At 45.8% G+C, this 57,671-nt stretch carries 53 protein-coding genes (2 of these 53 cut by a window edge); 5 read left to right on the top strand and 48 right to left on the bottom strand.

Annotated elements, in window-relative coordinates; translation table 11 throughout:
- From VB077_RS00725 to VB077_RS00675, 11 genes are all read right to left on the bottom strand, one after another.
- Window positions 1–344, bottom strand: partial view of an FtsW/RodA/SpoVE family cell cycle protein gene (locus VB077_RS00725; protein ID WP_323413290.1) — the beginning only. It extends 937 nt beyond the left edge of the window; 344 of the gene's 1,281 nt are visible here — the first part of the coding sequence; its start codon is at window positions 342–344; its stop codon lies beyond the left edge, outside the window.
- A gap of 4 nt (window positions 345–348) precedes the next feature.
- Window positions 349–1,068 carry a Stp1/IreP family PP2C-type Ser/Thr phosphatase gene (locus VB077_RS00720; protein WP_323413289.1) on the bottom strand — a complete coding sequence of 240 codons (720 nt, stop codon included), beginning with the start codon at window positions 1,066–1,068 and terminating at the stop codon, window positions 349–351.
- A complete protein-coding gene (locus tag VB077_RS00715; protein WP_323413288.1) occupies window positions 1,049–1,495 on the bottom strand; it encodes an FHA domain-containing protein in 447 nt (148 codons plus the stop codon). The genes VB077_RS00720 and VB077_RS00715 overlap by 20 nt, the downstream gene beginning before the upstream one ends.
- Window positions 1,496–1,509: 14 nt before the next feature.
- Entirely contained in the window at window positions 1,510–2,313 is an 804-nt protein-coding gene (locus VB077_RS00710) for an FhaA domain-containing protein (protein WP_323413287.1), read from the bottom strand.
- Entirely contained in the window at window positions 2,310–3,383 is a 1,074-nt protein-coding gene (gene rlmN, locus VB077_RS00705; RefSeq protein WP_323413286.1) for a 23S rRNA (adenine(2503)-C(2))-methyltransferase RlmN, read from the bottom strand. The genes VB077_RS00710 and rlmN overlap by 4 nt, the downstream gene beginning before the upstream one ends.
- Window positions 3,384–3,397: 14 nt before the next feature.
- Window positions 3,398–4,759, bottom strand: a complete 1,362-nt coding sequence (gene rsmB / locus VB077_RS00700; RefSeq protein ID WP_323413285.1) for a 16S rRNA (cytosine(967)-C(5))-methyltransferase RsmB — start codon at window positions 4,757–4,759, stop codon at window positions 3,398–3,400.
- Window positions 4,752–5,444 (bottom strand): zinc metallopeptidase, encoded by a 693-nt coding sequence (locus tag VB077_RS00695; RefSeq protein WP_323413284.1) that lies wholly within the window; start codon window positions 5,442–5,444, stop codon window positions 4,752–4,754. Before VB077_RS00695 ends, rsmB begins: the two co-directional genes overlap by 8 nt.
- Window positions 5,445–5,457: 13 nt before the next feature.
- Window positions 5,458–6,414, bottom strand: a complete 957-nt coding sequence (fmt, locus tag VB077_RS00690) for a methionyl-tRNA formyltransferase (protein WP_323413283.1) — start codon at window positions 6,412–6,414, stop codon at window positions 5,458–5,460.
- Between the two features lie 37 nt (window positions 6,415–6,451).
- A complete protein-coding gene (gene def / locus VB077_RS00685) occupies window positions 6,452–6,907 on the bottom strand; it encodes a peptide deformylase (protein ID WP_323413282.1) in 456 nt (151 codons plus the stop codon).
- A 60-nt stretch (window positions 6,908–6,967) separates the two neighbouring features.
- A complete protein-coding gene (gene priA, locus VB077_RS00680) occupies window positions 6,968–9,289 on the bottom strand; it encodes a primosomal protein N' (protein WP_323413281.1) in 2,322 nt (773 codons plus the stop codon).
- Window positions 9,290–9,689: 400 nt separating this feature from the next.
- Window positions 9,690–10,010, bottom strand: coding sequence for a heavy metal-binding domain-containing protein (locus VB077_RS00675; protein WP_323413280.1), 321 nt, complete (start codon window positions 10,008–10,010; stop codon window positions 9,690–9,692).
- A 281-nt stretch (window positions 10,011–10,291) separates the two neighbouring features.
- Between VB077_RS00675 and VB077_RS00670 the strand changes: the two genes are divergently transcribed.
- Together VB077_RS00670 and VB077_RS00665 are read left to right on the top strand one after the other, a co-directional pair.
- Window positions 10,292–11,527 (top strand): solute carrier family 23 protein, encoded by a 1,236-nt coding sequence (locus tag VB077_RS00670; RefSeq protein ID WP_323413279.1) that lies wholly within the window; start codon window positions 10,292–10,294, stop codon window positions 11,525–11,527.
- Between the two features lie 181 nt (window positions 11,528–11,708).
- Window positions 11,709–12,212 carry a GNAT family N-acetyltransferase gene (locus tag VB077_RS00665; RefSeq protein ID WP_323413278.1) on the top strand — a complete coding sequence of 168 codons (504 nt, stop codon included), beginning with the start codon at window positions 11,709–11,711 and terminating at the stop codon, window positions 12,210–12,212.
- Between the two features lies 1 nt (window position 12,213).
- On the opposite strand, the gene VB077_RS00660 is transcribed toward VB077_RS00665, so the two are convergent.
- The 7 genes from VB077_RS00660 to modA form a co-directional block, all read right to left on the bottom strand.
- Entirely contained in the window at window positions 12,214–13,440 is a 1,227-nt protein-coding gene (locus VB077_RS00660) for an ABC transporter permease (protein ID WP_323413277.1), read from the bottom strand.
- A complete protein-coding gene (locus VB077_RS00655; protein ID WP_323413276.1) occupies window positions 13,437–14,147 on the bottom strand; it encodes an ABC transporter ATP-binding protein in 711 nt (236 codons plus the stop codon). The genes VB077_RS00660 and VB077_RS00655 overlap by 4 nt, the downstream gene beginning before the upstream one ends.
- A gap of 25 nt (window positions 14,148–14,172) precedes the next feature.
- Window positions 14,173–15,552, bottom strand: coding sequence for an MATE family efflux transporter (locus VB077_RS00650; RefSeq protein WP_323413275.1), 1,380 nt, complete (start codon window positions 15,550–15,552; stop codon window positions 14,173–14,175).
- Between the two features lie 32 nt (window positions 15,553–15,584).
- The gene (locus tag VB077_RS00645) at window positions 15,585–16,031 is read right to left on the bottom strand and encodes a MarR family winged helix-turn-helix transcriptional regulator (protein WP_323413274.1); all 447 of its coding nucleotides are present in this window, start codon (window positions 16,029–16,031) and stop codon (window positions 15,585–15,587) included.
- Between the two features lie 219 nt (window positions 16,032–16,250).
- Window positions 16,251–16,919 carry an ATP-binding cassette domain-containing protein gene (locus tag VB077_RS00640; protein WP_323413273.1) on the bottom strand — a complete coding sequence of 223 codons (669 nt, stop codon included), beginning with the start codon at window positions 16,917–16,919 and terminating at the stop codon, window positions 16,251–16,253.
- Window positions 16,912–17,604 carry a molybdate ABC transporter permease subunit gene (gene modB, locus VB077_RS00635; RefSeq protein WP_323413272.1) on the bottom strand — a complete coding sequence of 231 codons (693 nt, stop codon included), beginning with the start codon at window positions 17,602–17,604 and terminating at the stop codon, window positions 16,912–16,914. Before modB ends, VB077_RS00640 begins: the two co-directional genes overlap by 8 nt.
- A 19-nt stretch (window positions 17,605–17,623) precedes the next feature.
- Window positions 17,624–18,433, bottom strand: coding sequence for a molybdate ABC transporter substrate-binding protein (modA, locus tag VB077_RS00630; protein WP_323413271.1), 810 nt, complete (start codon window positions 18,431–18,433; stop codon window positions 17,624–17,626).
- 159 nt (window positions 18,434–18,592) lie between these two features.
- Between modA and VB077_RS00625 the strand changes: the two genes are divergently transcribed.
- Window positions 18,593–19,540 carry a helix-turn-helix transcriptional regulator gene (locus VB077_RS00625; RefSeq protein WP_323413270.1) on the top strand — a complete coding sequence of 316 codons (948 nt, stop codon included), beginning with the start codon at window positions 18,593–18,595 and terminating at the stop codon, window positions 19,538–19,540.
- Between the two features lie 121 nt (window positions 19,541–19,661).
- Here the strand turns inward: VB077_RS00625 and metK are convergent, their stop codons facing one another.
- The 8 genes from metK to VB077_RS00585 all read right to left on the bottom strand — a co-directional run bounded on the left by metK (window position 19,662) and on the right by VB077_RS00585 (window position 27,962).
- A complete protein-coding gene (gene metK / locus VB077_RS00620; protein ID WP_323413269.1) occupies window positions 19,662–20,852 on the bottom strand; it encodes a methionine adenosyltransferase in 1,191 nt (396 codons plus the stop codon).
- A 6-nt stretch (window positions 20,853–20,858) separates the two neighbouring features.
- Window positions 20,859–22,064, bottom strand: coding sequence for a bifunctional phosphopantothenoylcysteine decarboxylase/phosphopantothenate--cysteine ligase CoaBC (coaBC, locus tag VB077_RS00615; RefSeq protein ID WP_323413268.1), 1,206 nt, complete (start codon window positions 22,062–22,064; stop codon window positions 20,859–20,861).
- The gene (gene rpoZ, locus VB077_RS00610; RefSeq protein ID WP_323413267.1) at window positions 22,064–22,270 is read right to left on the bottom strand and encodes a DNA-directed RNA polymerase subunit omega; all 207 of its coding nucleotides are present in this window, start codon (window positions 22,268–22,270) and stop codon (window positions 22,064–22,066) included. Before rpoZ ends, coaBC begins: the two co-directional genes overlap by 1 nt.
- Window positions 22,271–22,273: 3 nt before the next feature.
- Complete coding sequence (gene gmk / locus VB077_RS00605; RefSeq protein WP_323413266.1) at window positions 22,274–22,876, bottom strand: guanylate kinase; 603 nt, start codon at window positions 22,874–22,876, stop codon at window positions 22,274–22,276.
- 11 nt (window positions 22,877–22,887) lie between these two features.
- Complete coding sequence (remA, locus tag VB077_RS00600) at window positions 22,888–23,160, bottom strand: extracellular matrix/biofilm regulator RemA (protein ID WP_323413265.1); 273 nt, start codon at window positions 23,158–23,160, stop codon at window positions 22,888–22,890.
- A 13-nt stretch (window positions 23,161–23,173) separates the two neighbouring features.
- A complete protein-coding gene (locus VB077_RS00595) occupies window positions 23,174–24,055 on the bottom strand; it encodes a YicC/YloC family endoribonuclease (protein ID WP_323413264.1) in 882 nt (293 codons plus the stop codon).
- Window positions 24,045–24,938: a diaminopimelate epimerase gene (gene dapF / locus VB077_RS00590; protein WP_323413263.1), complete on the bottom strand. Its 894-nt coding sequence runs from the start codon at window positions 24,936–24,938 to the stop codon at window positions 24,045–24,047. Before dapF ends, VB077_RS00595 begins: the two co-directional genes overlap by 11 nt.
- 282 nt (window positions 24,939–25,220) lie before the next feature.
- A complete protein-coding gene (locus VB077_RS00585) occupies window positions 25,221–27,962 on the bottom strand; it encodes a calcium-transporting P-type ATPase, PMR1-type (RefSeq protein ID WP_323413262.1) in 2,742 nt (913 codons plus the stop codon).
- Window positions 27,963–28,087: 125 nt separating this feature from the next.
- Here VB077_RS00585 and VB077_RS00580 point away from each other — a divergent pair, with 125 nt between their 5' ends.
- Window positions 28,088–29,938, top strand: a complete 1,851-nt coding sequence (locus VB077_RS00580) for an Rqc2 family fibronectin-binding protein (RefSeq protein WP_323413261.1) — start codon at window positions 28,088–28,090, stop codon at window positions 29,936–29,938.
- An 87-nt stretch (window positions 29,939–30,025) separates the two neighbouring features.
- On the opposite strand, the gene VB077_RS00575 is transcribed toward VB077_RS00580, so the two are convergent.
- The 3 genes from VB077_RS00575 to VB077_RS00565 form a co-directional block, all read right to left on the bottom strand.
- Complete coding sequence (locus tag VB077_RS00575) at window positions 30,026–30,808, bottom strand: ABC transporter ATP-binding protein (RefSeq protein ID WP_323413260.1); 783 nt, start codon at window positions 30,806–30,808, stop codon at window positions 30,026–30,028.
- Entirely contained in the window at window positions 30,808–31,617 is an 810-nt protein-coding gene (gene cbiQ / locus VB077_RS00570) for a cobalt ECF transporter T component CbiQ (RefSeq protein ID WP_323413259.1), read from the bottom strand. The genes VB077_RS00575 and cbiQ overlap by 1 nt, the downstream gene beginning before the upstream one ends.
- A 69-nt stretch (window positions 31,618–31,686) precedes the next feature.
- Window positions 31,687–32,754: an energy-coupling factor ABC transporter permease gene (locus VB077_RS00565; RefSeq protein WP_323413258.1), complete on the bottom strand. Its 1,068-nt coding sequence runs from the start codon at window positions 32,752–32,754 to the stop codon at window positions 31,687–31,689.
- 420 nt (window positions 32,755–33,174) lie between these two features.
- Here VB077_RS00565 and VB077_RS00560 point away from each other — a divergent pair, with 420 nt between their 5' ends.
- On the top strand, window positions 33,175–35,175 hold the full coding sequence (locus VB077_RS00560) for a KUP/HAK/KT family potassium transporter (protein ID WP_323413257.1): 2,001 nt from the start codon (window positions 33,175–33,177) through the stop codon (window positions 35,173–35,175).
- A 95-nt stretch (window positions 35,176–35,270) separates the two neighbouring features.
- Here VB077_RS00560 and pyrE read toward each other — a convergent pair whose 3' ends face one another.
- The 19 genes from pyrE to gcvPB all read right to left on the bottom strand — a co-directional run.
- Window positions 35,271–35,846, bottom strand: coding sequence for an orotate phosphoribosyltransferase (pyrE, locus tag VB077_RS00555; RefSeq protein WP_323413256.1), 576 nt, complete (start codon window positions 35,844–35,846; stop codon window positions 35,271–35,273).
- Between the two features lie 25 nt (window positions 35,847–35,871).
- Complete coding sequence (gene pyrF / locus VB077_RS00550; RefSeq protein WP_323413255.1) at window positions 35,872–36,570, bottom strand: orotidine-5'-phosphate decarboxylase; 699 nt, start codon at window positions 36,568–36,570, stop codon at window positions 35,872–35,874.
- Window positions 36,571–36,626: 56 nt separating this feature from the next.
- Window positions 36,627–37,571, bottom strand: a complete 945-nt coding sequence (locus tag VB077_RS00545; RefSeq protein ID WP_323413254.1) for a dihydroorotate dehydrogenase — start codon at window positions 37,569–37,571, stop codon at window positions 36,627–36,629.
- Window positions 37,558–38,361: a dihydroorotate dehydrogenase electron transfer subunit gene (locus VB077_RS00540; RefSeq protein ID WP_323413253.1), complete on the bottom strand. Its 804-nt coding sequence runs from the start codon at window positions 38,359–38,361 to the stop codon at window positions 37,558–37,560. The genes VB077_RS00545 and VB077_RS00540 overlap by 14 nt, the downstream gene beginning before the upstream one ends.
- A 117-nt stretch (window positions 38,362–38,478) precedes the next feature.
- The gene (gene carB, locus VB077_RS00535) at window positions 38,479–41,664 is read right to left on the bottom strand and encodes a carbamoyl-phosphate synthase large subunit (protein ID WP_323413252.1); all 3,186 of its coding nucleotides are present in this window, start codon (window positions 41,662–41,664) and stop codon (window positions 38,479–38,481) included.
- Window positions 41,665–41,689: 25 nt separating this feature from the next.
- Window positions 41,690–42,784 carry a glutamine-hydrolyzing carbamoyl-phosphate synthase small subunit gene (gene carA / locus VB077_RS00530; RefSeq protein ID WP_323413251.1) on the bottom strand — a complete coding sequence of 365 codons (1,095 nt, stop codon included), beginning with the start codon at window positions 42,782–42,784 and terminating at the stop codon, window positions 41,690–41,692.
- A gap of 31 nt (window positions 42,785–42,815) precedes the next feature.
- On the bottom strand, window positions 42,816–44,132 hold the full coding sequence (locus VB077_RS00525; RefSeq protein WP_323413250.1) for a dihydroorotase: 1,317 nt from the start codon (window positions 44,130–44,132) through the stop codon (window positions 42,816–42,818).
- Window positions 44,119–45,054 (bottom strand): aspartate carbamoyltransferase catalytic subunit, encoded by a 936-nt coding sequence (locus VB077_RS00520; RefSeq protein WP_323413249.1) that lies wholly within the window; start codon window positions 45,052–45,054, stop codon window positions 44,119–44,121. The genes VB077_RS00525 and VB077_RS00520 overlap by 14 nt, the downstream gene beginning before the upstream one ends.
- Before the next feature lie 196 nt (window positions 45,055–45,250).
- Window positions 45,251–45,802, bottom strand: coding sequence for a bifunctional pyr operon transcriptional regulator/uracil phosphoribosyltransferase PyrR (gene pyrR, locus VB077_RS00515; protein ID WP_323413248.1), 552 nt, complete (start codon window positions 45,800–45,802; stop codon window positions 45,251–45,253).
- A gap of 171 nt (window positions 45,803–45,973) precedes the next feature.
- The gene (locus VB077_RS00510) at window positions 45,974–46,936 is read right to left on the bottom strand and encodes an RluA family pseudouridine synthase (RefSeq protein WP_323413247.1); all 963 of its coding nucleotides are present in this window, start codon (window positions 46,934–46,936) and stop codon (window positions 45,974–45,976) included.
- Complete coding sequence (lspA, locus tag VB077_RS00505; RefSeq protein WP_323413246.1) at window positions 46,933–47,388, bottom strand: signal peptidase II; 456 nt, start codon at window positions 47,386–47,388, stop codon at window positions 46,933–46,935. Before lspA ends, VB077_RS00510 begins: the two co-directional genes overlap by 4 nt.
- Window positions 47,389–47,461: 73 nt before the next feature.
- On the bottom strand, window positions 47,462–48,130 hold the full coding sequence (locus VB077_RS00500) for a TraR/DksA C4-type zinc finger protein (RefSeq protein ID WP_323413245.1): 669 nt from the start codon (window positions 48,128–48,130) through the stop codon (window positions 47,462–47,464).
- A 13-nt stretch (window positions 48,131–48,143) separates the two neighbouring features.
- The gene (locus tag VB077_RS00495) at window positions 48,144–48,485 is read right to left on the bottom strand and encodes a DUF5665 domain-containing protein (RefSeq protein ID WP_323413244.1); all 342 of its coding nucleotides are present in this window, start codon (window positions 48,483–48,485) and stop codon (window positions 48,144–48,146) included.
- A 176-nt stretch (window positions 48,486–48,661) separates the two neighbouring features.
- Window positions 48,662–52,984, bottom strand: coding sequence for an acyl-CoA dehydratase activase-related protein (locus VB077_RS00490; RefSeq protein ID WP_323413243.1), 4,323 nt, complete (start codon window positions 52,982–52,984; stop codon window positions 48,662–48,664).
- Window positions 52,984–53,571 carry a helix-turn-helix domain-containing protein gene (locus VB077_RS00485; RefSeq protein WP_323413242.1) on the bottom strand — a complete coding sequence of 196 codons (588 nt, stop codon included), beginning with the start codon at window positions 53,569–53,571 and terminating at the stop codon, window positions 52,984–52,986. The genes VB077_RS00490 and VB077_RS00485 overlap by 1 nt, the downstream gene beginning before the upstream one ends.
- 479 nt (window positions 53,572–54,050) lie before the next feature.
- On the bottom strand, window positions 54,051–55,055 hold the full coding sequence (pta, locus tag VB077_RS00480) for a phosphate acetyltransferase (RefSeq protein WP_323413241.1): 1,005 nt from the start codon (window positions 55,053–55,055) through the stop codon (window positions 54,051–54,053).
- Between the two features lie 114 nt (window positions 55,056–55,169).
- Complete coding sequence (locus VB077_RS00475) at window positions 55,170–55,718, bottom strand: pyruvate kinase alpha/beta domain-containing protein (RefSeq protein WP_323413240.1); 549 nt, start codon at window positions 55,716–55,718, stop codon at window positions 55,170–55,172.
- A 5-nt stretch (window positions 55,719–55,723) separates the two neighbouring features.
- A complete protein-coding gene (locus tag VB077_RS00470; protein WP_323413239.1) occupies window positions 55,724–56,455 on the bottom strand; it encodes a 2-phosphosulfolactate phosphatase in 732 nt (243 codons plus the stop codon).
- A 167-nt stretch (window positions 56,456–56,622) separates the two neighbouring features.
- Window positions 56,623–57,671, bottom strand: the 3' portion of a protein-coding gene (gene gcvPB, locus VB077_RS00465) for an aminomethyl-transferring glycine dehydrogenase subunit GcvPB (protein WP_323413238.1). It continues 412 nt past the right edge of the window; only the last 1,049 of its 1,461 coding nucleotides appear in the window; the start codon falls outside the window, past its right edge; it ends in the stop codon at window positions 56,623–56,625.

Genomic DNA, 57,671 nt, shown 5'->3' with positions numbered 1-57,671 from the left:
TATTGATATCGCCCTAATTTCCGATAATCTTTAAGCCCCCAAATAATAAAATAGAAAGCTATGAGTCCAATACTTGCCCACCAAAACTGACGCATCGCCGAGGCAGGACGAATACGCGTCAAAAACACCAAACCAATGACAACTATAGTCTGGACCGTCGCTAAAAGCAAGGGGTCACCCTGATAGTCGGTTATCTTCTCTATAATCAGCCCTAAAAGAAGCAACACCGAAAATATCACCGCTTGCCAGAGAACTGATCGGTCTGCACGTCCCTCTAAGTACAAGACCCCCAGGCCAACCCACAAAATCATTAAATTAAGAAAGCGCAGCACTCCATATCCCATTTTGTCACTCCATAAGACAGCCTAGGGCTGTAAAGTTATCCGGAGCTCCCCGGTCAAGAATAAGCTGGCGCATCCGTTCAAAATGTTCTTCCCAAGAACCTTCCTGAGATAGCTCCCGGATTAATTCTTCTTCGGATATTACATTGGAAAAGCCATCCGTACAGAGCAAGAAAAAATCCCCCTTTTGACAACCCATGCAACCGGAATCAACTTTTACTTCTTGGGACGCTCCGACTGCCCGAATAAGGACATGCCTTTGGGGATGCTTTTCCGCCTCTTCGGGAGAAATCTGGCCCATGCGAACCAATTCCTCCACAAGTGAATGATCAACCGTCAGGGGAATCAATTTCCCTTCCCGCCATAAATAGCCCCGGCTGTCTCCCACATGGGCAATAACGGCTTGATCCGCCTTAAAAACTAAAGCGGTCAAAGTCGTCCCCATTCCTTCATTCGCCGGATTTACCGTTGAAGCCTCGAATACTCTGCTGTTAGCTTGAATTAAGGCCTGTTTAACCCAATCCAATACTGCGTCTCCCTCTAAGTTTTCGAGTTCCGAAGCAGCCTCGGCCAACACTTGCAGAGCCGTACGCGCCGCGACCTCTCCGGCCAGATGCCCACCCATGCCGTCAGCCACGGCATAGAGACCATATTGAGGAAGAATAAGTAAGGAATCCTCATTATTTTTTCGTACACATCCGGTTTCACTAAAGCTTACTACTCTCATCTTGCCACCTCGAATACTGGAAGGTGATACTTCCAATTTTCACATAATCACCAGCGACCAATTGAACCGGAGAGTGAATCCGCTCTCCGTTAACCCAGGTTCCATTCGTGCTTCCAAGGTCCTCGATGGTGGTTACGCCTTTCTTATTTCGAATCAGGGCATGGTCGACCGACGCGAAATGATCAGTCAAAACCACATCATTATGTTTCCCACGTCCTAATTTAAGACCTTTACCCTCAATGCGGAAAACCCTTCCTTTGGGAAAAAGTTCCCCTCCGGCGAGGACTTCAAGCCGTCCGTTATTTTGTTCTCCTTTACGGATCCCTTTAAATTGAAGATCACCTAAAAGGGCGGTTAAAACTTTAAACAGGTATAAATAAATCAGTACGATAAAAAGTAATCGCCCCAAAACCACAATGAATTGCATAGATACCTCCGAGCCTATTCCCGACGAAGAGCCATTATGGTTTGCCCAATTTCAATTCGGTCTCCCGGGACAAGAATTTGCTTAGAAATACGCTGACTATTAAGCCATGTTCCATTCGTACTCCCCAAATCATCAATTTCCCAACCGGAACCCATACGACATATTCGTAGATGTCGACGGGAAACTTCCGCGTCATTGAGAACAATCTCACACTGGCTATGCCTTCCGATATAGATCACATCATCCTTAAGCGGAAATCTTTTCCCTTGATCAGAACCTTCTAAGACTTCGAGATAATACGGAGATTTCCTTCCTTGTTCTAAAGGATCCTTCAGCGCAAGCAGATCGGCGCCCTGCAAAATGTTTGTTTGATCCCGCCAAGCTTCCGAAGGGTTGTTTTCATCGTCATCGCTTTCCTCGTATTCCTCGTCCGCATCCCATTTTACCTCAATCGAATCATCAAAATCGACTTCGACAAACATTTCGCACGGTTTAACGGTATCATCGGCATGAAGTTCGATTGAGGGTTTACTCAAGAAGGTAAAACCGCTCCGTTGCCCTTCGGCATAGATATACTTGGAAAGTTCGAGCAGAAACGCTTCTCCGAAGCTTGCTAAAGGACTCCAGTCACTGGAATGAAGATAAACCCGATAGACATTGGGAACATAAACTTGTGAGATGCTGACCTGCTTATTTTTATACATCGCTTTCACAAGTTCTTTGGCAATTTCCACAGGTTGAAGACGGGCCGCATTTTTCTTAAAGACCCCTGTAAAAAGGTGTTCGGCTACTTCTTCAAAACGGGCTAGAAGGCTCATTTCTCGTCACTCTCCCACTGGCGTCGCAGTTGACCACAGGCTGCGTCAATATCTGTTCCTTTTTCCTCGCGAAGGGAAACCGGAATTCCTTGTTGTTCAAGGACGCGTGCAAAACGCTGAATTTCTTCCGGCTCGGGCCGAGCCATGCCCGTCTCCACGACGGGATTAACGGGAATCAGGTTGACATGGGCAAGCTGCCCCTGCAAAAGCCGGGCGACTTCATCTGCGGCCTTTTGTGTCGCCTGGCCCGCAATTAAAGCCACCTCAAACGTTATTCTTCGATTTGTTGCTTCCGTATACTCTCGGCAAGCTTTCATTAACTCTGCGAGAGGATACCGCCGATTGATCGGAATTAAATCATTACGGATCTCATCATTGGCACTATGTAAGGAAACAGCCAGCCCGACTTGAGGATTATCCTCTGCTAATTGCCGGATTTTCGGGGCAACACCGCTTGTCGAAATGGTCATCCGCCGCATCCCAATGTTTTGACCGGCCTCCCGATTAAGAATTTGAATCCCTTTTAGAACCTCGTCATAATTAAGAAGCGGTTCACCCATACCCATAAAAACAACGTTAGTCACTTGAAATTCGGGATCCTCTTGGCGCATCAGATGGGTAATATCAAGGATTTGGCCTACGATCTCCCCGGCGGAAAGGTTTCTTTGCCATCCGCTTAAACCGGTAGCACAGAATGCACAGCCAACCGGACAACCCACCTGAGTCGAAAGACAAACGGTTCGGCGATTTCGGCTTTTCACTCGGTCATAATCCATCAAAACACATTCGATACTCTGTCCATCCGCCAGTTGAAATAAAAATTTTCGAGTGCCATCCTTGGAAACTTGCTCCCTCAGCAACTGAAGCGGTTCGAGTGTTAAACGTCCCCGAATTTTTTCCAGATCGGGTTTCCCTACATTTTTAATCTCATCCCAGTGTTGAACCGCTTTTTGCTGAATCCATTGAAAGATCTGACGCCCCCTGAATTTAGGCAGCCCGATCTCTTGACAAACCAATATAAGTTCATCTTCGGTCAACCCTCTTATATCACTACTCACCATAGTATTCACCTAATTCCTTCCAGCTAAACTTCCACCCGCTTAAATTTAGCTATAAAAAACCCGTCCATGCCATGGCGATGAGGCAGAATTTGCAGCATCCCTTTTTTTGCTTGTCGAATATCGCTTTCTTCGTTTAAAGAAAAGGGGAGAACATCTAATAAATTGACCGGTTGAAATTCGGGATGTCCCTTTCGGAAGGCCTTGACTACCTCAAAATTTTCATCCGGTTCAATCGTGCAGGTTGAATAAACCAGTTCCCCGCCTTGAGCCACACATTGGGCCGCTCGATTAAGGATTTCCAGCTGCAAGGCCGGAAGTTTTTCAATCTCCGCTTCTGTCTTATGATAACGCAGATCCGCCCTTCGCCGAATGACGCCGAGCCCCGAACACGGTGCATCGACCAATACTTTTTGGCAGGAACCTTCTTCGATTCCGGGCAATTCACGGGCATCCCCCGCTTGAGGCCGAATAATCGTGATGCCCAAACGCTGCGCCAATTGAACAATCAGACCGACTTTTTGAGGATGGATATCAAAGGCCAGGATTTCGCCTTGATTCTTCATTTTCTGGGCAAGATGAGTTGTCTTTCCTCCCGGCGCGGCACAGGAATCCAGGACTCGTTCCCCGGGCCGAGGATCTAAAACATGGGCCACCAGTTGTGAGCTCTCATCTTGAACCGTAAAGAGACCCTCCTGAAAGCATTTCAGCCGATCAAGCGCACCTGAGTTTTCAAGAATCAAACTTTCCGGTACCCGTTCACCTAATCTCGCCTGAACCCCTTCCTGCTGAAGATTGTTCAGCAGCTCTTCACGGGTAACCTTCAAGGTATTGGTCCGAATCCATAATAACGCAGGCTCATTATTTGCTTGGCAGAGGGCTTCTGTCTCCTCAAGTCCGTATCGCTTAAGCCAACGCTTGACCATCCATTCCGGATGTGAATAACGTACGGATAAATAGCGCACAGCCTCTTTTCCGGAATTGGGCCAGCGGATATTCCACCCATCATGCAGTACCTTGTGCAGAACTCCATTGACTAAACCCGTATACTTTCCCTGGCGCGGTTTGGTCATCTCCACGCCCTCATTTATAGCCGCCGGAGCGGGTATTTTTGATAAAAAAAGAAGTTGAAAAGCGCTAATCCGTAAAATCCAACGCACTTCATGAGGCAATGCGGAAAGAGGAGTGCGCAAATGCCTCCTCAATGCATAATCCAAAGTCAGTCGGTTTTTCAACGTACCATTCACCAATAAGGTAATAAGCTGCCGGTCTCGTCCATCCTCAACCTCTTGCAATTCCCTTTGCAGAAGGAGGTTGGCATAGGCCTGCTCCTCATCCACCCGGCCAAGAATCCGAACGGCTCGCTCCCGTGGCGCCAAATTAGTCATTCCTGTTTCGTCCTTGCGCTATTAAAATGAAACGAGCAAGCTCCAATACGGCAGTTAAAGCCGCTGCGACATAGGTTAAAGCTGCCGCGCTTAAGACCCTGCGTGCTCCTTTTACCTCATCCTGAGCCAGCATCCCATTGCTTTGCAATAATGCCATTGCTCGATGGCTCGCATTATATTCAACAGGCAAAGTGATCAGCTGAAAGATAACCGCAAGTGAAAACGCCAGAATTCCGATCTGTAAAAGCCAATTGAAAGCAGGCATAAAAAAGCCGATGAGGATGAGCACCGGCCCTAAACTGCTCCCAAAATTGGCGACCGGAACAAACGTTGAACGCAGCTGCAACGGAAAATAGCCGTTGGCATGCTGGATCGCATGACCCGTTTCATGAGCTGCAACCGCCAAGGAGGCTAAGGAGTTTCCGCTGTAAACCCCTTCACTTAAACGAACCGTACGATCCCGCGGATCATAGTGATCGGACAGATTGCCGGCTACCGGCTCAATTCGTACATCATAGAGACCATTGGCTTGAAGGATTGCCCTTGCAGCCTGAGCCCCGGTATATCCGGCACGTGAATACACTTCTGAATATTTATTATACGTCGTGGAAATCTTTCCTTGAGCATAAATGGATAAGATTATCGCAGGAATGATGATGATATACGTTGGATCCCAAAAAAACATTTATTCGTTCCTCCTATTGTCCTAATACTTCGCCAACCCGAGCACGGCGTCCAAGGAAGAAATCCCGTGCAGGCATGGCTCTCTTACCCGCCGGCTGAACCTCCTGAATAAGGATTCGTCCTGAACCGGTTTGCAGAACGATTCCCTCCTTGGCAACGCTTACCACTTCTCCGGGAACGCTCACGCTTTCATGATTATCCGCTTCGGTAAGTTCAGGCGAATCGCTTAAGCGGCTCCTCCAGATTTTTAAATTCTCCCGATGGAAGGTTGTAAACGAGCCCGGAAAGGGATTTAAAGCGCGGATTTGATTGTGAATATCTCGGGCACTGCGCGTCCAGTCAATTCTCTCGTGCTCACGTTTGAGCAGAGAAGCATAACACGTTTCCCCTGTCTGCAACTCAGGAACTAATATGCCCTGTTCCAAATGATCAAGCGTTTTCAGTAAGAGCTCTGCACCTAAATGGGCGAGTGCTTCGTCAAGCTCCCCTGTTGTTATTTCTTCGGAAATCGGATAAACCGCTTTAAGCAGCATATCTCCTGTATCTAATCCTTCATCCATCAGCATCGTTGTTACGCCTGTTTGAGTTTCCCCATTCATCACTGCCCAATGGATAGGGGCTGCTCCCCGGTATTGGGGCAATAAAGAGGCATGAACATTGATACACCCTTTGGGCGGAAGGTTAAGAATATCTGCCGATAAAATCTGACCGTAGGCAACGACAATTATGGCTTCCGGAGCCAGTTCCTGTAGTTTTGCCAATACTTCAGGCGTTTTAATCCGTTCCGGCTGAAAAACGGTAAGTCCCAATTCTCCGGCAGCGACTTTCACAGCACTTGGCTTTAGCTTTTTGCCCCGTCCCGCCGGGCGATCCGGCTGCGTAAACACCGCGCACACTTCATGACCCTGAGCCGTAAGAGCCTTCAGGGAAGGCACCGCAAACTCGGGTGTTCCCATAAAAACAAGACGCATCTTTTTATCCTTTCCCTTCTTATCGGTCAATACTTTTCTAGCGGTTGCGATGGGTCTTATGCGCCTTATCGACGAAGAGAATCCCTTCCAAGTGGTCGATTTCATGCTGGCTGGCGCGTGCAAATAACCCCTCGGCTTCAATCCTTTGAAGTTCACCCTTGCGATTGAGGGCTTCGACGACGACCTTGGCCGCACGCATAACTTCACCCGTCACTCCGGGAATGCTCAAGCATCCTTCACTCCCGTCCTCTTGACCTTCTTGCTCAACAATGACCGGATTGATGAATTCAACCGGACCCTCGCCCACATCAATGACGACAACCCTTTTGGAAACCCCGATTTGCGGAGCAGCTAAACCCACCCCGTTTGCCGCATACATCGTATCCAACATATTGTCCAAAAGCTTAACGATATTCGGTGTAATCTCTTTAACTTCCTTCGCTTTTTCACGAAGAACATCAGCACCTATTTCAACAATTTGATAAACTGCCATTTTTGTTATCCCCTTTCACCCTTCTATTATAATCTATTTTAACCGGAATCAAAAATGTTGCTAACCCATATAAAGCGGATCTACCTCAATACTGAGCTGAACACCCTGGCTCGACGAATCTTGCGCGTATTTCTGCACACCCTGATGCAAAAAAGCACTTAAAGGCTCCAAATGTTTGCCTTTAACCAAGACCTGCCAGCGGAATTTATTTTTAAGCCGGGATAGAACCGCAGGCGCCGGCCCAAGGATAACTAAATCATTATTCTCATTTTCGTTATTCAATATTCCTAAACGGAGATATTCGGTAAGAGAATGCGCAGCTCTAATGACAGTTTGTTCTTTTTCATGAAGCAAGACAACCCGAATAATATGGGTAAAAGGCGGATACCGTCTTTCCTTGCGATACTTGATCTCATCCCAGAAAAAGTGCGGATAATCATGTTGTGAAGCCAGAACAATTGCCCGGTTTTGGGGAGAGTATGTTTGAATAATCACTTCCCCCGGCTTGTTGCTTCGGCCGGTTCTGCCGGCAACTTGAGTCAAAAGTTGGAAAGCCCGTTCCTTTGCTCGAAAATCGGGCATATTCAGCAATTGATCGGCTGCCACAACTCCGACTAACGTCACATTGGGGAAATCCAATCCTTTAGCCAGCATCTGGGTTCCCACCAAGATATCTGCGTCCTGTTTTCGAAAGGCCGTCAAAATCCGTTCATAATTTTCCTGATTGCGTGTCGTATCCCAATCTAGACGTAAAATCCTCGCCTGGGGGAACAGCCCTCTTAGTTCCTCCTCAACACGTTGGGTCCCTTGACCAAAAAAGCGGATATAACGGCTTCCGCATTCGGGACAGTTATGGGGCGGTGCTTCCTCATGATTGCAGTAATGACAGCGCATAACCTGGCCTTGGCTGTGATAAGTCAGGGCAACATCGCAATCGGGACAACGCGCGACATAGCCGCATTCCCGGCAATTCACAAACGTTGAATACCCTCTTCGATTTAAAAAGATTATGCTTTGTTCGCGCTTTTCAAGACGTAACCGCAATTTGCTCTGCAAAGCGACTGAGAACATACTTCGATTGCCCTTTATCAATTCTTCCCGCATATCCACAATCTCAACAGGGGGAAGCGGACGGTCGGCAACACGATGTTCCATTTTGGCAAAACCGATTTGACCCGTTTGGGCAGCTGCGTAGGCCTCCAGCGATGGAGTCGCGCTGCCCAGAACGACAACCCCTTGATGCTGTTCCATCCGTTTTCGGGCAACATCCCGCGCATGGTACTTTGGATTTTCGTCCTGCCGATATGCCCCTTCATGCTCTTCATCTAAGATGATAAGCCGCAAATTCGGCAAAGGGGCAAACACTGCGGAACGGGCACCGATGACGAGTTTGATTTGTCCCTTGATAATCTCTTGCCAAGCATTCGCCTTGACCCCGGATTTTAACCCGGAATGCAAGACGATAACCTGCTTGCCAAACTGCTTTTGGAAATAGTGTTCCACTTGTGAGGTTAAAGAAATCTCCGGGACAAGAAGAATAGCTGTCCCCCCTTGGGCAATCATTTTGGCGATCACCTCGCGGTAGACTTCCGTTTTACCGCTTCCTGTTACACCATGTAAAAGAATCGTCTGATAGACCTTCTCGGCCAAAGCTTTCTCAATCCTTTGACAGGCTTGTGCTTGTTCAGAAGTTAACTTCCAATGCTCTGCACGTTGAGTACTCCTATCATTACCGTCCCGATCACCGTCTCGCTGGGTAGACTCTATTCCTTCATTTTCATGCAACCGCGTCTCTTCATGGAACTGTTTTGCACTGCCGGCCGGAATTCCGGAGGTAAAACGAGACTCCAGTCTCAGCCACCCTTGCTTTACTAATTCCTCTAATTTGCCTTGATTAAATCCGGACCGTTTCAGAAACACCTGCAAAGGCAGAGCCTTTTGCCGTGAGCGAAAAAGCACGGAAAATCCCTTGTAAAATTCGGGATCTAAGAACTTCAGCGTCTTGACATCCTCATCTTCTTTGGAGACCAACGGAACAACCCAATCTTCGACTTTTCCCTTCATCAGGGGCCATACGGCATGCAAGCTTTGAGCTATAGGGCAAATCGTCCTCTCGGCCATCCACAAGGCGAGTTTCAGCAGGTCTTCGGGAATCGCGAATGCATCGTCAACCACGCCGAGAACCTGTTTGAGGACACATCCCTTCACCTCTTCGGGTAAGACCTCCGTTGTTCTCAGAACAATTCCTTGAACCTGACGATGGCCAAGCGGGACGATAACCCGCATTCCTGCCTGAAGCGACAATGATGGGGGCACCTGATAGTGAAAAATTTGATCGAGGCGACGATTCGCGACATCAACAAGAATTTCCGCATATTGCAAAACAGACGTCTCCTTTCAAATTTTCACAGCTTATTTTCACAGCTTAAAAGTTTATTTTAACATAATTTGAATGGACTGAGGCAGTATAAAGAAAACCCGGCTTCGCCACGTCAGTCCATAGTATGGACTGACGCACTTGTTGCCTTAGCGATAAAGAAGACTTGTTCAGCGCCAAAGCGCTGGACTTAGTTGCCTTATCCTGCCACACTTAACCGCATACATCGTAGGAAGGCAAAGCCGCTGGTTGCACTTATGCTGGAAGAAAGTATGCAACCGAAGGTTATACTTTCAGACAGTATATACATAGGGAAAGCCGGTGACTGGTTCAGAAGTTGGATACCTCCTGACTTAGTCCCGGCCTTCCTGTAATAGGGTCAAGCGCAGTGCACTTCTTTTTCCTTTATCCTATGGTTACTGCCGTTCCGGAGATGCTAACCATAAGCATGCTTCCACTTTGTCCGACAACTTCATAGTCAATATCAATTCCGACCACCGCATTCGCCCCTAAACGAGCGGCCCGCTGTTCGACCTCTTGCATCGCTGCATCCCTAGCCTCTTGGAGCTTTTCTTCGTAAGCCCCGGAGCGTCCGCCGATAATATCGGTAATACTTGCAAAAATATCGCGGACAATATTCGCACCCATAATCGCTTCCCCGGTGATAACACCATGATAAGTCAGAATTTGCTTTCCTTCAATGCTCGGTGTTGTCGTTAAGATCATTTCTTAACCCTCCTCACATTATTAGTTAATAAATTCTACCATAAACAGCAGTACGAGTAAAACCTTGGTTAAGACTAAATACGACTAAGTACAAAAAAATCTTGCAAAACTCTTTTTACTTATGTTATGCTCTATGCAAGGAAACAAACGTGACCTTTAAATTAGTCCCGTGAGACTAAGAAGGGAATGTAGGCCATGTATTCAATGATCATGGACACCTCTTTCTTGCTCGCGGGCAGGGAAGAGGTTTTTTGTTTTATGTTTGAAGGAGGCACTCATTGATGCAAAATGAAGTTCAGATTCACGAAAAACTCCCCCTCGCCCAGACCATTCCCCTTGGTTTACAGCATGTATTTGCCATGTTTGGGGCAACTGTTCTCGTACCGTTCCTAACCGGACTCAGTCCGTCCATAGCACTCCTCTCCTCAGGGATTGGAACTCTCATCTTTTTAATTCTCACCCAAAGTAAAGTTCCGGCTTATCTTGGCTCCTCATTTGCCTACATCGGAACCTTAACTTACTTTGTCAAAGATCAAAACGATCTCGGTTCCGCAATGGGCGGCGTCTTAATTATCGGAGTTATTTACCTTATCATGTTTTTGCTTATGTCCTTCTTTGGTACGGCCTGGATTCATAAACTTGTTCCACCCATCGTTGCCGGACCGGTCGTTGCCATCATCGGTTTCAGCCTGACCCCGACTGCGGTTGGCATGGCATCTTCAAACTGGTATATCGCAGGCTTCACATTAGCTATGGCTCTGATTTTATCGGTTTATGCTAAAGGATTTGTTAAGCTCATTCCTATTCTGCTCGCCATTATCATCGGTTATATTGCCGCTGCAGTCACGGGAATTGTTGACTTCACCCCAGTTGCGGCTTCTTTTCAACAGTTAGTCGTTTTCCCTGTCAATCTTAAGACTTACCAATTCCCTAGCTTTGATAAAACCGCAATACTCATGATGGCTCCTCTCGCCATGGTTACGATCATTGAAGACCTCGGCCACATGATCGTTCTGGGGAATATCACTCACTCCGAACCTATTGAGGACCCCGGCTTTCATCGCGTCCTTGCCGGTAATGGTTTAGCGACAATTGCTGCCGGCTTCTTGGGCGGACCTCCGGTAACCACTTACGGTGAAAACATTGGCGTCCTCGCCGTCACCCGCGTCTATAGCACCTTCAATCTCTGGGTTGCCGCTATTATTGCCATCGTCCTGAGTTGTTTCAATCCCCTCCAAGCTTTAATCATGTCCATTCCGACCCCTGTTATGGGCGGGGTTTCCATCCTTCTCTTTGGAATGATCGGAGTTGCCGGAATACGGACTCTCATTGAAGCTAAAGTGGATCTATCCGATTCCAAAAATCTTATGATCGCTTCTGTTATCTTCGCTTTAGGCATAGGAATTACGAATCACGGCGTAGCTTGGGCCACAATCGTGGGCATTATCCTTAACCTCGTTCTCGGCGGATTAAAGGCTGAGGAAAAGGATCAGGTTTCAGGAAACAAAGCTGCTTAGAAAATTTGTACACATCATTTGCGTTTAATTTAAAAAACTCGGGTAATTCAAATACGAATTTCCCGAGTTTTTCTTTTCAGATATATACCCCAGATGATACTTTATAGGGCATCTAAGGATATTGCATTCAAGCATAGGAAAGCTTACACTGCAATTAATATTATGGAGGAGAATTTTTATTATGGAATTCAGACAAGCAGCCAGATCGGATATTGACAGTATCCTGAATATTATTAAACAGGCGCAAGCTTATTTTAAGGAACATGAAATCAACCAATGGCAAAACAATTATCCTAATCATGAAGTCATCATGAAGGATATCAATAATAGCCAATCATTTGTATTAGTAAACCGGGACAAAATCGTAGGTACGACAGCCGTATCTTTCGAGGGCGAAAAAACCTACGAAATTATTTATGAAGGTCAATGGCTGAGCAATTTCGACTATGCCGTCATTCATAGAATGGCCGTTGACTCCGTTTATAAAGGACAAGGGTTAGCCTCCCTAATGATTAAAAAAGTAGAGGAAATGTGTTTAAGTAAGGGTGTCCATAGTATTAAAATAGACACTCATGAGGATAATGCTTCAATGCAAAATTTGATCCATAAAAACGGGTTTCAATATTGCGGCATAATTTATTTGCAAGATAATAGTAAAAGAATGGCCTTTGAAAAGATATTTTAAGTTAAGAAAACATTGCAAACTGCTTAGCTGCAAATTTACCCAGCCAAAAACCAATCGGTAATATTATCAATGCATATAGCCACTGTTGTGTTTGCAGAACCACGAAAAGGGCTAAGAGAGCCTCTCCCGGCAAGGCCAGAATAAACAAAGAACGGCTTGCCGCGGCTAACTTTGTTTCAGTCTTTAACCGAAATAAAGTAACATAGGGAGAATTAACCGATTCCAACCAGTACAATTTAACTACTGCTGTCAAGAATACGATAGCTACACCCCACATCGCCCATTTCCAAATCGGGGGGAAAATTGAAAGAAATAACGCATAGACAACAATCACTTGAAGATAGAACTTAATGTTAGCACTATGACGCAAGGTAGATTTGAGGCATAATTCCACCAATGCATTTTCGGAAGTACGCCGTTTGAAAATGATATTTGAATCACGGAACAAGAATGGACGTGTTCTGAACGTGATAGGCTTTTTTGTATAAGTTCCGGCATACCTTAATAAAACATTTGTGAATTGCATTTTAGCAGTCTGCCCCAAGGAGATATCCTCCAGCAAGGTCCCATCAAGGGATATTCGCCGGTAAATAAGTAAAACAAAGATAATAAACAGAATCAAAAATGATAAAAAGAAGAGCGTTGGCTGATTTATCAGTAAAGAAACATTCAACTGTAAACAAACACCGGAGATAGCCAGCATAACCGCTGTTATAAGGCCCCGTTTCCACCCTTGAAAACGCAACTGAATATATTGTTTAAGCATGCCTATAGACGCTTTAAAGAGAAAGGTGCTGATAACAAACCAAAGCAATGAATTTAGGGTAAATTCATAATGCAGCAATAGAAATGGTGCTAATACAAAGCAAAATAGACATGCCATTAGAAAATTGAAACCAAGGTAATAAACGAGGCTATACTTAACCAGCCCTTTCATCCAAGCCTTGCGCTGAAAAAGAAAGATTTGGTCAGCACTCTCCACAAATATTCGAATAGTTCCCAACCAAGAAAATAATAGTACAATTACTATAAATGCATTGAGGGGAACATAGTTAAGCCCGGCAGGTACTTGTTTCCACCAACCCCAATAAGTATAAAGAAATAAAGCCGAAAACGGAATGACAATATATAAGGCTACAATCCAATCCACTACAGTTTTCCAGACTGAATACTGGTACGCCCACTCAGCAATAAGGCGATGTCGGAAGAGTCTTTTCACTGTGTTCATATACTGTTCTCCAAAAGTTTAATGAAACAATCAAATAGCGAACCATTAGGCAATTGGCTTTGTTCTCGGATTTCCCAAAGGCTGCCTTTAGTAAGAACTGTTCCTTCGTTTATTAAAACAAAAGAAGTGCAAATTTTCTCCGCTGTATCCAACGAATGTGTGGACAGCAAGACACCTGAACCCTCACTCCTGGCTTGTTGGATGATAAAAAGAAAATCTTTTATACCGATAGGGTCAAGACCAATAAATGGTTCATCAATTACATAAAGCGAGGGCTTGAGCAGAAAGCCTAAAATAAGCATAACTTTTTGCTGCATACCCTTAGAAAAGGTTGTCGGCAGATTGTGCTTGACATGGGCAAGCCGAAATAGCCTAAGCAGTTCTTCAGCTCGGTTTATAAATATACCTCGGTCAATTTCATAGACAGCAGCAGCAAACTCTAGATGTTCCCATAAAGTCAGTCCTTCATAAAGTACGGGCTGTTCCGGAATATAGGCATAGTTTTTACATACCCCTCCGAACTCAACATTACCATCAAGCACAGGGAGTAAACCTGTTATGGCTTTTATTATGGTGCTTTTTCCGGCACCATTGGGTCCAATTAAACCCACCATATCTCCGGGACTAATAGACAAAGCTACATTCTTAATGACCGATTTATTCCCGGAATATCCGGCGGTGTTAATGTTAACATTTACTAAATCCATTTATCATCACTTTCCTTGACTTGTCCTATGACTCCGGATATGAAACATCTTGCGAAGGCACCTTCGGCATATTGCTCAATTTCCTCATTTCAGATAAGAAAATTGCTCCCGTTAACAGCACCGAACATGCATCGGCAATTGGCGCTGTTCTCCATACTCCTTCAATACCCCAAAAACGAGGAAGTATTAGAAGAAGCGGAATAAAGAAGAGAACCTGTCTCGATAAGCTCAAAATCGTCGATTCAACTGCCTTGCCCACCGCTTGGAAATAATTTGATCCCATGATTTGGAAACCGATGATCGGAAGAAGGGCAAAGAACGTAACGAGGGCATGAGCAGACAATTCAGTCAGGGCCGGGTCTTCGGCACTGAAAAGCCCAACAATAGGAATCGCAAACATTCGGATAAGGAAAAAGCTAACAACAGAGAAAATCGTTGCGTAGAAAATGGCCTTTTTCTCTGCTTCCTTTACGCGATTATAAAGCTTTGCTCCATAGTTAAAGCCAACAATCGGTTGAGCCCCCTGGCTTAGACCAATTATAGGCATGATAAATAGCATTCCCGTGCTCATAATGATCCCTACTGCGGATAAGGCTAAGTCACCGCCATAGAATTTTACGGTTTGATTCAAAATCGTCTGTTGGACACTGGCCGCTAATTGCAGAGCAAACGGAGCAAAACCGATAGTTGTAATTTTTAAAGTTATAGAAAGCTTAGGTTTGAGATTCTTGGCGCGAAGTTTAATCCTGCTTTTATCTTGGAAAAAGAAACTGAGAACCCAAATCATCGAAACCACTTGTCCAAAGACTGTTGCCAAGGCTGAGCCCTTAATTCCCAGTCCCATCATAAATATGAAAATGTAATTAAAGACAATATTAATAACGGCACCGATGATCTGGGTCGTCATGGAAAAGCGAGGATTACCCTGTGCCCGGATAAAGTTATTCAAGCCGGGTGATAAGGCACCCGGAATAGCACCCAGCATAAAGACATTCATATAATCACGAGCATAGGGCAAGACCTCTTCACTCGCTCCAAAGAGTCTTAAGAAGGTATCCGAGAAAAGATAATAGATAACCGCAATAACAAGGGGTAGAATAATCAACAATAAAGTCGCATTCCCTGCGATCTCCTCGACTTCTTTATACTTCTGTTCTCCCATGCGAATTGAAGCCAAGGCAGTTGCCCCAATGCCAATAAGTACTCCAAAAGCCATCATGATCGTCATAATCGGTTGGGCAACGGTAACCGCGGCCAGCGCAATCGAACCTACCCCTTGTCCTACGAAGATCCGTCCAATGATCACGTAAAACGCCATTACCAACATACCAATAATTGCAGGAATCGAGAACTCCAAAAGCAGCTTGTTAATATTCCCATCGCGAAGGTCTAAATGTTTGATCATAAATAGTAGATAACCTCTCTCACGTCTAAATTTTAAACTTTATTTAAAAACTGCACTACAAACTGTAAACTGTTACGGAATTGTTCGTATTCCCCGGAATCCACATCACGAAGCAGTTCATCTATTTTATACGAATAAAATTTAAGAACTTTGTCCGCCATTTCTTTCCCGGAAGGACTTAAGAAAATAATTGATTTTCGGCGATCATTGAGATCATTTGAGCGAATCACTAAGTTATTCTCAACAAGTCCGTCAACAAGGGTGGTCAGACTCCCCTTCTCAATATTTAAACTCTTACCGATCTCAGTTAACGTGATGTGATCATGCCGGGATAAAATCATCAAGATCTTCAGCTGATTTTTCTTTAACAATGGCTGACTCGTGCATTCTTGTCGGGGGCGAGTAAATATCTTCTCATGTAATAATTCCATAACGCTTTGGAATAACACAGTAATTTCTTTAGCATCATCTAAATTCACGCTATTATCACCTCTAAAAGCCGGAAAAATTCTTACTAAAAATATCAATTGTTAGAATTCATATATTAAGAATTCTAACAATTAAAGAACAGACTGTATTATAATTGAAATGATAATCTTATTCAAGCCTATCTATGATATTTATTTTTTATGGTCACTAGCCCTAATATATGATTAAGACCAGAGACTGTCGTAAAACAGCCCCCGGTCTTTTTCTGGTTAAATCACAGTCTCCTGCAATTTCTTCATAACTTCCATCTTGCCTTGATCAATCTTGATAATTTGATCCCCCAGAATCTCCGCTTCCCGCATATCGTGCGTTACTAAAATGAAGGGAATCCGCCATTGATTTTGAACCTTGAGCAGCTCCTGTTGAAGCTTATCCCGGGTATTCTGATCCAACGCCGAAAGCGGTTCATCTAAGAGCATAAGCTCCGGTTCGGTCATTAAAGCCCGCGCCAGTGCAACGCGTTGTTTTTCTCCGCCGGAAATCTCCATAGGATAACGCGACTTGAGATGTCCAATCTTTAAGGTTTCCAGAATATCATTCGCCGCTAATTTTCGCTCTGCCGAACGCTCTTTTTTCTGCTTGCCATAGAGAATATTCTGTTCGACCGTCATATGCGGGAACAAAGCATAATCCTGAAAAACATAACCGATTCGGCGCTGCCTAGCTGGAACGCAAATCCGTTGTTCCGATGAAAAGACAACCTTGTCTCCGATCTTTATTTCTCCGCCGGTCGGTTTTTTCAAACCGGCTACGCACTGTAACAAAGTCGTTTTCCCGGCACCCGAAGGCCCGACAATCGCTAGAATACGATTATCCAGAGTAAGATCGATCCGGAGTTCAAAAGAAGGAAGCTTTTTATGAAAGTTCATCTTAATCATTCATAATCCCTCTCTTCGAGCGGTGGTTAGGCCCTTTGCCCCAGCGATTCAGTCCATAAATAACAAGGAAACTAAATGCGGTCATAATTAAAACAAGAATCATGGCTTGTTGTGTCATTCCTGATTCACTATAAAAATAGATAGCCAGCGACATCGTTTGCGTTCTTCCCGGAATGTTCCCGGCAATCATCAATGTTGCCCCAAATTCCCCTAACGAGCGAGCAAAGGCTAAAACAAAACCCGCCAAAACTCCGTTCCGAGCTAAAGGTAGGGTTATTGTCCAAAACACCCTAAACTCTCCGGCTCCCAGGGTACGCGCCGCATTTTCCAGATTAGGATCGACACTCTCAATGGCAGCCTTTACCGATTGATACATGAGCGGGAAGGATACCACTACGGCAGCAATAACCGCACCCCATAAGTTAAACACCACTTGGATATTAAAAAGCGATTCCAGCAGTTTGCCCAAAGGCCCATTCTTACCAAAAAGATAAAGCAACATAAAGCCTACGACCGATGGCGGAAGCACCAAGGGCAAAGTGAGGATGGATTCTACGATATCTTTACCTAAGAAATCACGTTTCGCCATATGACCTGCTATAGGAATGACTAAGCAGCTGACGATCAATACGGAAGCAACCGCCACTTTTAAAGATAACAGAATCGGCGTTATGCTAAATTCCATAGCATTCTCCTATGATTCACTATTTTTGAGGGATTGAGAAGCCATACTTTTCAAAAACTTGTTGTGCTTCGGGACTTTGCAAGAATTTCAAGAAATCTTGAGCCTCTTGCTGATTCTTCGATGCCGTAACTACCCCCGCAGGATAGAGGATAGCTTTATGGGTCTCAGCAGGCACCGTAGCCGCCACCTTAACTTTTGTTGAACCCTGCGCGTCTGATTTATAGACAAATCCGGCTTCCGCATTTCCCGTTTCCACGTAGTTTAGAACTGACGTTACGTCTTTAGCTAAAACAAGCTTCGGTTGTACAGTATCCCAGAGTTTAAGATTGGTCAAAGATTCTTGGGCATACTTTCCTGCCGGGACAGTTTCCGGCGTCCCAATACTTATTTTTTCTACACCGGCTTTGGTAAGGTCTTGTATTGAATTTACTTCGGTATTATCTTTGCCCACGACAAGAACCAAGTCATTTCCTACTATATTGGTAATACTGTCTTTATTCAACAAATTCTTTCCGACAAGGGTATCCACTTGGGACTTGCCGGCAGAAATGAAAAGATCGGCCGGAGCCCCATTTTCAATTTGTTGTTGGAGTGTACCCGAACCACCGAAATTAAACGTAAGCTTCACTTTGGGATTCTTCTGATTATACATTGTTTGCAACTCTGTTAAAGAATCCGTCAAACTGGCCGCAGCGGATACGATAATTTCTTGGGATTGACCTTCACTGTTACTTTTTGCGGAATCCGCTGTGTTGCTTGTTCCACACCCAAATAAGGTTAAGGATAAACTTAACACTAATAGTCCCGAAAGAATTGATAACTTCTTCACTGAACATAACCCCCTTATTCCCTCTCTAATCTTACAACGTAAACTATCATAAGCAAACATAAGCAAACAGTAGATTCATTATACAATATGTTATAATAAAAGGAAATAAGTTTAAGCTGTTAAGGTAAAAATCTCTAAAAAAGGACGGGTGAGTTCGTTTTGCCAAATGATATTTCCTATACGCCCGAAGAAGTCGCCAATATCCTTAAAATTTCCAAGTATACCGTTTATGAACTCATTAAACGCGGCGAGCTAACCGCTTACCACATTGGCCGCAAGGTCCGCGTCGAGAAGACCGACCTTGAAATTTATATCCAAAAAGCTAAAACAGGCGATTCATTCTTTGCACCGGAACCCTCTTCCCTTCCCTCGGAACAGCCCAAATCTTCACCTTTAACCGATAACGGTTTAGTCATCTGCGGTCAGGATATGGTCTTAGATATCTTAACCCGACAGTTAGAAAAACAATTCCCTTATATTCGTTGTCTGCGTCATTACATCGGAAGCATCGATGGTCTTACGGCACTTTACCGGGGTCAGGCTAACGCCGTGACAGCCCATTTATGGGATAGCGATACCGATGAATATAATATCCCTTATGTTCGGAGAATGCTCCCCGGTCACCCGGCAACGATCATCAATCTTGTTTATCGAACTGAGGGCTTCTACGTCGCTCAGGGAAATCCTAAGGGTATCCGTACATGGGAAGATCTAACTAAGCCTGATGTTCGCTTTATCAATCGCGAACGGGGATCAGGGGCCCGTGTCCTACTTGATGAGAAATTAAGAGTGCTTAAAATCAATCATACTGCGATTCAAGGATACGCTGAGGAAGAAATGAGCCATGTTGCCGTTGCCAGCAAAGTGGCTCGCGGCGAAGCAGATGTAGGGTTGGGAATTGAGAAAGCATCACTTCAGGTCAATAATCTTGACTTTATCCCCTTACAAAAAGAGCGGTATGATCTGGTTGTCCGTCAGGAGGATTTAGTGAAGCCTCATTTTCAAGCCTTGTTGAGCATTCTTAACTCCACCGCTTTTCGCAATGACGTGCTGGGCATCGGAGGATATGATATATCCCAGATGGGACAGATCATTGCCAACGTTTAACCTAAAATAAATTTCTAATAAAATAAAACAGGTAATATAAAACAGGGCAGTTCACTGTTAAACGATTGTTAAGAGTGAACTGCCCCTTTTTAATCTAATCTAATCTATTGAGTTTTAAATCTTAAAGACCTGCTTGCTGACGAAGGATCTCTGCTTTATCCGTTCTTTCCCAAGGAAGATCCAGATCAGTCCGGCCAAAGTGGCCATAGGCAGCAGTTTGACGATAGATTGGGCGACGAAGATCCAATGATTTGATGATCCCGGCCGGACGAAGGTCAAAATTCTTTCTAACCAGCTCTCCAATCTTGTCTTCGGAAATTTTACCTGTACCAAAGGTTTCGACTAAGACTGAAATAGGATGCGCAACTCCGATGGCATAAGCGATTTGAATTTCACAGCGATCCGCTAAACCCGCTGCAACCACGTTTTTCGCCACATAGCGAGCGGCATAAGCTCCGGAACGGTCAACCTTTGTGGGATCCTTACCCGAGAAGGCACCGCCTCCGTGGCGAGCCATACCGCCATAAGTATCCACAATAATTTTCCGGCCTGTTAAACCCGCATCTCCTTGCGGGCCGCCGATAACAAAACGTCCTGTGGGGTTAATAAAGTAACGTGTTCTTTCATCAAGAAGGTCGTTAGGAACGACAGGCATGACAACCTTTTCTAAAAGGTCACGGCGGATCTGCTCTTGAGGTACGTCTGGATGATGTTGAGTCGAGATAACAATTGTATCGATTCGGACAGGGCGGTTGTCTTCATATTCAACCGTGACTTGAGTTTTACCATCGGGACGAAGATAGTCCAAAATCTCCGATTTACGGACTTCACTTAAGCGGCGTGACAAGCGATGAGCCAAATCAATCGGGAGCGGCATATAGCTTTCCGTTTCATTGGTGGCAAAACCAAACACCATTCCTTGGTCGCCTGCGCCGATTGCATCAATTTCATCATCGGTCATTTCACCGGTTTTAGCTTCCAACGCCTTGTCCACTCCCAGGGCAATATCGGCTGACTGTTCCCCGATCGAAGTAAGAACCGCGCAGGTGTCGGCGTCAAAGCCATATTTAGCACGCGTATATCCGATTTCTCGGATTGTCTGACGAACAACATGCGGAATATCGACATAGCAATGCGTCGTTATTTCACCACTCACCAAGACTAAACCAGTGGTGACTGAAGTTTCACAGGCTACACGAGCATTTGGATCTTTGGCAAAGATTGCGTCAAGAATAGCATCAGAAATCTGATCACAGATCTTATCAGGATGTCCTTCGGTCACAGATTCTGAAGTAAATAATTTTCTCACCACTAAACATCACTCCTTTGTTACGCCAAGCAGCCCAGCGATCTCATTTCGAAGATACCGAGCAACCTCCAGCTTATTCATTTGGGGTAAATCTATTCTTCTCCCATCAGGGAAGAGTAGGCTGACACTATTGGTAAGACTGCCGAACCCTGAGCCTTGACGCGTTACATCATTGGCTACAAGCATATCTACATTCTTACGCCGCATTTTATCTTGGGCATTATTGATTAAGTTCTCTGTCTCAGCTGCAAATCCAACAAGGATTTGCTTTGTTTTCATTTTACCAAGCTCAGCCAGAATATCAGGATTAGGAACAAGTTCGACCCAAAGGCTTGTCCCCTGTTTCTTGATTTTCTGGGTGGCATTCTCCTTTGGACGATAATCGGCCACAGCTGCAGCCTTAACGACAACATCCATTTGGGGGAATTCCTCCAGCACAGCATCATGCATTTCCAGGGCAGTCATCACCGAAATTCGCTTAACTCCATAGGGAACAGGCAGTTCGGTAGGAGCGCTGACAAGTGTCGTTTCAGCTCCGGCTTCCCGGAAAGCTTGAGCAATAGCATAACCCATCCGGCCGGATGAACGGTTACCCAAATAACGAACCGGGTCGAGCGGTTCTTGAGTTCCGCCGGCTGTAACAAGCACTTTTTTGCCTTGAAGCATAGCAGAGTCCGTAAAAAACCGTACCAGTTCCTCAACGACTTCCACCGGTTCGCTCATCCGGCCATCTCCGTTCGTACCACACGCTTGAAAGCCTGCAGCCGGTCCGATAATTTTTACGGAACGTGAACGCAATATCTCCAGATTTTTTTGAGTTGCGGGATGATGATACATCGCGTGATTCATCGCCGGTGCGACAAAAATAGGAACCTTGGCTGCCAAAAGCACTGTCGATAGAAAATCATCAGCAATTCCGACAGCCATCTTCGCCAATATATTAGCCGTAGCCGGGGCGACCAGGACAGCATCAACATGCTCGGCAAGCGCAATATGTTCTACATTCCAACGCTTTGGTTCCTCAAACATCTCAACACTGACAGGATTCGCGGACAAGGTTCGCAAAGTCAAAGGAGCAATGAACTCCGTTGCTCCTTTGGTCATGGCAACATGTACCTCTGCTCCCAACTTGCCCAGCCGGCTCACAATCTCAGCAGCCTTATAAGCGGCGATTCCACCTGTGACACCCACTAAGATTTTCCTACCGTGAAGCATTATTTTATCCCTTCGTTTGTCAGCTCAAAGTGAAATCGTCCATTGGCGATTTCCTCCAAGGCAATACTCACGGGCTTAGCCCCATGGGCGTTCGCTTCAAATTCCGGGTCCTCCATCAGCGTCCGGGCACGCTTGGCGGCCGCAAGTACAAGCGTATATTTACTATCGACCTTGGTCATTAAATAATCGAGTGAGGGTTGTCTCATAATCTACACCTCCTGGAAATCATAAGGTTTTCTTCTGACACGACACTTTTCGGCAACAAGTATGCATTTCAGTTTATTAACTGCATTTTCCAGCTCATCGTTAACAATGACATAATCATACTCAGTCACATAGCTAAGCTCACGAGTTGCCGTTTCCAAACGTTTACGAATGACATCTTCCGATTCCGTACCCCGTTTATGAATCCGTTCTGAAAGCACACTCATAGACGGTGGAACTACAAAAACGAAAACGCCATGGGGAAATCGTTTCTTAATTTGCAGGGCACCCTGAATTTCGATTTCCAAAATAACATCCGTACCCGTTTGCAAAGCCTGTTCGACCGCCGGACGCGGAGTTCCGTAATAGTTCTCGCAAAATTCAGCCCACTCAAGGAGCTCATCCTTTTGGATCATCGATTGAAACTCTTCCCGAGTACGAAAAAAATAATCTAACCCATCGACTTCACTCGGACGCGGTTTTCGTGTGGTTGCCGAAACGGAATATTTTACTTCCGGTTTCTGTCGCAACAGCTCATGACATATCGTTCCTTTTCCTGCGCCTGATGGTCCCGAAAGGACAATCAATAATCCGTTATTCTTATCCACTTTGGCACCCCTTAATCTACCGGATCCTCTTGGGGGTTGGTGTCCTTGGCAGATAAACGATGGGCAACCGTTTCAGGCTGTACAGCAGAAAGGATGACATGATGACTATCACAAATAATTACCGCACGTGTCCGCCGACCATAGGTCGCATCGATCAGCATTCCTGCATCCCGCGCTTCTTGGATAATACGCTTAATCGGGGCCGATTCCGGGCTTACAATAGAGATAATTCGGTTCGCAGAAACAATGTTGCCAAATCCTATGTTGATCAGTTTAATATCCAAAATGAACCCTCCATTACTCTAGATTTTGGACTTGCTCCCTGATTTTTTCCAACTCGCTTTTAACTTCAACGACATGCTGGGCTATGCTTAAATTATTTGCTTTTGAACCTATCGTATTGATTTCGCGATTCATTTCCTGAACCAAAAAGTCAAGTTTTCGTCCTACCGGATCAGTACCCCTTAAGGCTTGACGAGCTTGATCTAAATGACTTTGTAAACGAACCAGTTCTTCGGTTATCGAAACCCGATCAGCAAATATTGCGACTTCATTGGCAAGACGCGCTTCGTCCACAACAGAATTTTCTCCAAGTAAGAGCTGAATTCTTTCTCGAAGACGTTCTTGGTATTCTGGAACCATAGTTTCCGAAAAACCCGCAATCTGTTCCTTCACATTTGAGATAATATTTAAGCGATTAAGAAGATCCCTAGCAAGCTTTTCTCCCTCAATTTTGCGCATCTCAATAAACCCAACTAATGCTTCACTTACCGCCTCATTGAGCGTCTCCCATAAAAGTTCCAGATCCATTTCCTCATCTTCGACAGTAAGAACTTCCGGTAGAGAGGTTAAACGGTAGATATCGGTCTCATAAGACGTTTTAAGGGTTAAAGCGAGTTCCTTCAAGGTTTTATCATACGACAGCACCAAATCTTTGTCAACCTTCACCAATCTCTTTTTTTCTTCTGTTTCCTTAATATTGACAAAGACATCAATTCGGCCCCTCTGAATTTTCTGCTGGAGAAGCTTACGAATCCGTTCCTCAAAACTCATCATATTCCGAGGTATCCGTATTGAAGCCTCAAAGAACCGGTGATTGACTGATTTGAGTTCAACCGTAAAATTGTAGCCATGACCAGAGGCTTCCCCTCGGCCAAAGCCGGTCATACTATTCGCCATTTCTGTGCCCAGCTTTCTTTGTACTATTCATCTTATCTTGAAGAAGAATTCCTTTAAAAACATAGGCTGCAGGCCCAGTCATATAGACGTGGTTGTCATCGCCCCATTCGATCAATAGATCGCCGCCCGGTAAATGAACGGTAACCTTTCGTTCTGTTTTTCCATTGAGAACAGCGGCTACAGTCGAAGCACAGGCTCCCGTACCGCATGCTAAGGTCGGTCCCGCTCCCCGTTCCCAGACTTTCATGGTAAGTTCCTTGCGGGAGTCCACGCGGATAAATTCGACATTCGTCTTGCGCGGGAATAGAGGATGTTTTTCAATTGCCGGCCCAAGGCGCTCAAAATCAAGAGTGTTATAATCCTCAACAAAAATTATACAGTGAGGATTGCCCATTGATACCGCTGTGTAAGCGAATTCTTGTCCCTCTGCCTCAAGCTTAGCCCCAATGATCGGTTCACCTTGAGCCAAAACAGGAATCAAACCCGATTTGAGAATGGGTTCTCCCATATCCACTCGAACACCTGTAACCTTCTCACCTTCAAGCGTCAGCTGTAAAGTAAGAATTCCGGCTAAAGTTTCAACCCGAAGCGGATTTTTTCTGACATACCCCTTGTCATAAATATATCGAGCAAAACAGCGAATTCCGTTGCCGCACATCTCCGGCTCCGAACCGTCTAAATTAAAGATCCGCATTCTTGCATCAGCCGCTTGCGAGGGAAGTACCACAACCAGACCATCCCCACCCACACCAAACTGACGGTGGCAAATCTGACGTGCAAGTTCAGGATAATTCCCCTCGCTCCGGCCCTCTGCCGGCTGACGATTAAAATGATCTATAAAAACAAAATCATTTCCCAAACCGTGCATTTTCACAAATTCCATACCATCTTGACCCCCTTCACGAATATGGCCAATGTAACAGCTCAAGAATACTATGGTTCATCACTCAGGTCAACTTATTACGTTTTTTTACTCTAGGGCCTAAGAGCTGTAAATACGAATAGGAACTCCGTGCGCATAAGTGTTCCTATGCCCCGAAGTTCCTGTATCGGATAAACAACTGATATAGTAAAGCTTCCTTTATCCAATCGTAAGACTCCCACTTCTATAAGTGGGAGTATGTCCCCCACCGGAGTCTCGATGTTCAGCTTTAGCTGGACGGGTTCACTTACCTCCGACCACAGAGGTACCTCTGCGGCCCGCATGTGTAACTAAACGCCAAAGTCCGATTAATACAGAGGGACCGCCGGCAACTCCTAAAATGATTCCCCATTGCCCAAGTTCCAAGGGTGCCGTCTTAAAGATGGCCTGGAGGGGAGGAAGATAGATTACACTTAACTGCATTATCGTTGAGGTTGCCACCGCGGCTACAAGGTAAGGATTGGACAACAGTCCTACTTCAAAAATACCGCGTGTTTCTGACTTACAATCAAAAACATGAAACAGTTGTGAAAAGACCAGAGTGCTGAAAGCCATTGTCCGGGCGGTTAACAGATTCCCTCCTACGAAGAGCCCCACAACAAACACAACTAACGTTCCCAGTCCTATCATCGTACCCCGAATAATGATTTTTCTTGCTAAGCCACGGGCAAAGATGCTTTTTCCGGGCGCCCGCGGCGGACGATTCATAATGTCTCTATCCATCCCGTCAACCCCTAAGGCCATTGCCGGTAAACCATCGGTAACAAGATTAACCCATAGAATCTGAATGGCGAGTAACGGAAGCGGGAGCCCAACCAATGTTGCCAAGAACATGGTTAGAACCTCGCCTATATTGCAGGAAAGCAAATAGCGGATGAATTTGCGGATATTATCATAGATACCCCGGCCCTCCTCGACCGCAGCAACGATTGTTGCAAAATTATCATCGGCCAGTACCATAGCTGAGGCCTCCTTTGTCACATCTGTCCCCGTTTTTCCCATAGACACTCCAATGTCGGCCTCTTTGACCGCGGGCGCGTCGTTGACCCCATCGCCGGTCATCGCTACGACTTGTTTGTTTTTCTTTAACGCCCGAACGATCCGCAGCTTATCCTTCGGAGTAACCCGGGCATAAACCGAGATGTCCATCACTTTTTTCTCCAGGTCCTCATCGGATATTTGTTCAAGGTCTGCTCCTGTCATAATTCCCTTGGAATTTCCCCGCAGAATCCCAAGCTCCTGCGCGACCGCTTCTGCCGTGAGCCGATGATCCCCGGTAATCATCACAGGTTTGATGCCGGCCCTGCGGCAGACCTGAATGGCTTTGGCGGCACTCGCCCTGGGGGGATCGATCATCCCCATCAGTCCCACAAAGATCAGGTTTTCTTCAATCTGCCGGTCTTCGCCCTCTTCCTCACGCAGCGGACGTTCAGCAAGAGCCAATACTCGTAAAGCCTTCCGGGCCATTTCATCATTAGCCCGCATTATCGTTCGGCGCCGAATATCTGTGAGTTCAACAACCCCTTCGGAAGTCAGCTCTCGTTTGCATAGCCTGAGAATAACATCAGGGGCTCCTTTAGCATACGCTTTTCTTTCATTTTTTCCTTGGTAGATAACGCTCATCCGTTTGCGGTCCGAGTCAAACGGGATTTCCCCAATACGTTCTTCTTTCCGTTCCAAGGTCTCCCGCCAAATCCCCGCCTTAGCGGCCGCCACAAGCAAAGCGCCCTCGGTCGGATCGCCTTCAATTCCCCAAGGGGATTCCTTGCTTGCCGAACGGAAAAGTCCGGCAACCTGTACTCCTTTTTTGGTCAGAGTCGAGTTATTGCAGAGTGCCGCTATTTTTAATGCTTCATTTAGGGGATCCTTTGCCTTCATCGGATCGCCGCCCTGAAATTCGCCTTTTGGGTCATAGCCCTGCCCTGTTATGGCAATCATCCGCCGATCTGAATAGATCTGGCGAACGGTCATTTCGTTTTGGGTTAAGGTTCCGGTCTTATCGGAGCAAATAACGGTTGCACAGCCTAAAGTTTCTACTGCCGGAAGTTTACGCACAATCGCTTTTCGTTTAACCATCCGCTGTACTCCAATCGCTAAAGCGACCGTTACAATCGCCGGGAGACCTTCGGGGATCGCTGCCACCGCTAGAGAGACACCGGCAAGAAACATCTTATAAAATCCTTCTCCCCGCCAAACACCCGTAGCTACGACGAGAGCACAGACCGCAAGACTAATAACGACAAGATATTTTCCCAGCTGGTCGAGACGTTTCTGCAGAGGCGTCTCCTCATCCTCAACGCTCTGAATCATGCCTGCAATAATCCCCATTTCCGTATCCATACCCGTAGAGACAACTACCCCGGCGCCGCGCCCGTTGACCACGACTGTCCCCATATATCCCATATTTGACCGGTCCGCCATCGGGGTCAATTCATCGCTCAGGGGGGAAACCGACTTACTGACAGGATGGGACTCGCCGGTGAGTGCAGATTCTTCGACTTCAATATTAACCGCTTGAATCCAGCGAATATCTGCGGGTATACGATCCCCTGCCTCTAATAATACGATATCTCCCGGTACGAGATCCGCCGCCGGGATGCGGCTCTCCACTCCCTCCCTAAGTACCCTGGCCTCGGGAGCTGTCAAAGACTTTAAAGAATCAATGGACTTTTCAGCCCGATATTCCTGAATAAATCCCAGAATTGCATTCACAATCAAGATCGCCATGATCGTGACAGCGTCCGCTATTTCACCCAATAAGCCGGATACAATCGTTGCCGCTAAGAGAACCAAAACCATGAAATCCTTAAATTGGCCTAAGAAAACGAAAACAGGATGGACCCCTTTTTTCGTCTCGAGCATATTTTTCCCAAATTCGGTCAGGCGATGGTTCACCTCTTTTAGGCTTAAGCCCTTACCCGGATGCACTTCCAAGGCCTTTACAACATCGAGCCAAGGCAATACATGCCACGCTTGCTGCCGCATTCCTTTCCTCCTCCTTCAAATCCTATCCTACCTTTTTGTACATGCTTATTCGGGAGGAAAAAGAAAAATGACCATAAATTGTGGTATACTATATCAACAATTATTAAGAAAGGGGTTCTCATAACATGGCTCTTGATGGGGTAACCCTTAATCATCTTGTTAAAGAACTCGCTCCTCAGCTCATCGGAGCGCGCATCGATAAAGTCAATCAACCTGAAAAGGAGGAAATTCATCTCTTCCTCCGCAACCAAGGCAGGTCGCTGCGCTTGCTGTTAAATGTCAGCGCCACTTCTGCCCGCTTGCATCTCACGCAAGAAAATAAAAAGAATCCCGCCTCCCCGCCGATGTTTTGCATGATCCTTCGCAAACACCTTGAGGGGAGCAAGATTCAAAACATTGAACAAATCGGGCTTGAGCGGATCGTACTTATAACCTTTCAAAATTACAATGAGTACGGAGATCTTGCCACCCTCCGGCTTTATCTGGAAATCATGGGCAAACACAGTAATCTGATCCTTGTCGATCCTGTAAAGCAGGTTATTCTTGATGGCCTGAAACGTTATTCTCATGCCGTCAGCCGCCACCGCGAAGTCCTGCCGGGGCGGACCTATATTCTTCCTCCCTCACAAGGGAAAGTCGATCCCCTATCTGATGAAGAAGCATTTCGTTCTGTGCTGCTGCAAGAAGAGCTCTCCGGTAAACTTACCGACCTCCTGGTGAAACACTTTAATGGAGTCAGCCCGGAACTCGCTCGGGAAATCGTCGTTCGTGCAGGACTCAAGCTTACCGTTCGCCTTGAACAGTGCGGGGATATCGATCTCTCCCGCGTTTTCCAAGGCTATCTTATCCTGGCCAACCCCGCGACTCTTCCCCAAACCGAGCCCTGCCTTTATTATCATGCGGGCTCCGCTAAAAGCGGACTGCCCACTGCCTTTTCGTTTGTTCCCTATCAGCAATATCAGGGGTTAGCTACTGAAACCTTTCCTTCGCTTGATGATGCCATTGAACGCTTTTATCATGCTAAAGCTTCCAATAATAATCTTGAAGCCAAACGCGGCTCCCTGCATAAGATCGTACGGGAAAATCTTGACCATATGCAAAAAAAGCTGGGCATTTATGAAGAAACAATGGCCAATGCGGAGAAATCCTTTAAATATTCAAGATGGGGAGAGTTAATCACCGCCAATCTTTACCGGATAACCTTAGGAATGACAGAAATTGTCGCTGAAGATTATAATGAGGAAACTCTCCCGAAAATCACGATCCCCTTGGACCCCCGTCTCAGTGGAATTGATAATTCTCAACATTATTACCGGCGTTATAACAAAGCCAAGGCTACATTACAGAAAACGGAGCCCCTCAGATCGGCCTCTTTAAATGAGGTTAATTACTTGGAATCCGTTTTGCTCAGTCTCGAACAAGCCTCTACTTCCTCTGAACTCGAGGAAATTCACAAAGAGTTAATCGATCAGGAATATCTTGCCGGCAAGCATACCCACAAAAACACCTCCAAAAAAGCCGGCAAATTCCCGAATAAAGGCACCGCCAAGAAAAAACAAAGCAATAAACCCGAAGTACCCCAGCCCAAAATCTATCTTTCCGATTCGGGCCGGATGATTCTTGTCGGGAAAAACAATCGTCAAAACGACTGGCTCACCCTAAAAAAGGGACGCCCTCATGACCTTTGGCTCCATGTTAAAAACATACCCGGCTCACACGTACTGATCCCCCTCGAGGATGGGGAGGAATTCCCCGATGACCTGACACTTGAAGAAGCGGCGGCTCTGGCTATCCACTTCAGCCAGGCCAAAGGCTCCACACTTGTACCCGTGGATTATACCCATGTTAAGAATATCAAAAAGCCCAATGCCGCTAAACCCGGTATGGTTATTTATGAAACAAACTGGACATTGTATCTCACGCCAAAACCGGAAGTTATCGAGCGATTGCTGGCAACGGAAAAAAGTACGGAATAATATCAAAGCTTTAGAGCTTTAAAGGTCGGTAGGGGCTATGTGAAACCTGAGTTTCAACATAGCCCCTGCTCTTTTAAATACTGTAATTTAGTTTGTGCCAGCTAATCGAATGACCGATTTCTTGTGCCCGCACACGGGACAATTTTGGAGTGAAAGCGGCATTTCTAACCCGCATCGATCCAGCAATTCCTCATTCGTCAAAATTTCCTCTCTGGGTCCGTCTGCGGCAATCTCACCGTTTTGAATCACAATGATGCGTTGACATGTTTCATATGTCATATCTAAATCATGACTTGTGATGATTTTCGTGTGTTTAAAACCGTTAAGCAGCTGGATCACTCTCCGTCTTGATTTGGGATCCAAAGCCGCCGTAGGTTCATCCATAATCAAGACATCAGGCTGCATTGAAAGTACGGAAGCAATGGCTGCCGCCCGCTTTTCTCCGCCGGACAGTTTATAAGGGGCCCTGTCCTTCAAGTGATATATTCCCACCATATCCAAAGCCTGTTTTACGCGCTCAGCAACTTCCTTCTCATCCAGTTTATAATTTCGCGGCCCGAAGGCAACATCGTCATAGACCGTTGTCATAAACAACTGATCATCGGGATTTTGAAAGACAATGCCTAATCTTTGACGGATAAGGGGCAAGGTCTTTTTAGTAACATGAACATCACCGACTAAGACTTCTCCTCGATCAGGAAAAAGAACACCCATGAGAAGCATTAGAAGTGTCGATTTTCCCGCACCATTTGCACCGATAATACCTACGGACTCGCCGTGATGGATGACAAAAGACATATTTTTCACGGCTTCATGATCATCGGGATAGGTAAAATGCAAATTTTTGACTTCAATTTTATGATGACTCATTATCTGATCACCCCTGTAACAATTAACCCTAACAGCATAGGTAAGTCAAAAAGCCTTATGATGATAAAAAATAAGCTCCACCCCGCTAAAAAGGCAAAATCCTTAAGTCTCATTTTGGAATTGCTTCCTGTGATGTATTCTCCGGTGAAACCCCTCAAAATCATTGCCTGATAGACCCTTTGAGCTCTGTCAAAGGTACGGAGAAACATTTGTCCTACCAGTGATCCCCAAACATGGCGTTGAATACCCTTTTGACCGGGAGCCCTTAAAGAATAGGCCCTCAAAGTCGTGCCCACTTCCTCCATCAATACGGAAATATACCGATATGTCAGCAATAACTGAAGCACAAAAACTTTAGGGACCCTTAACATTCTTAACGCCTCCGCCAGTTTGTCCATTCCCGTAACCGCGATCAACAAAAGCGCAGCAATAACTGTTAAACTTCCCTTGGTAAAGATCGAAAGGAAAGTGATCCACCCCCTGGAAATTTCAAGCCCGGCGAAAGTTATCATTTGCGGGTCGAACACCGGATTAAGGATACCTATACCGATCACAAAGGGCTCCACCCACAGCAAGCGCTTAAGAATCGGTTTGACCGGAATCTCGGCAAAAGCAAAAATGAGAATCGGATAGAAAAACAACGGCAAAAGGCGGCTGATTTCGTAACGATCGAAGGAAACAACCACAATCAAATAAACGGCTGTCGTCAGAAGCTTGGCCAGCGGATGCAGCCTATGAATTGAGGTTTCCCTCCGAGCCAGATCATCTAATAGTCTTATATCATAAATCGAATTCATTATATTTAACATATTATCAAATCCTAAGCACAAATTTTTCACTAAACTGATTCATTATTCTCTCTTATGCTTCGGTTGTTCTTATCCTTCAGTTGTTGCCTTTTTCCTTCTTCTTTTGACCATGCTGATTGCGATCCCTGACAAAGCTGCCAAGCCAAGGGTTAATGCCCCGCCGACCAACCCTGCAACACTTGTACCCGCATCAACGAAAGACCGCGATTGTTTCTCTGCATCCTTCGATACTGCCGCTTCATTTTCTCCATTCCCGCTTGTCTTAAAGCCGTAATCCGGTAAAATTGCCGTCTGGTTTTGCAAATTGCCTAAAGAAGTATGCAAACCATCATTGGCTTCAAGTTCAGCCGTCCCCGCTGTTTTAAACATCGACCATTCAAGCCCGTCAGGATTAGTAGAGGCAAACCAAGAAAAAACACCGCCGATAAGCACCGCACCCAGGGTAAACCCCGCCAGAACCTTTTTAAGGGAAACACTGCCCAGGGCTTCACCCCTCAAAACAGTTTCGAGAATCTCCGGACGCGCTTTCCAGACAAAAGTAACGACTGATGCTGTTACAAGCCCTTCGACCACGCCAATCGCCAGGTGGATTGGCTGCATGATAAGCAGAAACGTCGAAAAGGGCAATTCCGTTTTCCCGGACAGGAATGTTTCAACAACCACACTGAAGGAGCCTAATTGCAAGGCGACTATCGCAGCTGTCAAGCAGGCAGCAAGAAGTCTCTTCGAATTTATTCCTTTGCGTGTAAACCATTTATATATAAAAGGATAGGCGATAAAGCACGTATAAAAGCCCAGGTTAAAAACATTACATCCAAACGCAAGCAAACCCCCGTCTGCAAAAAAAAGGGCCTGAATCAAGAGAACAGAAGCCATTGTTAAAAAACCGGCATAGGGCCCAAGCAGAATAGCAAGCAGCATACCGCCTCCAAGATGTCCGCTTGAACCTGTACCCGGTATCGCAAAATTGATCATTTGCGCAGCAAATACGAATGCACCCATAACCCCCATCAACGGAATTTTCTTCTCATCCATATCCTCTTGAACCTTTTTAATTGAATAAGCGGCTGCCCCCGCGGTTACAGCCCACATGGTTACCCCTACAGCCGGTGAAAGTAAGGCATCAGCCATGTGCATCTTTACCCCTCCATTCTCATTCCCCGGATTTATTTATCCCGGATTTATTTATTTTTATAATGTCCTTTAAAAAAAGAAATGACCATAGAGTGCCCTTTACTGTGGGCAGACCTCCATGGTCTTGCTTTCTCATCATAATTATCTTGTTGTTTAAAAGTGTTCGACGTTACGAATAATAATCCTGCTTCTTAGGTATGTTTAATTTTCTAAATTATAATTCAATTTTTGAGCGGGTAATATATTTAATTTTGTGATTGAAATTAAGGATAATTTGCGATAAAGTAGCTCTATTAAAAATCCCGTCTAACCACTTCTCAAAAGATCTGTGAATAATTCAGATTGATAATTATTATATGAAAGGATTGGAATAATAGGTTTGTCTGACTGAACATTATTAACTGATATGAAGGGATAGAATTTATGGAAAAGACATTCTACAAGGATCGACCTTTAACCTTAGCAGGTATGCTTGTAACGATTGGTGTTGTTTATGGTGATATTGGTACTTCTCCGTTATACGTTATGAAAGCGTTAGTTGCGGGTAACGGTGGATTAGAATCAATTACCCCTGAGTTTGTTTACGGTTCCCTTTCTCTTATTTTTTGGACTCTTACATTACTTACAACTATTAAATACGTCCTCATTGCACTTAAAGCAGATAATCACGGGGAAGGTGGCATTTTTGCACTCTATTCTTTAATTCGTAAGATGGGGGCTTGGCTGATTTACCCGGCAATGATTGGGGGAGCAGCACTCCTTGCGGATAGTATTCTAACTCCGGCCGTTACCGTAACCTCTGCTGTGGAAGGATTAAAAGGGATTCCGATCTTCGTCAACAGCTTTGGTTCGAGTCAATCCATAGTCGTTATAATTACTATTGTTATTCTTTGCTTTCTGTTCCTGGTTCAAAGAACAGGGACTGAACTCATCGGCCGATTATTTGGGCCTATAATGTTATTATGGTTTCTAATGTTAGGACTTCTCGGAATTGTCCACCTCTTTGGAAGCCTTGATATCCTAAAATCCTTTTCTCCTTATTATGGCATTAAACTGTTGTTCAGTGAACATAATAAAGCCGGTTTTGCGATCTTGGGCAGTGTATTTTTAGCGACCACGGGGGCAGAAGCATTGTATTCGGATTTGGGACATGTAGGCCGAAAAAATATATACGGGACATGGCCTTTTGTCAAAGTCTGCTTGATACTGAACTATTTTGGTCAAGGCGCATGGTTGTTACAGGTTAAAGACAATCAAGTGCTCCAAAACATGGCCGGATTTAATCCGTTTTTTGAAGTCATGCCCCAAAACTTACGCATCTTTGGTGTCGTTTTCGCTACCTTGGCAGCAATTATTGCTTCACAGGCCTTAATTTCGGGGTCATTTACACTCGTTTCGGAAGCGATTAAATTAAATTTATTGCCGCGATTACAAATCTACTATCCGGCTCTGTCTAAAGGACAAATGTATATTCCTACCGTTAACATTCTCTTAATGTTATCTTGTATCGGCGTGGTTCTATTTTTCAAAACCTCCGCACACATGGAATCGGCATATGGATTGGCGATTACCGTTACTATGTTGATGACGACAATCTTGCTGTTCCAGTACCTGGTTAAACGAAAGATTCCCAAGGTGCTTTCGGTTCTTATGGTTGCTACTTTTGGAACTCTGGAAACTGCCTTTTTCATTTCAAGTGTTTCTAAATTCTTTCACGGTGGGTTTGTCACGGTATTCATCGCTTCTATATTATTTATTTTAATGATTTTATGGTACAAAGCATCCATATTGGAACAAGTCGTGTCCAAAGAAGTTTCACTGAAAGATTATAGCTTCAAGCTGGGAAAACTAAGGAAGGATGAACACTTCCCTATATATGCAACGAATTTAGTTTATCTAACGAGCAAGTCTAAACCGGGACAAATAAACAATGAAATTATTTACTCGATTTTAGATAAACGACCAAAAAGAGCGGAAGTCTATTGGTTTATCAATGTTCAAGTAACCGATGAACCAAGGACAATGGAATATAGCGTTGAAAATTTCGATACTGATTATGTTTTTAAGATACAATTGCGCTTAGGATTTAGGGTTCAGCAAAAAGTGAGCACGTATTTAAGGCAAATTGTAACGGATCTCATGGAGTCGCATGAAGTAAAAGAACAACCCCAATTCTATTCTACAAATGATGTTAATCGTAAAGTTGGAGATTTTTGTTTTATATTAGTTCGCGAAGAGCTTCCGAATGATACCGACCTTCCTTTATATCAGCGATTGATTATGCAATTCAGACTCAAAGTAAAGAAAATTACAGTTTCGCCGGTACGATGGTTTGGACTTGAACACACTGATGTCAAAATCGAACACGTTCCCTTGCGTATAGAAGCCAATAGACAAATTAAACTGAAGAGACAAACCACTTAGAAAATTGCAGTAGGTTATCGAGATATAACAAAACCGCCAAAAACATTAAGTTTCTGGCGGTTTCCTCAACTATAGGCTAAATTTAACGGGCTAAATTACACTGTCCTGCTTCCCGGTTTAATTGCAGGAATACCTTCTGCACAAAGAGGACAGCTTTCGGGTTCAAAGGTCTCAATTTGAAGCTTTAATAGAGAGACATGTGGAAGACCGAAATCCACTTTTCCCCCGCTGCGATCGACTAAGACTCCTACCCCGACAGGCTCCGCACCGAGTTTACGCACAACCTCCAAAACCTCTTTGACCGATCCCCCAGTCGTAATCACATCCTCGACGACTAGAACTTTTTGCCCGGGATTTAGTTCAAACCCACGGCGTAAGGTCATGACTCCGTTTTCACGCTCGGTAAAAAGCACCTTTGTTCTCAGAGCTCTTCCTACCTCATGAGCCACAAGGATACCTCCCATGGCCGGTCCGATAACAACATCGATGTCCTGATCTTTCCATGATTGAGCCAGCTCCTCACCTAAGCGGGCCGCATGCTGCGGGTATTGCAGGACTTTCGCACATTGCATATATCGATTGCTGTGTTTACCGGAAGTTAGGCGGAAATGTCCCTTAAGCAGTGCCCCGCTCTCTTCAAAAATCTTTAATACTTCATCCGCTGTGATCATAAGTTATTCTCCCTTCAAACTTTAGTTAGTCCCAAAGATGCTCCAATGATTCACGAGGATTGGCTGCGCGCGTAATCGGCCGCCCTACAACGATAAAGGAACTTCCGGCCTCCAGTGCCTCCTTAGGCGTCATCGTCCGGGCTTGATCCTGTGTCTCGCTTCCGGCCGGACGAATACCCGGTGTAATAAGTAGAAAATCAGGACCGCATTGCGATCTAAGTTCCCGCGCTTCTTGGGGTGAAGCGACAACTCCGGCAAGACCGGCCTTTTGTCCGAGCTCTGCCAGCTTAAGCACTTGCTCCTTCAGATTTCTTTCCACCCCAAGTTCTTCATGGAGCCGTTTTTCATCTAAACTCGTCAAGACCGTAATTCCGACAAGCTTAAGCGCGTTTCCCGAAGTCGAAGCTGCCTTAGCCACTTTAACCGACTCCGCCATCATCTGAAAACCTCCGCTGCAGTGAATGGTCAATAGGTCAGCTCCGCAATTGGCTAACACAGCGACTGTCCGTTTAACGGTATTGGGAATATCGTGAAGCTTGAGATCAAGGAATACTTTAAAACCCATCGCTTTGAGCTCCCGAACAATTTCTGTTCCGCAAAGGCTATAAAGTTCTAAACCCACCTTGACCCAGCATCCGCTTCCTTGAAGCTGCCGGGCAATTTCCAAGGCTTTAGCCCGATCATCAACATCAAGCGCAACCATAACCCTCTCTTGTAAATTCATTCTTTCACCTTTCCTTCTTAGAAAATCTTAAAACATCTTGCTGTTTCACAGCGGTTTTAATTTTCTTTCCATGCTAATCCGGTCAGTTCGCTCACGGCCGAAACGCCATGGCGCAAGCAGTACTCCTCAATTCCCTCAATAACGCGAAGCGGAGCCAATGGATTCACAAAGTTGCCGGTCCCAATGCTTACGGCGCTCGCACCGGCTAACAGGAATTCAACCGCATCCTCCCAGCTAAGAATTCCACCCATCCCAATAATTGGAATGCCGACAGCCTGAGCAACTTCCCAAACCATTCTTACCGCAACAGGGCGCACCGCCGGACCGGATAGTCCTCCCATGACATTGGCTAAGACAGGGCGTTGTTTTTCAATATCGATGCTCATACCCAAAAGAGTATTTATTAAGGAGATGATGTCTGCACCGCCACGGGCCGCCGCTTGGGCCATCGCCACAATGCTTGTGACATTCGGTGAAAGTTTGGCGATGACCGGCAAATCTGTTTCGGCTTTAACCGCCGCAATCACTTGCTCGGCACTTGCGGGATCTGTTCCGAAATGCATACCGCCATGCTTAACATTCGGGCAGGAGATATTCACTTCGATAGCCGCTAATCCGGATTCCTTTCTTAAGGATCGGGCCATATGGATATAATCCTCGACGCAAAAACCGGAAATATTGGCAATCGCGGCTGTCGGAAGCTTGCGGACCTTAGGAAGATATGTTGTCATGAATTCCTTAAGCCCTGGGTTTTCCAAGCCGACCGAATTCAGAAGTCCTGACGGCGTTTCCGCCAATCTTGGAACAGGATTCCCCAGCCGCGGTTCCGGCGTAATTCCTTTGAGTGTTATCCCGCCCAATCTTTCCACCGGGCAAAGCGGAGCATATTCCTCTCCAAAGCCATAGGTTCCCGAAGCCGTGATAACCGGGTTTCTCAACGTGAGCGGTCCTAATTTCACTTCGGTATTGACTGTTTTCAATGCTGACTTAGAGGGCTGCATTCCAAACAACCTCCTTTGCTTTAAAGACAGGTCCGTCTTTGCAAACTTTGCCGCGCCGAAGTTTTCCCTGTTCATCCTGCAGCGTACAAACACAACCCAAACAGGCTCCGACCCCGCAGCCCATTCTCTCTTCCAACGAGGCCTCGACGACAAAATCCGTTTTCACAAAGAATTCATTTACCGCTGCCATCATCACCATCGGCCCACAAACCGCAACTTGGGCCGTTTTGGCAAATTCATAGTTGTTCAGGATATCCAGCACATTTCCCCGGATACCCATACTCCCATCCATCGTACTGACTTGAATGTCTATCCCCAAAGCCTGCCAAAGGTGCAAACCCGCGCTTTCAAAAAAGCCCTGATTTTCTCCTCCCCAGCATAAGCAAACTTCCAAGCCTTTTTTTACGGCTTCTTGGGCCAAAGGAAGCAGGGGAAAGGCCCCGATTCCTCCGGCAACCAAATATAAGGTCCCGTTTTGAGGAACGGTAAACCCATGCCCTAAAGGTCCTAAAAGATTGAGCACATTCCCGATCTTGGCTTGAGCTAACATTTTCGTTCCTTTGCCCTTTAAACGATAAAGCAAAGTAATTTCTTTCTTATCTTGATCGACTCCCGCAATACTGATCGGTCGTCTCAGCAGAGGATCCAGCCCTGTCGAAACTTTCAGTTGAACAAACTGCCCCGGCAGCGCTTCTGCCGCTATTTCGCTCCTTAAAACTAATCGTCTCATTCCCGATTCGGGATCCCCCATTATTTCATGCGCCACGATCTTAGCATCTTCTAATAACATCCGGTCAACTCCCTCCTCCCAAAAACCGGGAAATACTTTTTTCTCCCTAAAATATATTTTTACTCCCTAAATATTCTGAAGTGATCATCCTTTTCCCTTTTTGCCGGCTCATAATTTCTAATGAACACTTTCTAAGGGCATCAGACTGGGAGCAATCGTCTCCAACACATGCAGCAATGCCGATGCGGTATCTAGGCTGGTAAAGCAAGGAATTCCATGTTCGACAGCGGCTCGGCGGATAATAAAACCATCACTGGCTTGTCGTTTATTATGGGTAGTCGTATTGATAACCCCTTGAATCTGTCCCTCACGAATTCCATCCGTAATTTCCGTTGAACCTTGGTGAAGTTTGCTCACGCGTTCAACTTCAATTCCCGCTTCCTTTAGAACTTGAGCTGTCCCTTCTGTCGCCAAAATTCTAAATCCTAAGTCCTGAAAGCGCTTAACCAGGGGCAGCCCTTCTGTTTTATCCCGATCGGCTAAAGTAACTAACAAGGTCCCACGGGCAGCCATGCTTAGCCCCGAAGCCAGCAGCGCTTTATACAGTGCTTTTTCATACGTCTTATCCGCTCCCATAACTTCGCCGGTGGACTTCATCTCGGGTCCCAAGGAAGGCTCGACATTGTGGAGTTTGGAAAAGGAAAATACCGGTACCTTAACCGCAAAATGTTTCGGTTTTGCCCATAACCCAGTCTGAATTCCCAAGTCGCTTAAAGAAGAGCCCAGGATGACCTGAGTCGCCAAATCAACGATGGGTACGCCGGTAACCTTGCTCAAGAAGGGAACTGTCCGGCTGGAGCGCGGATTGACTTCCAAAACATAGACTTCATCCTGATAAATAACATACTGAATATTGAGCAAGCCGCGTATCTTTAAAGCCCGGGCAATTCCCGTTGTCAACTTTTCGATTTGCTTCTGCGTTTCGGGTGTCAGGGTTAGCGGCGGACATACGGCAATCGAGTCGCCGGAATGCACGCCGGCCCGCTCTAAATGCTCCATAATACCGGGTATACTGACGTTTTCACCGTCGGAAACCGCATCAACTTCAAGCTCTGTGCCCACTAAATATTGATCCATCCAGATTTCCTGACCGGGAAACTCGGCAAGCGCTCTTTTAATGACCTTTTCTAACTCTGAAGGTGAATAGACAATTTCCATCGCACGCCCTCCCAGAACATAGGAAGGACGAACCATTAGGGGCAATCCGATCTCATCCGCAACTTTCAGGGCGTCCTCAAGTGTCGCCGCTTGCCCTCCGTGCGGCCTTTTAGCGCTAATTTCCTGTAAAACCTCATCAAAGAGCCCCCGTTCTTCGGCCCGGTCAATATCCTCCAGACTTGTGCCAAGAATCTTGTAGCCCCGCTGAACAAGGGGTTTAGCCAAACCAATAGCCGTTTGCCCCCCGAACTGCACGATGACTCCCTCCGGTTTTTCCCGTTCCAATACAGCTGTTACATCTTCCAGTGTCAAGGGTTCAAAGTAAAGGCGATCCGCTGTATCAAAATCCGTAGATACCGTTTCCGGGTTATTATTGATAATAATCGTTTCCACCCCTGCCTTGCGCAGGGCGAGAACGGAATGGACTGAGCAATAATCAAACTCAATGCCTTGCCCGATCCGAATCGGTCCGGAACCTAAAACAACCACTTTGCGGTGCGGGGTAGGATCTCCTTCCTGTTCTTGGTCGTAGCTGGAGTAAAAATAAGGCGTTACCGCTTCAAATTCCCCCGCACATGTATCAACCATCTTGAAAACGGGTTGGATTCCTTCTTTAACCCGGAATTGATAAACATCTTCTTCATTGCTTTGCCAGCATTTTGCGATAACTACATCAGACATTCCCAAGCGTTTCGCCTGAAGAAGGGTTTTTCTGTCCCAGGGAGCTTGACGAAGCGTTTCCGACATTTTTACGACATTTTCGAGGGCCCTTAAAAAATAAGGGTTCCAATGCGTCAGCTTTTGCAGCTTCGCTACCGTCCAGCCCCGTCTTAACCCTTCGGCCATAAAGAAGAGCAATTGATCATTTGGCTTTTGGCATCTTTTGCTAAGTTCATCTTCGCTTAAGTTCGCAAATTCGGGTAAAAGGACACCAAATGTTTTAATTTCCAAAGAACGAACGGCTTTCATCAGAGCCGTTTCTAAATTCCGGCCAAGACCCATCACTTCGCCGGTCGCTTTCATCTGCGTTCCCAGACTCCGATCCGCGTCAGAGAATTTATCAAAAGGCCAGCGCGGAATCTTCACGACCACATAATCGAGGGCCGGTTCAAAGCATGCCGAGGTTTTACCGGTCACGGCATTCGGGATTTCCGGCAAGGTTTGTCCGAGCGCGATTTTAGCGGCAACCTTGGCAATCGGATAACCGGTTGCCTTTGAAGCCAGTGCACTCGAACGGCTGAGCCGCGGATTAACCTCGATGACGACATATTCTAAGCGTTCGGGATTGAGAGCATATTGGACATTGCATCCGCCTTCGATTCCTAAAGCATCGACGATCCGCCGGGCCGAGGTTCGCAGTGTTTGAACCTCACGGTCCGTTAAAGTTTGGCAGGGTGCAACCACGATACTGTCGCCCGTATGGACTCCGACAGGATCCATATTCTCCATATTGCAAACGGTGATGCAGTTTCCGGCACTGTCACGCAATACCTCATACTCAATTTCTTTCCATCCGGCAACACTTCGTTCCACGAGAATCTGACCAATCATGCTCGCCTGCAGCCCGCCTTGCGCAATTGTTTCTAATGCTTCGCGGTCATGGGCAATTCCGCCGCCTGTTCCGCCTAACGTATAGGCCGGACGCACGATCACCGGATAACCGATGGAATCGGCAAATTCCAGAGCTCCCTCGACGTCCTCAACAATGGTACTGGGAGGTACCGGCTCGCCCAGTTCCTGCATCAGTGAGCGAAACCCGTCACGATCCTCTGCCCGCTCAATGCTTTGCAGGGAAGTTCCCATCAATTTGACCCCGCAGCGATCAAGGATTCCTTTCTGGGCAAGTTGAAACGCAAGATTTAAACCCGTTTGCCCGCCCATTGTGGCGAGAAGACCATCCGGCCTTTCACGCTCAATAATCCGCTCGACCACTTCCACGGTCAGCGGTTCAATATATACCTTATCCGCAACCTCCGGGTCGGTCATGATGGTTGCGGGGTTAGAGTTTACAAGGACTACTTCAACCCCTTCTTCTTGTAGCGCCCGGCAAGCTTGGGTTCCGGCATAGTCAAATTCCGCGGCTTGTCCGATCACAATCGGCCCGGAGCCCAGAACCAATACTTTCTTCCATGTTTCTTTCTTCATGTCTACTCCTGCTTTCACGTTATACTCAGTCATTGATTAAACCGATCTTCATAAAGAAATCTTCAAATATCTTCTGATTTTCTTCCGGTCCCGGAGCGCTTTCGGGATGGTATTGAACAGAGAATACCGGATATGAAGAATGCTGCATTCCTTCCACAGTCCCATCGTGAACATTGCGCAAGATTACGTCAAACCCCGATTGTGCCAAAGATTCTTCCCGAACCGCATAACCGTGGTTCTGGGCTGTCATTGTCGTTCTCTTCGTCCGGCTGTCCTGAACGGGATGATTCCCTCCCCGGTGCCCGAACGGAAGTTTATACGTTTCTCCCCCTGCTGCCAAAGCAAGAAGCTGATGTCCCAAACAAATCCCCAGTATCGGCAATTTCGGGAGAAGTTCCCGCACCGTTGCGACAACCTTCGGCAATTCACTGGGATCTCCGGGCCCATTGCTGAGCACCAAAGCCTTTGGCCGGGAACGCAAGATTTCCTGCGCTGATGTTGTCGCGGGAAAAACCCGAATTCTGAACCCATATTCCTGTAAAGAGCGCAGGATATTGCGTTTTGCCCCGCAATCCAAGACGGCAACATAAGGACCTTTGCCTGGGATCTCATAACTTTCCGCTGTTGTTGTCTGATAAACCCAATGCTTTTGAGGATGCCAATTTGCCTTTCCCTGCTCGACGTTTTGCCAGTACTCCATTCCTTCTTGCTCGCTGACAACGAGAACTCCCGGAATCGTACCCTGCTTGCGAATATGCCGGGTTAAAGCCCGCGTATCGACCCCTTTAAGTCCCCAAATTCCATGTTCATCACAAAAGGCTTCCAAAGACCCGTCAGCATGCAGGCTGCCTTCACCTGAGGAAAGTTCGCGGACAATCAAACCCTTGAGTAAAATTTTATCGGCTTCACTTTCCTCATCATGCCACCCGTAATTGCCGATCTGCGGATGAGTGAGAATTAAAATCTGACCGGCATAAGACAGATCGGTAATAATCTCCTGATACCCGCTCATCGACGTGTTAAACACGACTTCCCCCGCTTGTTCTCCCCGCTCAGCCGGCCAGGCTCCGAAGGCTTCACCTTCAAACACGGTTCTATCTTGTAACACCAAAAAAGGCATTCTATATTCCTCCCAATCCGCTTGCTTTATTTCAATTTCCTATAGTTTCCCTCTGAAAACGAAGCTCTCCGTTAACCCATACCATTGAAGCAAACCCTTGCAGCACTTGTCCCAGGAACGGCGTATTTTGGGCTTTTGAAATAAACCGATCTGCCTCGATCTCCTCTTGATGTTCAGGATCAAAGAGAACCAAATCGGCAATCCCACCCGGCTGTACTGAACCGCCTTGTAAGTTAAAACGTTGGGCGGGATTAAGGCTCCAGGCTTTAAGCAAGGTTTCCACTGGCAGCTTTCCGGGTTGGACAAGATAAGTCCAGATGGCGGCAAGCGCTGTTTCGAAACCTGCGATTCCAAAAGGGGCTTCGGCAAAAGGTCTCTTTTTTTCCTCCCAGGTATGGGGAGCATGGTCCGTGGCAAGCATATCCAGCGTTCCATCCAAGATCCCCTCGAGAAGGGCATCTCTGTCTTCAGCCGAGCCCAGCGGCGGGTTGACTTTATAGGACGTGTTATAATTTGATTCGGCAATAGCCTCATCCGTAAAGATAAGATGATGAGGGTTAACCTCGGCTGTCACATCGACGCCCCGTTGCTTTGCCGCCCGGATCAGCTCTACGCTTTCTTTGGCAGAAATGTGAGCAAGATGGAGTTTGCTGCCTGTCTCTTCTGCTAAAAGTATGTCTCGGGCAACCATAACTGATTCAGCGCAGGCAGGAATTCCTCTCAGTCCCAGTCTGGCACTGACCTCTCCTTTATGCATCGAACCGCCGCGGGCAAGATTTTCATCCTCGCAATGGCTGATCAAGGGGAGGTTTGTCAGCTTGACATATTCCATCGCTAAACGCAGGAGTTCGGCATTTTGTACTTCTCGGCCGTCATCGGAAAACGCTCTGGCCCCGCCTGCCGCTAAATCCACCATTTCCGTCAGTTCTTTACCTTCTTCTCCTTTGGTAATTGCACCGATGGGATAAACCTTGGCTGCGCCTGCCCGCTCTCCCTGACGGCAAACGAATTCAACTAAAGCCCGGTTATCGAGAACGGGTTTAGTGTTCGGCATCGCCAGGATTGTCGTAAACCCTCCTTTGAGTGCTGCCCGAGCCCCTGTCGCAATTTCTTCTTTTTCTTCCTGTCCGGGTTCGCGTAAGTGAGTATGGACGTCAATAAGTCCCGGGAAGAGGTATTTTCCCGTACCGTCAATGACTTGAACTTCAGACCGGGCCCTCTTTTGAACCTCCTCCTCAGTTAAGGAACCTGAAACTTCAAGAATTTTTTCTCCTTCAACCAAAACATCTTTGGCTTGAGTTGAACCTGTTTCTAAATCTACAATTTTAACATTTTTAAACCACCACATTGCTTGTCCCTCCCATTAACAAATACATCACTGCCATGCGTATAGCGACACCGTTTGTGACCTGTTCTTCTATAACCGCATTTGAAGAATTAGCGACTTCACTGGATATTTCCACCCCGCGATTCATGGGACCGGGGTGCATCACTAAGGTATCCTTACCTGTTAGGGCAAGGCGTTCGCGATTTAAACCATAAAGCAGGCTATATTCACGCAGACTCGGTAAAAGCCCCGCCTGTTGACGCTCAAGTTGCAACCGCAAGGCCATGACAATGTCTGCCCCCGGCAATTCGGGATCGAGTTGATAACTCATTTTCACACCCAGGGTTTTCATCTCCGGAGGCAGAAGCGTTGGCGGACCGACAAGAACAACCTCAGCTCCCATTTTCGTCAAAGAATAAACATTACTCCGTGCCACCCTGGAATGGAGCACATCTCCCACGATAAGAACTTTTTTCCCGGTGAGATCAGTGATGTGTTCCCGCATCGTGAAAAGATCGAGAAGGGCTTGAGTCGGATGTTCATGCTGTCCGTCTCCGGCATTGATCACGCCTGCCTTGAGAGTCTGGGCTAAGAACTGAGCCGCCCCGGAGCAGCTGTGGCGAATAACCACGATATCCGGGTTCATCGCCTGCAGGGTGCGGGCGGTATCGTAAAGCGATTCACCTTTGTTGACACTGCTTTGGGCAACGGCCAAGCTTGAAGTGTCCGCCCCTAAGACTTTCGCAGCAGTTTCAAAGGAACTTCTCGTCCGGGTGCTTGACTCATAAAAAAGATTGACCACCGATTTTCCTCGAAATGTAGGAAGCTTCTTAATTGGGCGAAATAAAATTTCTTTCATAGGTTTAGCCGTGTGGATGATCAGTTCAATTTCTTCGCGTGATAAACTTTCGATGTGTAATAGATCTTTGCGATTCCACTTCATAAGACTGCCTCCTTTATCATCCTCTATCATTCTTCACAAAATCTCTAATTTTAAATATTAAAAAATCCTCCTACCCGAAGGTAGAAGGATATAAGGATATTCTGACAGCTTATCCTATCTCTACCCTTGGGTAACTCACGGGAAAACCACTTAAAGGGTTGCTTTATGCTGCTTTACAATATCTATACTTTAAACTTTAAACTTTAGGTCTCTCCTGAAGTAGGACCTGTTCTTCCTCGTCAATTTCCTTTAAACAAACCGAGACGATTTCGCGGCTGGATGTCGGGACATTTTTACCGACATAGTCTGCACGAATCGGAAGTTCACGGTGTCCGCGATCAATAAGGACGGCTAGCTGAATTTTTTCGGGGCGTCCCATGTCCATCATTGCATCAAGTGCGGCCCGAGCCGTACGCCCCGTATAGAGGACGTCATCGACTAAAACCACTGTTTTTCCCTGAACACTGAACGGGACCTGAGATTCATGCACCACGGGTTGAACATCGATCATGGTTAAGTCATCGCGATAAAGTGTGATGTCGAGAATCCCCAAGGGAACTTTTACCCCTTCAAATTTCTCAATGCGCTCTTGAATCCGTTCAGCCAGCGGTACACCCCGTCGGCGGATTCCAATCAGAACGACATTATCTGTTCCTTTATTTTTCTCGACAATTTCATGAGCAATCCGGGTAACTGCACGTCTAATCCCATCTGCATCCATGATTTGGTTTTTGGTGATACCCTCCATCCGCTCACTCCCTTTGGCTTTGGTAAAAAAAACTGCCTGCACAAGCAGACAGTTTACCCTCCATGTCGTCTGCCTTTGCGTCTCACGGGACACATTTTAAAGGCTTACCTTCTGATTAGTTTATATGAGTAATGACCGAAAGTCAACATAATTTTTTCTTACTCCTATTGTCTAAGCTTTTCTAAGCTCTTCAAGGACCTTCGTAAATATTTCAGGCGGCTCAACCGTGAATTCCAGCCATTCTCCGCTCCGCGGATGGACAAAACCAAGATGTTCGGCATGAAGCATTTGTCCTTCCAGTCCAAAGGGATTTCGTCTTGGGCCATACAAAGGATCTCCTAAAACGGGATGCTTAAGATAGGCCATATGAACCCGAATTTGATGGGTTCGTCCGGTTTCCAGCTTTGCCCGAAGATAGGTAAAATCATGGAATCGTTCTAAGACATGATAATGAGTCACGGCTGTCTTTGAATTATGAAATGTAACGGCCATTTTTTTCCGATCAGCCGTATCGCGGCCAATCGGTGCGTCTATCGTTCCGGTCGATTCAAGAACCGCCCCATGCACCAGAGCAATATACTTCCTGGCCATACTGTGTTCTTTAATCTGGGCGGCTAAGCCTTGATGAGCCTGATCATTCTTGGCCACAACCAAAAGTCCGGAGGTATCCTTATCAATGCGATGAACAATTCCCGGACGCAGCACTCCATTAATGCCTGAAAGATTGCGGCAATGGTAAAGAAGTGCGTTTACTAAGGTCCCGGTCCATGATCCCGGGGCAGGATGAACGACCATCCCCTGAGGTTTATTCACCACGAGCACATCTTCATCTTCATAAACGATATCCAAAGGAATATTCTCCGCCTCAACAAGAAGTTCCTTAGGCGGAGGAATAACCACTTTGACTTTATCCCCGGGGCGAATCTTATAATTGGCCTTCTTCACTGCGCCGTTAACCTCGACCATTCCGTCACTGATCAAGGTTTGGACATAGGAACGCGTTTTACCGATAAGCTCTGTCACACCTATATCAAGCCGGACTCCTTCCGGCAGTTCTGATTCATGAATTTCCGAACTAACAATTTCTTCATCTTCAAATTCCAAGGGGTTATCTTCAATCTGATTTTCCGTCATTCTGTTCTCCCACTTTTCCGATCCTCAAGATATAAAATGATCATCAACAGCCCGACACCGACAACGATCATACTGTCTGCAAAATTAAAAACAAAGGGCCAGATCCGAAAGTCCAGATAATCGACAACCTTTCCGATGACCAGCCGATCATATAAATTGCCCAGCGCACCGCCCCCGATCATTCCTAACGACAAGCGCAGTACTTTCCGCTCCCGCGGTATCTTAAACTGAGCGTAGACGATGCCGGCCATAGCCAGTAGAGTTGCAATAACAAAAATCCAAGTACGGCCCGCCATCAATCCAAACGCCGCTCCTGGATTTAAGATATAGGTAATATGAAAGAAATGAGGGATAACCGCTATTGTTTCATTAGGATAAAAATTACCCTGTACCAGGACTTTCAAGATCCGATCAATAATCCAAACCCCGATAATTGTGAGCCAAATGAGCAATACTCCAACCTCCCCGCAGTTCCTTTGATTTATCTTAACACAAGGATGACTGCGGGGCAATCATGAGCGGTAATTAGGTGCGGCCGTGTTTTTTTCCATAGTAGATGGTGTTGGTGAATTCGGGATCTACTTCGACATCCAGGGTTTCGACAGCATCGACCGCACCAATCACCTCATCGGCGTCCTCATACATTTCGTTAGGATCACTGATATCACGGTTTGTTCCTAAATCCTGCGGCGAATCGGCTGTTCCGTACCGAGCCACCGCCTGCCAAGAATCTTCACCATCGAATTCCACCCGGTCTATTCCGTCATTAAAGGTCCGTGAAAAGGGACGATTAAGAATTTCATTCTCTACCGGCTCCCGATGGAGTGAATGTTGTTCCTCTTTCTCTTCAATCCGACTGCATTCCTTACAAACGGTCGTATACGGGAGAGCTTCCAGACGTTCCATCGGAATTTTATTTCCGCAGTGTTCGCAGATTCCATAGTTTCCTTCCTGCCAACGCTGCAAAGCTGATTCTATGGCGTGAATTCGATGCATATAGCGGTCATGAATAGCCACATCCCGTGAACGTTCGTACACCTCTGTCGCGATATCGGCTGGATGATTATCGATTAAGGAAAGTTCGCCTATCGATTCACGCATATCTTCGGTGATAAGCTCAGTGGCACTCTCGATCGTTTCCTTTTTATCCCGTTTAAGCTCTTCAATCAATTTTGCATATTCATCCTTTGCCATTGACTCAACCCCCTTAATACCCATTATGAGCATTGACAATCTTTACGAGCTCCGCAATGAACCCGCCGATAACCGGCAGATTTAAAAAGACAAGCTTTTTCAGAAAAATAAGTACGATCCCTGCCAAGATTGTAGCCCCAAGTGCTATTCCCAAACCCCGCACTAAACCGTTGACAAAGTTTAAGAGCAGCATACGCCGCGGATTATTCAAGTAAGTAATATACTCGGAAAGATTAATTCTCTCAAGAACATGGGCTAAAGAATCGATTTGCTTCTGAAAATTAAGCCAATCCTCAGAAGTGCTGAATTCCCCAGGATTTTTATCTTTCTCGTCGTGTTGATCAGAGGTTGTCATAAATCATCACCTCAAATAAATCACTTATAAATCACTTACTGACTCGATTTCATTGTTCCCAAGCCTTCAAAAATTTACACCCTAAATATTCTTTTAAAAGTGAATATAGCGATTCCGTACCACAATTAGTGAATACGGAATCGCTCCCTTTATTATTATTGAAATTAAACGTGATTCTATGAACGAGCCGTCTGTTCATTGGGAACGGCGGTAAGCGGCTTCATTCCCTTTGATAGCGAGAAATTATTAAACACATCCTTGTTCTCATGATGTTCTTTCGCTAAATTTTCCTGGGCAACGGACAGCATCAGCTTGATCCGATTGAGCTGATTTACCTCGCTTGCTCCCGGATCATAGTCAATCGCCGCAATATTCGAAAGCGGATAAGCACGCCTTAACTCGCGAATCATACCTTTGCCGGTAATATGATTAGGCAAGCAGGCAAAGGGCTGCAGGCAAACAATATTGTTGACCCCGCTTTCGATCAGTTCAACCATTTCCCCTGTAAGGAACCAACCTTCTCCCGTTTGGTTCGCGAGCGAAAGGTGATTTTCCGCCCCTTTGGCGATATGGCGAATGGAATGGGGCGCTGAGAAACGCCGGCTTGCCTTTAACGCCTTTTTCATATCCCGGCGATAATACTCCATTACGCCAATGGAGATATTACCATTGATCATGCTCTTGAAAGTCCCGGAAAGGAGCTGGTACTTGATTTGGTTGTCGAAGGCACTATAAAGGAAAAAATCGGTCAGATCGGGGACTACCGCTTCGGCCCCTTCCGCTTCGAGCTGATCCACAATATTATTATTGGCAGTGGGGTGGAATTTAACCAGGATTTCCCCGACCACACCAACTTTGGGTTTGACAAGGTTTTCATCCATCGGCAAATTATCAAAATCCCGAACAATTCCGTAAATATTTTCGCGAATTGCCTTCCGATCTCCCTTGCGAATAGAGTCTTGGCATTTCTCTACCCATTGTTCATATAAAGCATTCGCTGAGCCGGCAACTTTTTCATAGGGACGAACACGGTAAAGCACCCGCATTAAAAGGTCCCCGAAGATTAATCCCCACATGAGATCATTAAACATGGCGCCTGTTACTTTGAACCCGGGATTTTCCTCGATCCCCGAGGCGCTCAAAGAGAGCACAGGGATATGCTCCAGCTTGGCATCACGGAGGGCTTTTCGAATAAAGGCGATATAATTAGTCGCCCTGCAGCCGCCGCCGGTCTGAGTAATAATCACCGCCGTACGCTTCAAATCATACCTTCCTGAACGCAAGGCTTCCATAAGCTGCCCGACAACAATAATTGCCGGATAACAAGCATCATTGTGAACCGTTCGCAGGCCCTCATCGACTGCGGCTTTATCTACGGAGGGAAGAATCTCTACCGTATAGCCTGCTTTTTCAAAGCCTGTCTTGAAGAATTGGAAGTGAATCGGTGACATTTGCGGCGAAAGAATGGTATAATTCTTTTTCATCTCTTCGGTAAAAATGACGCGTTCTTTGACCTCATAAAGCCTAGTCGGTTTAAAGTTTCGTTTGTCACGTTCGTGAATCGCCGCGATCAAGGAGCGAATGCGAATGCGGGCCGCACCGAGATTATTGATTTCGTCGATTTTTAAAACCGTATAAATTTTACCGTAACGCTCTAGAATCTCTTTAACTTGGTCAGTGGTTACGGCATCTAAGCCGCAGCCAAATGAGTTCAATTGAACAAGCTCTAGATCAGACTGCTCGGCAACATAGCTTGCAGCAGAATAAAGCCGTGAATGGTACACCCATTGGTCAACCACGCGGATGGGTCTTTCCACAGGCAATAAATGGTGGATTGAATCTTCGGAAAGGATGGCAAATCCATAGGCGCTGATCATTCCGGGAATTCCATGATTGATTTCCGGATCGATATGATACGGGCGTCCGGCCAGCACGATTCCTTTCATATGATGCTCGCGGATATAGGCAATCGTTTTTTCACCCTGATCCTGCACCTCTTGTTTGAAAGATTCAAGCTCTTCATAGGCTTTGCGTACGGCCTCAATCAACTCATGCCTGGGAATCCCCTCCGGGGAAAGCTCTTTGCAGAGGCGTTTGACCATTCGTTTAGGCATATCCAAAGGAAGGAAGGGATGATAGAACGTAATATTTTCATGACGCAGAATATCCATATTCGCCCAAATGGTTTCCGGATATGATGTTACCACCGGACAGTTGTAATGATTATTGGCGTTGGGATCTTCTTCTATATTATAAGGAATGCTCGGATAAAAAATCTTCACAATTCCTTTATTCACTAAATCCGCAATATGCCCATGCACAAGTTTAGCCGGATAGCAAGCAGATTCCGAAGGAATGGTATCCATCCCAGCCTCATACATTTTTTTGGAAGAACGACCTGATAAAACAACTCGGTATCCCAGTTCCGTGAAAAAAGTAAACCAAAAGGGATAGTCCTCATACATATTAAGAACCCTGGGCAAACCAATCACACCACGTTTGGCGTCGGCCTGTTTTAACGGCTTATAATTAAAAACACGTTTATATTTAAAATCATAAAGGTTAGGAATATCATTCTTCGTCATTTCCTTGCCGGCGCCCCGTTCACAACGGTTGCCCGAATAGAACTCGCTGCCATTCGAAAAATGCTTTACCGTAACCATGCAGTTATTGCCGCAAAGTCCGCAGCGTTTCATGGTGGTTTCTGCTGAAAAATTCTCCAGTTCATCGCTTTGAAGAAGGGTGGATTGATAACCTTCCTCATAGCGTTCGCGGGCCACCAAGGCTGATCCGAAGGCCCCCATAATTCCTGCAATATCCGGGCGAACTACATTTCGATTAAGGATCTTTTCAATCGAGCGCAGAACGGCGTCATTATAGAAGGTTCCACCTTGCACCACTACTTTTTCCCCTAATTCCTCAACGCTGCGCAAACGAATGACTTTGAAAAGCGCATTTTTAATCACGGAGAGGGATATCCCGGCAGAAATATCACTGACGTCAGCACCTTCTTTTTGCGCCTGCTTAACTTTGGAATTCATGAATACGGTGCAGCGTGTTCCCAAATCAACCGGTTTTTTAGACTTAACGCCAAGTTTAGCAAACTCCTCCACTCCAATGTTTAAACCATTGGCAAAAGTTTCAATGAATGAACCGCAACCGGATGAGCAAGCTTCATTAAGGCTGATGGAATCAATGACCCCATCTTTAATGACTAAGCTTTTCATGTCTTGGCCGCCGATATCGAGGACAAAATCCACTCCCGGCAGGAAAAAGTCAGCCGCTTTGAAATGAGCGACAGTTTCAATCTCGCCGATATCCACTTTCAACGCAGCCTTAATCAGATGTTCTCCATAGCCCGTAACAGCAGCATTCACCAGCTTCGTCTGAGAATTCATCTTGGCATAAAGCCCTTTAAGGGCGGAAATGGTTGACTCAAGCGGGCTTCCCATATTACTTCCGTAATATGAATAAAGGAGACCCCCGTCTTCACTGATTAACGCAATTTTGGTCGTCGTCGATCCGGCATCAATTCCCAAATAGGCGTTGCCGGAATAGGAATCAAGGTTTTCACGTTTTACCTTGTACTGAGCATGGCGGGCCTTAAATGCTAAATAATCCTCCTCATTGGCAAAAAGAGGCTCCATGGTGTTCGTATCGTCTTCGCGCATCCTATAAATTGCCGGAGTCCGCTCATATAAGCATTCAAAGGATATCGGCTGTTCATTTCGGGAGGAAATAGCTGCCCCAATCGCCACAAAGTATTGGGAATCCTCCGGAAAAACGACATTTTCATCCGTCAACTTTAACGTCTCGATAAAACGTTCACGAAGCTCGGACATAAAATGAAGCGGTCCCCCAAGAAAAGCCACATTTCCTTGGATCGGCCGGCCTTGAGCCAACCCGCTGATGGTTTGATTAACAACAGCCTGCAGCACAGAAGCGGCAATATCCTCTTTGGCCGCCCCTTCATTGAGAAGGGGCTGAATATCGGTCTTGGCAAAGACACCACAGCGGGAAGCAATAGGATAGATATTCTGATAATTTTTGGCAAGCTCATTAAGCCCCGCCGCATCGGTTTGCAAAAGGGAAGCCATCTGATCTATAAAAGCTCCGGTTCCCCCTGCACAGGTTCCGTTCATTCGCTGTTCCATCGAGTCACCTAAGAAGGTGATCTTTGCATCCTCTCCACCCAACTCTATCGCAGCATCGGTGCTGGGGATAAGCGATTTAATCGCGTTCGTACAAGCAATAACCTCTTGAATGAAGGGAACACCGAGCTTTCCGGAAATATTAAATCCGCCGGAACCGGTGATCATTAAAGTAACGCCATGTCCTTTAACGGCATTTTTAGCTCCTTCAAGCATTCCAACAACCGTATTCTTGATATTAGAAAAATGGCGGAGATATTTCTTATATATAATCTGATTATCAGCATTGAGTACAACCATTTTTACGGTTGTTGAACCTACATCTAAGCCTACATTTAATACGCTCATTAGTTTTCCTCCATAGCAGTCCTTAAGCCGTTTGCAATTGGGAATTGGCTTCGGATAGAAAGTTGTTTGGCATAATCGGCAATATAGTTGTCGATCCCCGTGCCGGATATCAATTGCTTGTTAACCAGGCAGAGCATAAACAGGCCAAAATTATAAGCAAGAATATTCACAGCCCAGCTTTCCACATCAGCTATAAAACATCCTTTTTTCTTCATCTTGGACAGGTAATCCATTAACAGCCTTTTCAATTCACTGGGGAATCGAGATAACGGTGTATCAGAAATGGATACAAAATCTTGATTACGCAATTGAGTCATAAATATTTTTTGGTTTTTCAGCATATTTTCTTGATAACAATAACATATTTTGATTATATCTCTTTCTAAGTTCTCTTCCATATGCCGCTCAAAAAGAACCTTGAAGTGGGGGTTAAAAATATAAGTTTCATACATAGCTTCAAAAAGTTTGCGTTTACAAACAAAATGCCGGAACAGAGTCATTTCACTAACACCGGCTTTATGGGCAATCTCCTTGGTTGTTACAGCATCATAACCTTTCTGTGAAAAAAGTGATAAAGAGGCTTCCAAAATTTTCCCTTCCGTTGTGGAGACCATTCTTATTCCTCCTTTTAGCCGACAATCCGCCCGTGGTGTTAGCATTTACTAACATACATATATTATCATTTTACCTTAACTTTGTAAACATTCTAATTTGAGCTACCCCTTTATACTAAAATTATACAAGTGGATACTTCGAAGCAAGCCCTCCCTCTTAAACAAGCATACCTTAATAAAAAAAGTGAAGCAGTGATTCATATCACGGAACTGATGTTAATGGTTATACTTGCTGACAGTACAAAAAAGCCGCTAACAAAAACTGTTAACGGCTTTTAATCACATATTAACTTCTGTTTTAAAATTACCCCGGCCTTGACCGTAAGGCTTTATCCGATGACTAACCGCCACTAAAACTCCCGCCTCCTTAGTGGGAAATAAGTGGCGCTAAGTCCCTGGATAAGTCAACTAAACCTCAGATGGAGTAAAACTCCACCCGAGGTAAGTTTCCTTTACCCTTTCAGGGATTGAGCTTGGACAGCGGTTATAGCCACAACATTGACAATATCTTCCGCACTGCAGCCTCTTGAAAGGTCATTGATCGGTTTGGCAAACCCTTGGCAGATAGGTCCGATAGCTTCCGCACCGGCTAGTCTTTGTACCAGCTTATATCCTATATTTCCGGACTGAAGGTCTGGGAATACAAGAACATTGGCTTCTCCGGCAACTTTCGAATTCGGAGCTTTCTGTTTGCCGACTTTTTCAACAAGTGCCGCATCGGCTTGGAGTTCACCCTCGATCGCAAGATCCGGTCTCTGTTCGTTTGCCTTTTTAACTGCATTCTGGACTTTTGTCACGTTTTCATGCTTTGCACTGCCCATCGTCGAGAAAGAGAGCATGGCTACCTTAGGATCCATCTTGCAGAGATTCTTTGCTGTTTCGGCTGTGGTAATCGCGATTGCCGCCAGTTCGTCCTCGTTGGGATTAGGGTTCACAGCGCAGTCCGCGAAAAGCATCATGCCATCTTTACCAAAGCTCTTGTTCGGAAGAAGCATGACAAAGAAAGAGGAAACGACGCTGATTCCCGGCGCGGTCTTGACGATTTGCAGCCCCGGTCTAAGCAGGTCTCCTGTTGTATGTACTGCACCTGAAACCATACCTTGAGCATCGTCTAACTTGACCATCATTGTACCAAAGTACAAGGGATCCAGCATCGTTTTGGCAGCGCTTTCCTCTGTGACTCCTTTTGCTTTTCTGAGTTCATAGAACGCTTTGGCGTAGACAGGGGTCTTTTCTGATTTAGCGGGATTCTGAATCTCTATACCCTCGATATTGAGGCCAAGTTTTTTTGCCTTTTCCTTGATGACTTCTTCATTGCCCACCAGGATCACATCAGCAATCTTCTCAGCATGAATGGCAGATGCTGCGGTGAGGTTTCTTTCCTCCTCACCCTCCGCTAAAATTATTCTTTGTCGGTTGCTTTTAGCAAGCTCCTTCATTGTTGACAAGAAATCCATAAAATCGTCTCCCTCCACATATCCTTGCTATACTAAATTACTATGGCCTGTAATACTTCAACATTATACTCTTTTTTCTGAGAAAAAGACTATATTTTTTACCGTTTGTAACATTTAGAAAGGCTTACATATAATCTCATGAATTTTGGTTTTAAAGAAATCGTTAGAATGATGCGGAGTTAAGACGATAGCGCTGTCAGCACCGTGTCCTGTCCCGCCGATTGCAATCACTTTTTCGCCAAATTCAATTAAGCCTGCATCAAGAGCCATAACAGAGCACTCTACTCCCACTTTAACGCCCGGGCCAAAAAGTCTCAGCGTGTGAGCTACAATTTCGGCAGGATATACCCCTCCGCTCTGCAGCCTTAAAGCACGATCAATCCCGGCAAAAAGGTGAGTAGTTGTCAGCACCTTTACACCGCGATCCTCTAGACTTTTCCGGCGCTCCTTGCCCATTTCATCAACACCGGGTCCGGCAAAACCGACATGATGCGTAACACAAACAACCTGTACCCCTTGATCTAAGAATAGTTCAGCGGTTGCACCGGAGTTTGAAGCAACAACAACAGTAGAGATATGTAATTCCTGTGCCCGTTTTAGGGTTAACCGAACTACCTCTTGATTATTCACAGAACCTGACTTTTCAAAATAACGGACTTCCATAGCTATTACCTCCCTTCGATTTGCCAAATCACTTCTCCATTGACAAGGGCAGGTACAATGGGAAGAATATTTGCAGTAGCACAGTAGATAACATCCTTTTTGAAACCTAATTCGAGAAGCCGTTGACCATGATCGGATTGCTCAATAGCCTCCATAAGATTAGGCTTTGCTATTTTATAAAGCACACGAGCCGCTTCTCCCAAATCATTGAGTTGAAGATCGGAGCCTAACTCCTCAATGATCATTCCGGCGCAAAGCGTATCCGGCAAATCAAAACGATCTTCTGTTCCGGCACAAAAAATTACAATACCTTCGAGCAAAACGCGTTGTTTTAAACGATAGATCGCTTCAACGATGCTATCAAGGTTGAGAAAACAAGCCATCCAGACAGCCTTCGCCTCAGCAGCCGCACGGATCGCACGCGTACCGTTTGTCGTTGTCATAATCACCCGTTTTCCGCCCACTTTCTCCGGGGCATAATCAAAAGGTGAGTTTCCCATATCAAAACCCTCAATCTGCATGGCCCGACGTTCTCCCCCGAGGAGAGCGCCCGGAATTTCCAAACGTTTTTTGAGAGCTTCTTCCAAGGTTAAAACGGGGATGATGGCTTGACAACCGTTAGCTAGGGCCGTAACCATTGTACTGGTAGCCCTCAAAACATCAATGACGATGACAAGCTTGTCCTCTAAATATGGAAGGACAGGCGTTCCTGCAGTTGCCAGTACTTCGACTCTCATATAGGGCACCCCTTTGGCATATTATTCTTTATGCTACCTGCATACCTTTAAGCGTAACCCTTTTTCCAATAGATTTCAACAGAAGTTGTTTTTGAAAATGAAAAATAATACGAAATAATACGAAAAGACCGTCCTACCGGCGGTCTTTTCCTTGTTTCCGTAAATAATTAAGCTTTCCGCCAACGAAGATCGGGATGACGGGCTGCGGCAGTTTCATCCAGGCGTGTCACCCGTGTAGTATGCGGGGCATTTTTGACGAGCTCCGGATCTGTCTTAGCTTCCTCGGCAATCTGAATCAGTGATTCCGCAAATTTTTCTAAGGTCTCCATACTCTCCGTCTCTGTTGGTTCAATCATCATGGCTTCCTCAACAATAAGCGGGAAATAGATCGTCGGCGGATGATATCCATAGTCCAGTAAGCGCTTAGCAATATCTAGGGTATGGATTCCATAGGGCTTAAGATGTTTCGGAGTGATAATAAATTCATGCATACAAACCCGATCAAAGGGAACAGGATAATGTTCTTTAAGAATACTCATCAGGAAATTCGCATTAAGAACTGCATTTTCTGAGGCACTTTTTAAGCCCTCTCCACCCAAAGCCCGAATATAAGCATAAGCTCTCACCAGGACTCCGAAGTTTGTCATAAAGGATCTGACTCTGCCGATGGAAAGAGGACGATCATAATCAAGCGCATAGGTCCCCTCTTCTTTTTTGACAACAATCGGTTTAGGCAGAAATGGTTTTAAAAATTCTTTAACTCCAACCGGTCCTGCGCCCGGTCCTCCTCCGCCATGCGGTGTCGAAAACGTCTTATGCAGGTTCAGGTGCACGGCGTCAAAGCCCATATCCCCCGGGCGTGCTAATCCCATAATCGCATTAGCGTTTGCTCCGTCATAATAGACCAGCCCGCCGACATCATGAATAATCTTAGCGATTTCCAGAATGTTCTCATCGAAAAGGCCTAACGTGTTAGGATTGGTAAGCATCAGCGCGGCAACTTCATCATTGGCAGCAGCACGCAAGGCTTCAAGATCAACCCCGCCGCGTTCATTGGATGGCACCTGAACGATTTCGAATCCCGCCATAGCTGCCGTCGCGGGATTTGTCCCATGAGCGGAGTCAGGTACAATTACTTTGGTCCGTTTGGTATCTTTGCGATGGGCATGATAGGCTTTGATGATCAGTACCCCTGTCATTTCCCCATGGGCACCGG

The sequence above is a fragment of the Desulfitobacterium sp. genome (genome assembly GCF_034927245.1).
Classification (GTDB): Bacteria; Bacillota; Desulfitobacteriia; order Desulfitobacteriales; family Desulfitobacteriaceae; genus Desulfitobacterium_A.
Note: the sequence above shows the minus strand (reverse complement) of the source record. Positions and strands in the feature narration are given on the sequence as shown.

Excerpts from the sequence above, each read along its gene's own strand:
- pta (WP_323413241.1), bottom strand. The coding sequence starts at position 55,055 with ATGGATTTCTTGTCAACAATGAAGGAGCTTGCTAAAAGCAACCGACAA.
- VB077_RS00510 (WP_323413247.1), bottom strand. The coding sequence starts at position 46,936 with ATGACGGAAAATCAGATTGAAGATAACCCCTTGGAATTTGAAGATGAA.
- VB077_RS00650 (WP_323413275.1), bottom strand. The coding sequence starts at position 15,552 with ATGATCAAACATTTAGACCTTCGCGATGGGAATATTAACAAGCTGCTT.
- carA (WP_323413251.1), bottom strand. The coding sequence starts at position 42,784 with ATGCCTTTTTTGGTGTTACAAGATAGAACCGTGTTTGAAGGTGAAGCC.
- modB (WP_323413272.1), bottom strand. The coding sequence starts at position 17,604 with ATGGAATTTAGCATAACGCCGATTCTGTTATCTTTAAAAGTGGCGGTT.
- VB077_RS00720 (WP_323413289.1), bottom strand. The coding sequence starts at position 1,068 with ATGAGAGTAGTAAGCTTTAGTGAAACCGGATGTGTACGAAAAAATAAT.
- VB077_RS00665 (WP_323413278.1), top strand. The coding sequence starts at position 11,709 with ATGGAATTCAGACAAGCAGCCAGATCGGATATTGACAGTATCCTGAAT.
- VB077_RS00490 (WP_323413243.1), bottom strand. The coding sequence starts at position 52,984 with ATGAGCGTATTAAATGTAGGCTTAGATGTAGGTTCAACAACCGTAAAA.
- pyrR (WP_323413248.1), bottom strand. The coding sequence starts at position 45,802 with ATGGAGGGTATCACCAAAAACCAAATCATGGATGCAGATGGGATTAGA.
- VB077_RS00475 (WP_323413240.1), bottom strand. The coding sequence starts at position 55,718 with ATGGAAGTCCGTTATTTTGAAAAGTCAGGTTCTGTGAATAATCAAGAG.
- VB077_RS00710 (WP_323413287.1), bottom strand. The coding sequence starts at position 2,313 with ATGAGCCTTCTAGCCCGTTTTGAAGAAGTAGCCGAACACCTTTTTACA.
- VB077_RS00470 (WP_323413239.1), bottom strand. The coding sequence starts at position 56,455 with ATGAGAGTCGAAGTACTGGCAACTGCAGGAACGCCTGTCCTTCCATAT.
- VB077_RS00495 (WP_323413244.1), bottom strand. The coding sequence starts at position 48,485 with ATGACAACCTCTGATCAACACGACGAGAAAGATAAAAATCCTGGGGAA.
- carB (WP_323413252.1), bottom strand. The coding sequence starts at position 41,664 with ATGAAGAAAGAAACATGGAAGAAAGTATTGGTTCTGGGCTCCGGGCCG.
- VB077_RS00520 (WP_323413249.1), bottom strand. The coding sequence starts at position 45,054 with ATGAAGTGGAATCGCAAAGATCTATTACACATCGAAAGTTTATCACGC.
- VB077_RS00545 (WP_323413254.1), bottom strand. The coding sequence starts at position 37,571 with ATGCAGCCCTCTAAGTCAGCATTGAAAACAGTCAATACCGAAGTGAAA.
- pyrE (WP_323413256.1), bottom strand. The coding sequence starts at position 35,846 with ATGATCACAGCGGATGAAGTATTAAAGATTTTTGAAGAGAGCGGGGCA.
- VB077_RS00575 (WP_323413260.1), bottom strand. The coding sequence starts at position 30,808 with ATGAGTCATCATAAAATTGAAGTCAAAAATTTGCATTTTACCTATCCC.
- VB077_RS00585 (WP_323413262.1), bottom strand. The coding sequence starts at position 27,962 with ATGCGGCAGCAAGCGTGGCATGTATTGCCTTGGCTCGATGTTGTAAAG.
- rpoZ (WP_323413267.1), bottom strand. The coding sequence starts at position 22,270 with ATGAGACAACCCTCACTCGATTATTTAATGACCAAGGTCGATAGTAAA.
- VB077_RS00660 (WP_323413277.1), bottom strand. The coding sequence starts at position 13,440 with ATGAACACAGTGAAAAGACTCTTCCGACATCGCCTTATTGCTGAGTGG.
- coaBC (WP_323413268.1), bottom strand. The coding sequence starts at position 22,064 with ATGCTTCACGGTAGGAAAATCTTAGTGGGTGTCACAGGTGGAATCGCC.
- VB077_RS00695 (WP_323413284.1), bottom strand. The coding sequence starts at position 5,444 with ATGTTTTTTTGGGATCCAACGTATATCATCATCATTCCTGCGATAATC.
- VB077_RS00670 (WP_323413279.1), top strand. The coding sequence starts at position 10,292 with ATGCAAAATGAAGTTCAGATTCACGAAAAACTCCCCCTCGCCCAGACC.
- VB077_RS00675 (WP_323413280.1), bottom strand. The coding sequence starts at position 10,010 with ATGATCTTAACGACAACACCGAGCATTGAAGGAAAGCAAATTCTGACT.
- dapF (WP_323413263.1), bottom strand. The coding sequence starts at position 24,938 with ATGGAATTTGTGAAAATGCACGGTTTGGGAAATGATTTTGTTTTTATA.
- VB077_RS00565 (WP_323413258.1), bottom strand. The coding sequence starts at position 32,754 with ATGCACATGGCTGATGCCTTACTTTCACCGGCTGTAGGGGTAACCATG.
- fmt (WP_323413283.1), bottom strand. The coding sequence starts at position 6,414 with ATGCGTCTTGTTTTTATGGGAACACCCGAGTTTGCGGTGCCTTCCCTG.
- pyrF (WP_323413255.1), bottom strand. The coding sequence starts at position 36,570 with ATGAATTTACAAGAGAGGGTTATGGTTGCGCTTGATGTTGATGATCGG.
- VB077_RS00640 (WP_323413273.1), bottom strand. The coding sequence starts at position 16,919 with ATGATTAAGATGAACTTTCATAAAAAGCTTCCTTCTTTTGAACTCCGG.
- cbiQ (WP_323413259.1), bottom strand. The coding sequence starts at position 31,617 with ATGTTAAATATAATGAATTCGATTTATGATATAAGACTATTAGATGAT.
- VB077_RS00595 (WP_323413264.1), bottom strand. The coding sequence starts at position 24,055 with ATGGCGAATAGTATGACCGGCTTTGGCCGAGGGGAAGCCTCTGGTCAT.
- VB077_RS00500 (WP_323413245.1), bottom strand. The coding sequence starts at position 48,130 with ATGGCAAAGGATGAATATGCAAAATTGATTGAAGAGCTTAAACGGGAT.
- VB077_RS00655 (WP_323413276.1), bottom strand. The coding sequence starts at position 14,147 with ATGGATTTAGTAAATGTTAACATTAACACCGCCGGATATTCCGGGAAT.
- VB077_RS00560 (WP_323413257.1), top strand. The coding sequence starts at position 33,175 with ATGGAAAAGACATTCTACAAGGATCGACCTTTAACCTTAGCAGGTATG.
- VB077_RS00525 (WP_323413250.1), bottom strand. The coding sequence starts at position 44,132 with ATGTGGTGGTTTAAAAATGTTAAAATTGTAGATTTAGAAACAGGTTCA.
- VB077_RS00715 (WP_323413288.1), bottom strand. The coding sequence starts at position 1,495 with ATGCAATTCATTGTGGTTTTGGGGCGATTACTTTTTATCGTACTGATT.
- def (WP_323413282.1), bottom strand. The coding sequence starts at position 6,907 with ATGGCAGTTTATCAAATTGTTGAAATAGGTGCTGATGTTCTTCGTGAA.
- VB077_RS00580 (WP_323413261.1), top strand. The coding sequence starts at position 28,088 with ATGGCTCTTGATGGGGTAACCCTTAATCATCTTGTTAAAGAACTCGCT.
- VB077_RS00540 (WP_323413253.1), bottom strand. The coding sequence starts at position 38,361 with ATGTTATTAGAAGATGCTAAGATCGTGGCGCATGAAATAATGGGGGAT.
- rsmB (WP_323413285.1), bottom strand. The coding sequence starts at position 4,759 with ATGACTAATTTGGCGCCACGGGAGCGAGCCGTTCGGATTCTTGGCCGG.